The organism is Variovorax defluvii, assembly GCF_039541515.1.
GTDB classification, from domain to species: Bacteria; Pseudomonadota; Gammaproteobacteria; order Burkholderiales; family Burkholderiaceae_C; genus Variovorax; species Variovorax defluvii.
The window spans coordinates 38,357-80,292 of the sequence record NZ_BAABGJ010000059.1 but is presented as its reverse complement, the minus strand read 5'-3'; the positions used below and the strand labels follow the sequence as shown (position 1 = coordinate 80,292).

Here is a 41,936-nt window from a genome sequence, read left to right as displayed (position 1 = left end):
TTGGTTACTTTCTTTGGCGAGACAAAGAAAGTAACTCGCCCGCCGGGGCGAATTCCCGGCTCCTGCGCCACCCAACCAGCAAGGCCAAAACAAAGCCCCGCACGCCAAGTCCAACCCACAACAAGAACAACGCCAAACCAAAGGCCGAGCGCCCCCTCCCAGAGGGAACAAGACACATGACCGACGACACCCTCCTTCAAGGCAGAAAAACCGCCCTGATCATCATCGACCTGCAGAACGACTTCCTCGACCCCAAGGGCGCCTATGCCCGCGGCGGCGCCGCCAACCCCGCAGCCGCCCCGCTCCCGCCCCGTGTGGCCGCGGTAGCGCGCGCCGTCAAGGCAAAGGGCGGCATGGTCGCCGCCAGCCAATTCACACTGTGGCCCGACGCCGCCGGCCTACCCATGGTCTCTCCGCATCTCCGGGCATTGCGGCCTTTCCTGCGCAAGGGCGACTTCGCCCCCGGCAGCTGGGGCCAGGCCAATGTCGATGCCTTGCACGGCCTCATCGACGTCGCGGTCTGCAAGGTCGCGTACTCCGCCTTCTTCAACACCCAGCTCGACTGGGTCCTGCGCCGCGCCGCCATCGACACGGTGGCCGTGTGCGGCATCGTCACCAACGGCGGCGTCGCCAGCACGGTGCGCGACGCCCACATGCGCGACTACCGCACCCTGGTGCTGGCCGACGGCTGCGCAGCCTTCGGCGAGGAGCGGCACCGGACCGCGCTGGCCGACATGCGCAACGTGGCCGAGGTCATCGACTGCGCCGACTTCATCCGCCGACTCGCATGACCCAGGACGCCCGCTCACGCCGCGTGCAGCGCACTGTCGCAGCCTTCGATGCCGAGGCCAAGGCGAGCGTCGCCATCGTCGGCGCCGGCGCCTGCGGGCTGACAGCCGCGTTGATGCTGCACGACGCCGGCATCGACTGCGTCGTGCTGGAGCGCGACGCGCACCCCAGCGGCTCGACCGCTTTGTCCTCCGGCTTCATCCCCGCCCCAGGCACGCAAGTCCAGCGCGCGCACGGTATCGACGACAGCCCCGAGCGCTTCGCCGCCGACATCCAGGCCAAGGCACACGGCCGCGCGGCGCCGGGGCTCGTGAGCGCCTACGCCGAGGCGATCGGCCCGGCACTCGACGCCCTGCAGGCGCGTCACGGCCTGAACTGGCTGGTGCTCGACAACTTCCTCTACCCAGGCCACACCGTGCACCGCATGCACGCTCTGCCGCAGAAGACCGGCGCCGCGCTGATGGCCGCGCTCCAGTCGGCCGCCGAAGCCAAAGGGGTCCCCGTGCTGACCCAGGCGCTGGTCGAGACGCTGTGGCTCGACGATGCGGACCGCGTGCAGGGCCTGGCCTTCCGCCGCCCCGACGGGAGCGAAGAGCGGCTGGCCTGCGACGCGCTGCTGCTGGCCTGCAACGGCTTCGGCGGCAACACCGCGATGGTGCGTGAACTGCTGCCCGAGATGGCCGAGGCCGCCTTCGCCGGTCACGTGGGCAACGACGGCAGCGCCATCCTCTGGGGCCGGGCGCTGGGCGCGCGGCTGCGCGACCTCGGCGGCTACCAGGGTCACGGCTCCTGGGTCACGCCGCAGGGCGCGTTGATGTCCTGGGCGGTGATGATGGAAGGCGGCGTGCAGCTCAACGGCGAAGGCCGCCGCTTCCACGACGAGACGCAGGGCTACTCCGAGGCCGCGGTGAAGGTGCTGGCGCAGCCGGGCGGCCTCGCATGGAACGTGTTCGACACGCCCTTGCTGGCGCTGGCGCGCGAGTTCCCCGACTTCCGCGAAGCGGAGGCGGCGGGGGCGCTGCGCCGCTGCGACACGGTGGCGCAACTGGCAGCCTGCATCGGCTGCGAGCCGCCGGTGCTGCAGGCGACGCTCGATGCGCTGCATGTGGCAGGGCCGCAGCCCGACGGGCGTGCGTTCCGGCGCGGCCTGTCCGCGCCGTACTTCGCCGTCAAGGTGACGGGCGCACTCTTCCATACCCAGGGCGGGCTGGACGTGGCGCCGGACATGCGCGTGCTGCGCGACAAGGACCGCACGCCGCTGCCCAACCTGCTGGCCGCCGGCGGCGCGGCAGGTGGTGTCTCGGGCGATGCGGTGTGGGGCTACCTCTCGGGCAACGGCCTGCTCAGCGCCGTGGCCGGCGGCGCCATCGCCGCACGCACCGCGGCCGCACTCATCGCAAAGGAAAAGCAGACATGACGAACCCGACTTCCCTCAAGGCGCGCCTGGCCGCACCCGAGATCCTGCTCGCGCCCGGCGTCTACGATGCGCTGAGCGCGCTGGTGGCCGAGCAGGCCGGCTTCGAGGCGCTGTACCTCTCGGGCGCGTCGATCGCCTATGCGCGGCTGGGGCGCTCGGACGTGGGTCTGACCACGTACACCGAAGTGGCCGACACCCTGGCGCGCATCTGCGAGCGGGTCGCGCTGCCGGTGATCGTGGATGCCGACACCGGCTTCGGCAACGCACTCAACACCCAGCGCACGGTGCGCGGCTTCGAGCGGGCCGGCGCCGCGATGATCCAGATCGAGGACCAGGGCTTCCCCAAGCGCTGCGGCCACCTCGACGGCAAGAGCGTGGTGCCGGTGCGCGAGATGGAAGGCAAGCTCGAAGCGGCGCTGGATGCGCGCGCCTCGCGCGACACGCTGATCCTGGCGCGTACCGATGCGCTGGCGGTCGAAGGGCTGGAGGCCGCGCTGGACCGCGCCGAGGCCTACCTCGCCTGCGGCGTCGACGCGCTCTTCATCGAGGCGCTGCGCTCGTCCGAGCAGATGGAGGCCGCCTGCCAGCGCTTTGCCGGCCGTATCCCGCTGCTGGCCAACATGGTCGAAGGCGGCAAGACGCCGGTCCAGGATGCAGATGCGCTGCAGACCCATGGCTTCCGCATCGCGATCTTCCCGGGCGGTACGGCCCGGGCGGTGGTGCACACGCTGCAGGGCTATTACGGCAGCCTGTACCGGCACCGCACCACCGAGCCCTGGCGCGAACGGATGCTGGACTTCGACGGGCTCAACGCGGTGATCGGGACGCCGGAACTGATGGCGCTGGGCCGGCGTTACGAATAGACAGGGCGCAAAGGCGGCCAGGGCGTCGTTGACCGCCTTGGAATGTCAACTTTTCCAGGAAGGCCTATTTTTTCGGATCCGAGGGGTTCGGACAAAAGTATTACCCAGGGCATGATACTTGCAGTAACCAAAAAGACTACAAGTTTCAAAGATGACCCTGACCGCTTTCTCGATCATCCTGGCCGGCGTGCTGCTGAACTCGGCCGCGCAGCTCATGCTCAAGGCCGGTGCCCAGTCGCTCGGCAGCGTGGCCTTCACCGGCGCTTCGCTGTTTTCGGCGGGCTGGAATGCGGCCACGCAGCCCTGGATCCTGCTGGGGCTGTGCTGCTACTTCGTGAGTGCCGGGCTGTGGATCCTGGCCCTGACGCGGGTGGACGTGACGGTGGCCTACCCGATGCTGTCGATGGGCTACGTGATTGCGGCGCTACTGGCCTGGCATTTCTTCGGGGAGGCGCTCACGGCCTCGCGCGTCCTGGGCATCGCCATCATCCTGGTCGGCGTCGTCGTTCTCGGGCGAGGCTGAGATGGCGCCGCCGCTGCCGCTGTACGTCGATCTCGACGGAACGCTGATCGCGACCGACTCGCTGCACGAGTCGCTGCTCAAGCTGGTGCGCGCCTCGCCGACGGCGCTGCTGCAACTCCCGCTGTGGCTGTTCAAGGGCCGCGCCGTGCTCAAGAGCGAGGTGGCGCGACGCACGCGGCTGGACGTGAGCACGCTGCCATACCGGCCCGAGGTGCTCGACCTGGTGCGCCGGGCGCGCGAAGCGGGGCGCCGCACCGTCCTGGCCACGGCCAGCGACGGGCGGGTGGCCCGGCGCATCGCCGAGCACCTGGGCCTTTTCGATGCGGTGCTGGCCTCCGACGGCGAGCGCAACGTGAAGGGCTCGGCCAAGCTGGCCGCGATCCTGGCCGATACCCGCGGACAGGGCTTCTGCTACGCGGGCGACCATTCCTCCGACATGAAGGTGTGGGAGGGCGCCCAGGCCGCGGTCGTGGTCAGCCGCTCGCCCGCGCTGGCGAGGCGCGCCGGCGGCGTGACCGAAGTCGAGGCCGTGATCCAGCCGCCGCGCCCCGGGCTCGGCCGCTATCTCTACGGGCTGCGGGCCCACCAGTGGCTGAAGAACCTGCTGGTCTTCCTGCCGCTGATGCCGGTGCTGCACGATCTCACGCAGGCGCTGGTGGTCGACGCCATGTTCGCCTTCGTGGCCTTCAGCCTGATGGCCTCGGGCATCTACGTGCTCAACGACCTGCTGGACCTGGAGTCGGACCGGCGCCATCACCGCAAGCGGCGCAGGCCTTTCGCGGCGGGCGACATCGCGCCGGCCACCGGGCTGGCGATGTCGGCCGCGCTGGGCATGGCGTCGCTGGGCCTGTCGGTCGCGCTGCTGCCGCCGAGCTTCGTGGCCGTGCTGCTGGTCTATGCGGCCCTGACCACCGCCTATTCGGTGTTCCTGAAGCGGCGCGCGGTCGTGGACGTGTTCTCGCTGGCGGCCCTCTACACCATCCGCGTCGCGGCGGGCACCGAGGCGACCGGGCAGCCGCTGTCCTTCTGGATCCTGTCCTTCTCGCTCTTCATTTTCCTGAGCCTGGCACTGGCCAAGCGTTACGTGGAGCTCACGGCCGCCGGCGACGGCGCCCAGCTCAAGCGCGACCGCGGCTACCAGCCGGGCGACCAGACCTTCGTCCTGTGCACCGGCGTGGCGGCGGGCCAGATGTCCGCGCTCCTGTTGAGCCTGTACCTGCAGGACGCGCAGATGCTCTCGCGCTACCAGAACCCGACCTGGCTGTGGGTGCTGATACCGGTCTTCCTGTTCTGGACCGTGCGTATCTGGCTGAAGGCCATCCGCGGCGTGCTGCACGACGACCCGGTGGTGTTCGCCGCGCGCGACTGGGTCAGCCGGCTGGCGGTGGCGATCGGCGCGGTCGCCCTGTGGATGGCGAACTGATCCTCCGGCCCCCACCCTTTCCTTCCTCGGCTTTTTCTTCGACAAGAACATGAAGATCTACATCGCGCAGGTGGCGCTCACGGTGCTGTGCGCCGGTTTGTTGTTCGTGCTGTGGCGTTGGCGCCCCGGCATTGCGGGCCTGGCGGGTTCGCGCGAGACGCAGCGGCTCGAGCACGCCTGGCGACTCTGGCTCGCCTGCCTGCTCGGCGGGGTGCTGGCGAGCGCTGTCTTCGCGCTGGCGGTGGACGAGCCGCGCGAGACCTCGCTGGGCTACCTGCGTATCCTGCTGTCCACGCATGCCGGCGAGGACTCGTGGATGCCGATGCTGCGTGCCTCCGCCTTCCTGCGCGAGCATCCGGAGGTGCCGCTGTACCAGGGCGTGTTCTTCGGCCAGCACGTGAAGTTCCAGTACCCGTTGACGGCGCTGCTGCCGCTGGATCTGCCGCAGCAGCTCTTCGGCGTGCCGCCGGAGGGCGTGGTCCGCTTCTTCCAATTCGTCTCGCGCATCAGCCTGGTGGCCATCGCGGTCGTGTTCATGCAGCTCTTCATGGGCGCGATCCCGGCGCCCCCGGGTGGGCGTGTGCTGCACTTGCCGCGCCGGTCCGTCTTCGCGCTCTTCGGCCTGAGCGTCCTGAGCGTGGCGATGTTCTATCCGCTGCTTCGCTCCGAATACCACGGGCAGATCCAGACGCTGATGACGCTGGCCGCCGGCCTGGCGCTGCTGGCCTGGCAGCGCGACCAGCCGCGCCTGGCGGGCCTGATGATGGGGCTGTGCTGCATCATCAAGCCGCAGTGGGGCGTGGTCGTCGTGTGGGCGCTGCTGCGGCGGCAATGGCAGTTCGCGGCGGTCGCCACCGCTGTCACCGCAGCGGCCGGGCTGTTCGCGGTCGGCGTTTACGGCTGGCGCAGCGTGCTCGACTATGTCTCTGTCGTGTCCTTTCTCAGCCGCCACGGCGAGAGCTACTTCATCAACCAGTCCGTCAACGGGCTGCTGCACCGCCTGTTCTTCAACGGCGTGAACCTGCAGGGCGCCGGCCTCGTGTGGTCCGGCACCGACTTCCCGCCCTACCAGCCGGTGGTGCACCTGGCCACCGTGGCGACCTCCCTGCTCATGCTGGGGATGGCCCTGGTGTGGCGCATGGGCAAGCGTCCGAGCGTGGTGGATCTGTCCCTTGTCATGCTGACCTTGACCATGGCCTCGCCCATTGCCTGGGACCACCACTACGGTCTCCTGCTGCCGGTCTTCGCCGTGGCCTTCCCCATGGCGCTGCGGCAGCAGCCCTGGGGTGCGTGGACGCTGCCGGTGCTGGGGGTCACGCTGGCGCTGTCCTGCCAGTCCTTCGTCGGCCCGACCAACCTGCTGGCGGACTCTGCCTGGAATGTGCTGCAGTCCTACCAGTTCGCCGGCGCGCTGATGGCGCTGGCCTTGCTGTACCGACTGTCGTGGATGGAACAGCCACGTGCGGCGGAGGTCCGGGCCGGTCGCAGCGAACCGGCGGCCGTCACCGTCTACTGACGCCGGATCGCGGCGCCGGCAGGCGGGGCCCGCCGTAGCGATCGGCACGCGCCGGATAACCTGCCGATGCACTGGGTCTTTGATGGACCTGACATCAACTGTCGCAAAATAGAACGATCGTTCGTTTTATTTGCGACATTCCATGCCCTCCACCGCCGCGTCCTCCCGCAGCTCTCGCGTGCCCCAGAAGGGCCAGCAGACCAAGGCCGTCATCGTCGACGCGGCGCTGAACCTGGCCGCGCAGATCGGGCTCGAGGGCTTGTCGATCGGCGCGCTGGCCGAGGTCACGGGCATGAGCAAGTCGGGCGTGTTCGCCCATTTCGGCTCGCGCGAAGAGCTGCAGATCTCGGTGGTGCGCGAGTATCACAACCGCTTCGAGCAGGAAGTGTTCTACCCGGCCCTGCAGGCGCCGCGCGGCCTGCCGCGGCTGCGCGCGCTGTTCGCCAACTGGATGAAGCGCACCTCGGCCGAGATCGACTCCGGCTGCATCTACATCAGCGGCGCGGTCGAGTTCGACGACCGGCCGGGGCCGGTGCGCGACGCGCTCGCCGAGTCCGTCAACACCTGGCTGGCCGCCATGCTGCGCGCGGTGCTGCAGGCGCAGGAAGAAGGGCATCTGCACGCGCAGGCCGACGCCAAGCAGATCTCCTTCGAGATCCACGCGCTCATCCTGGCCCTGCATTACGAGGCGCGCTTTCTGCGTTCGCCCGATTCGCTGGCGCGCGCCAACACAGGCTTCGACAACATCGTCGCGCGTTGCGCCACCCCGCAGGCGCCGGCTGCCACGGCCGACAGGCCGGGCGCCTCGCGCCGGTTCAAGACCGTGCGCTGACCGCATCCCGATCATTTTTTTCTCTTTGTTTTCTCTTTCCCTTTCTGGAGACCTTCGATGCCCGCCTACACCCCACCCCTTCGCGACATGCAGTTCGTCATGCACGAAGTGCTCGAGGTCACCGAGGAATACAAGGCCCTGCCAGCGCATGCCGAGGTCGACGCCGAGACCATCAATGCCGTGCTCGAAGAGGGCGGCAAGTTCGCCGCCGAGGTGACCTTTCCGCTCAACATGTCCGGCGACGAAGAGGGGTGCACCCTCGACCAGGGCACGCACGCGGTGAAGACGCCCAAGGGCTTCAAGGAGGCCTACGCGAAGTACGTCGAGGGCGGCTGGGCGGCGCTGTCCTGCGACCCCCGGTACGGCGGCCAGGGACTGCCCTTCGTGGTGAACCAGTGTTTCTACGAGATGCTCAACTCGGCCAACCAGGCCTGGACCATGTACCCGGGCCTGTCGCACGGCGCCTACGAGGCCCTGTCGGCGCACGGCACCGAGGAGCAGAAGAAGACCTACCTGCCCAAGCTGGTGAGCGGCGAATGGACCGGCACCATGTGCCTGACCGAGCCGCACTGCGGCACCGACCTGGGCCTGCTGCGCACCAAGGCCGAGCCCCAGCCCGACGGCAGCTACCGGCTGACCGGCAACAAGATCTTCATCTCGGCCGGCGAGCACGACATGGCCGAGAACATCATCCACCTGGTGCTGGCCCGGCTGCCGGACGCACCCAAGGGCAGCAAGGGCATCAGCCTGTTCGTGGTGCCCAAGTTCAACGTCAATGCCGACGGGTCGCTCGGCAGCCGCAACGGCATCTACTGCGCCGGGCTGGAGCACAAGATGGGCATCCGGGCCAACGCCACCGCGCAGATCGTTCTGGAGAACGCCAGCGGCACCCTGGTGGGTGAAGCCAACAAGGGCCTGGCCGCGATGTTCGTCATGATGAACGCGGCACGCCTGGGCGTGGGCAACCAGTCGCTGGGTCTGACCGAGGTGGCCTTCCAGAATGCACTGGCCTATGCCAAGGACCGCATCCAGATGCGCTCGCTCTCGGGCGTGAAGGCCAAAGACAAGGAGGCCGATCCGATCATCGTGCACCCCGACGTGCGCAAGATGTTGATGACCGCCAAGGCCTATGCCGAGGGCGGCCGCGCCCTGGCCATCTACTGCACCCTGCTGCTGGACAAGGAACACCACCATCCCGACGAGAAGGTCCGCAAGGAGGCGGGCGAACTGGTCGCGTTGCTGACGCCGATCGTGAAGGCCTTCCTCACCGACAACGGGCACATCGCGACCAACGCCTGCATGCAGGTCTTCGGTGGCCACGGCTTCATCAAGGAATGGGGCATGGAGCAGTTCGTCCGCGACAACCGCATCAACATGATCTACGAGGGCACCAACACGGTCCAGTCGCTGGACCTGCTGGGCCGCAAGGTGCTGGGCAACAACGGCGCCACGCTGAAGAAGTTCGGCAAGCTGGTCGCCAGGCTGGTCGAGGAAGAGGGCGTGAGCGAGAAGATGAGCGAGTTCATCACCCCGATCGCGGTGCTGGGCGAGCAACTCACCAAGTTCACCACCGAGCTGGGCTTCCGCGGCTTCCAGAACCCCGACGAGGTGGGCGCGGCCGCGGTGGACTACCTGCGCGTGGCGGGCCACTTCGTGTTCGGCTACATGTTCGCGCTGCAGGCGCGCGTGGCCCTGCGCGAGATCGCCGCGGGCAACACCGATCCCTTCTACCAGGCCAAGCTGCAGACCGCGCGCTTCTACTTCGCCAAGCTCTTCCCCGAGACCGCGACCCTGATGCGCACCGCGCGGGCCGGCGCCGCGCCCTTGATGAACACCGACGCGGCGCTCGCGTGAACGCCATGAAGCGCCTTCTTGCTGCCGTCGCCTTGTTATGCGCGGCTTCCGCCTTCGCCCAAATGACGCCGGTCGGCGTCTGGCAAAGCATCGACGACAAGACCGGCGAGGCCAAATCGCAGATCCGCATCAGCGAGTCGGGCGGCGTGTTGTCCGGCCGCATCGAGAAGCTGCTGCGCAAGGAAGCGAAGCAGGACGCGGTCTGCGACGAATGCACCGACGACCGCAAGGGCAAGCCCCTCGTCGGCCTGGAGATCATCCGCGGCGCGAAAAAGGCCGAGGGCAAGGAGGTCTGGGAGGACGGCAAGATCCTCGACCCCGAGAACGGCAAGTCCTACACCTTGCGCCTCACGCCCGTCGAGGGCGGCAAAAAGCTCGAAGTGCGCGGCTCGGTGCTCGGCATCGGCCGCACGCAGACCTGGGTTCGCGTACCTTGACCCACCCCCGTGGCTTGCTCACTTCGTGTAGCCGCCTCCCCTCTCGAGGGGGCAACGCCCGTGGCCCGGCCAGGCCGGATCCACGGTGTTCCCCGACCAGACTGAAAACTTCAAGGGACCCGATATGTCCAGATTTCAAGTGAAGAAGGTCGCCGTGCTCGGCGCCGGCGTGATGGGCGCGCAGATCGCGGCGCATCTCGTCAACGTGCGCGTGCCGGTCGTGCTGTTCGACCTGCCCGCCAGGGAAGGGCCGAAGAACGGCATCGTCACGCGTGCCATCGACAACCTCAGGAAGCTCAAGCCCGCACCGCTGGGCGATGCGGCCGATGCGGCGCTGATCGAACAGGCCAACTACGAGGACGACCTCGCGAAGCTGGGCGAATGCGACCTGGTGATCGAGGCCATCGCCGAGCGCATGGACTGGAAGCTCGATCTGTACAGGAAGATCGCGCCCCACGTCGCCAAGCACGCGATCCTCGCGTCGAACACCTCGGGTCTGTCGATCACCAAGCTGAGCGAGCCCCTGCCGGAGGCGCTGAAACCGCGCTTCTGCGGCATCCACTTCTTCAACCCGCCGCGGTACATGTTCCTGGTGGAGCTGATCGCCACGCCGACCACCGAGCCGGTCGTGCTGGACCAGCTCGAGACATTCGTCACCAGCACCCTCGGCAAGGGCGTGGTGCGCGCCAAGGACACGCCGAACTTCATCGCCAACCGCGTCGGCATCGCCGGCATGCTGGCGACGCTCAAGGAGGTGGAGAAGTTCGGCCTCACGCCCGACGTGGTCGACGACCTCACCGGCAAGAAGCTGGGCCGCGCCAGCTCCGGCACCTTCCGGACCGCCGACGTGGTGGGCCTGGACACGATGGCGCATGTGGTCAAGACGCTGCAGGACACCCTGAGCGCCGACACCGATCCCTTCTACGCCAACTTCGCGACGCCGCCGGTGCTGGCCAGGCTGATCGAGCTGGGCTTTCTGGGCCAGAAGACCCAGGCCGGGTTCTACAAGAAGGTGGGGCGCGAGATCCTGCGCTTCGACCTCGCGAAGGGGGACTACGTGCCCTCCGGCGAAAAGGCCGACGAGGTCTACGGCCGCATGCTGAAGAAGCCCGCGGCGCAGCGCCTCAAGCTGCTGCGCGAGAGCGAAGGGGCGCAGGGACGCTTCCTCTGGGCCATTCTGCGCGACAGCTTCCACTATGCGGCGGTGCACCTGGCCACCATCGCCGAGAGTGCGCGCGACGTGGACTTCGCCATGCGCTGGGGCTTCGGCATGAAGCAGGGGCCCTTCGAGTTGTGGCAGGAGGCAGGCTGGGCCCAGGTCGCGAAGTGGATCCAGGAAGACATCGACGCGGGCGAGGCCCTGTCGAGCGCGCCGCTGCCGAAGTGGGTGTTCGAGGGCCCGGTTGCCGAGGCGGGCGGCGTGCACACGCCGCAAGGCTCGTGGAGCGCCGCGGAAAGCCGCTTCGTGCCGCAGCGCCGGCTGCCGGTGCACGAGCGCCAGCTGTTCCCGGAAAGCGTGCTGGGCAGCCAGGCGCGCGACGCGAACCAGGCCGGCACCACCATCCAGGACGAAGGCGACGTGCGCCTGTGGACGCTGGACGGCGAGGTGCTGATCGCCAGCATCCATTCGAAGATGCACGCCATCAGCCCCGACGTGGCCGAGGCGCTGGCGGCCGGCGTCGAGCTGGCCGAGCGCGAATACAAGGCGATGGTGATCTGGTCGCCCGACGAGATGTTCTCCGTGGGCGCCGACCTGCAGGCCATGTTGCCCGCCTTCGTGGTGGCCGGCGTCGACGCGATCGACGGCGCGGAGCAGGAACTGCAGAACATGATGCTGCGCATCCGCTACGCCGGCGTGCCGGTGGTCGCGGCGGTGCGCGGCATGGCGCTGGGCGGCGGTTGCGAGCTGGCGATCCATTCGGCGCGTCGCGTCGCGGCGATGGAAAGCTACATCGGCCTGGTCGAGGTCGGCGTCGGCCTGGTGCCGGGGGCTGGCGGCCTGACCTACATCGCGCGCCGCGCGGCCGAGAACGCCGAGGCCTCCACCGGCAGCGACCTGCTGCCCTTCCTGACCGAGGGCTTCACCGCCGCCGCGATGGCCAAGGTCGGCACCAGCGCGCTGGAGTCGAAGAAACTGGGCTACCTGCTGGACAGCGACCTGATCGTGCCCAACAAGGACGAGCTGCTCTACGTCGCCCTGCAGCAGGCCAAGGCCATGGCCGACGCCGGCTGGCGCGCGCCGATGCGCCGCCTGTTCAAGGTCGCCGGCCGCAGCGGCGCCGCCACCATCCAGGGCCAACTGGTCAACATGCGCGACGGCGGCTTCATCAGCGAGCACGACTTCCACATCGCCGGCCTGATCGCGCACGTGGTGACCGGCGGCGACGTCGATGCCGGCAGCCTGGTCAGCGAGGAATACCTGATGACGCTGGAGCGCCAGGCTTTCTGCGCGCTGGTCGTCCACCCGAAGACGCAGGACCGGATCATGGGGATGCTCTCGACCGGCAAGCCGCTGCGCAACTGAGCGGGCAAGCAAGACACAAGGACATTCGTCATGAAGCAACGCCAAGACGCCTACATCGTCGCAGCCACCCGCACCCCGATCGGCCGCTCCCACCGCGGCTACTTACGCCACACGCGGCCCGACGACCTGCTCGCGACCACGCTGAAAGCGGCCCTCGCGGCCGTGCCGGGCCTGGACCCGAAAGCCATCGAGGACATCGTCTGCGGCTGCGCCATTCCCGAAGCGCAGCAGGGCCTGAACGTGGCGCGCATCGGCGCGGTGCTGGCCGGTCTGCCCACCAGCGTGGGCGGTATCACGGTCAACCGCTTCTGCGCCTCCGGCCTGTCGGCGGTGCAGATGGCGGCCGACCGCATCCGCGTCGGCGAGGCCGAGGTGATGATCGCCGCCGGCGTCGAGAGCATGAGCATGGTGCCCATGATGGGCAACGCGCCTTCGCTGTCGCCCTCCATCTTCGAGCGCGACGGTGACGTGGGCATCGCCTACGGCATGGGCCTGACGGCCGAGAAGGTGGCGCAGCAGTGGAAGGTGAGCCGCGAGGCGCAGGACGCCTTCGCACTGCAGTCGCACCAGCGCGCGCTGGCGGCGCAGAAGGCGGGCGAGTTCGCCGACGAGATCACCCCGATCGAGGTGACCGAGCGCACGCCCGACCTCGGCAGCGGCGAAGCCATCGCCACGACCCGCACCGTGAACCTCGACGAGGGCCCGCGCCCCGATACCACCGCGGAGGGCCTGGCCCGGCTGCGCACCGTTTTCGCCGCGCGCGGTACCGTCACGGCCGGCAACAGTTCGCAGACCTCCGACGGCGCCGGCGCGCTGATCCTGGCCAGCGAGAAGGCCTGCAAGCAGTTCGACCTGCAGCCGCTGGCGCGCTTCGTCAGCTTTGCGAGCAAGGGCGTGCCGCCGCAGATCATGGGCATCGGGCCGATCGAGGCGATCCCGGCGGCGCTGCGCTCTGCCGGCCTCACGCAGGAGGCGATCGACTGGATCGAGCTCAACGAGGCGTTCGCCGCGCAGTCGCTGGCGGTGATCCACAGCCTGGGCCTGGACCCGGCCAAGGTCAACCCGATGGGCGGCGCGATCGCGCTGGGCCATCCGCTGGGCGCCACCGGCGCGATCCGCTCGGCCACGGTGGTGCACGCGCTGCAACGCAAGAAGCTGAAGTACGGCATGGTCACCATGTGCGTGGGCATGGGGCAGGGGGCCGCGGGCATCTTCGAAAGAGTCTGACCCGGCGCTCGCACGCCGGCACCACACCAGAAGGAGACAACGGCATGCAGACGAGAACACTGGAACTGGGGGACGCGGCGCGGATCGCCTTGCGCGTCTACACACCCGGCGCGGCCGACGTGCCGCCGCGCGCGAGCGTGGTGATCGGCGGCGCCATGGGCGTGCGCCAGGCTTTCTACGAGCCCTTCGCGCGCTGGCTCGCGCGGCAGGGGCTGGCGGTCTGGACCTTCGACTACCGCGGTTCGGGCGATTCGCGCCCCGGCGGTACGGAGGCTTCGCTGCGCGGCTTCGAAGCCGACCTCTTCGATTGGGCGCGCGACTACGAGGCGGTGATCGATGCCGCCAAGGCCGCCCGGCCCGAGCGCCCCCTCTATCTGCTGGGCCACAGCCTGGGCGCGCAGCTGCCGGGCTTCCTGGAGCGGCCGGAACAGGTCGACGGGCTGGTCAGCATTGCGGCAGGAAGCGGCTACTGGCGCGAAAACGCGCCGCGGCTCAAGCGCAGCGTGCTCTACTTCTGGTTCGTGCTGGTGCCGCTGGCGACGCGGCTGTGGGGCTACTTTCCCGGGCGCCGGCTGCGCAAGGTCGGCGACCTGCCGCGTGGCGTGATCCTGCAATGGCGGCGCTGGTGCCTGAACCCGCGCTACAGCGTGGGCGCCGAGGGCGAGCTGGCCGCGCGCAGCTACGAGCGCGTGCGTTTCCCGGTTCTGGCGCTGTCCATGACAGATGACGAGCTGATGACGCTGGAAGGCACGCAGAGCCTGCTGGGCCTGTATGCCGCGGCGCCGCGGGCGGTGCAGCGCATCGCGCCGGCCGACGTGCAGGCACACCGCATCGGGCATTTCGGCTTCTTCCGCGAGCAGTTCAGCCTGGACCTGTGGCCGCGCCTGGTGGACAACCTGCAGCGCCTCGCGGCCCTGACCGCGCCGCCGGCGGGCGGCGTCACGCACACGACTGCCTGAACCTACCGGGCGGGAGCACACTGCCATCATGAGCCCACATCCCCTGGACCAGGCGCTGGCACTGGCGCACAGCGATCTGCGCGCAGGCCTCTTCAACGGCACCACCAGCGCCGACTACTGGAACATGGTCGGCCCCTTCGGCGGCACCACCGCGGCCTTGATGTTGCAGGCGGTGCTGAAGCATCCCGAGCTGCTCGGCGCACCGGTGGCCTTGACGGTGAACTACGCCGCGGCGCTGGAGGCCGGTCCCTTCGAAGTGCTGGCCGTACCGGTGCGCACCAACCGCTCGACGCAGCATTGGACGATGCAGATGGCGCAGGCCGATGCCGACGGCAAGCTGCAGGTCGTGGGCACGGCCACGGCGGTCACCGCCCTGCGCCGCGAGACCTGGGGCGCGAACGACCTGCCGATGCCGCAGGTGCCGGCACCGGCCGAGGTCGAGCGCCTGGCCATCGGGCCGGCCAAGGTGGCCTGGGTGGACCGCTACGAGATGCGACCCATCCGCGGCTCCATCCCCACGCGCTGGGACGGCAGCGGCGATCACAGCGAGACCCTCATGTGGCTGCGCGACGCGCCGCCGCGGCCGCTGGACTTCGCCGCGCTCGCGGCGCTGTGCGACGGCTTCTACCCGCGCGTCTGGCTGCGCCGCGCCAAGCCGGTGCCCATCGGCACGGTGTCGATCACCACCTACTTCCACGTCGACGCGACGCAGCTGGCCGAGGTGGGCACGGGCTACCTGCTCGGCCGCGCGGCCGGGCAGCAGTTCCGCAACGGCTACTTCGACCAGGCTGCGCAGCTCTGGAGCCAGGCAGGCGCACTGCTGGCCACTTCGAATCAGATCGTCTACTTCAAGGAATGAAAGGCGTGCAGGCCATGACGAACGCGCGATCGGTAGAGTTCTACTTCGATTTCGGCAGCCCGGCCGCCTACCTGGCCGCGACCCAGTTGCCGCACCTGTGCGCCGATACCGGCGCCGAACTCGTCTGGAAGCCGATGCTGCTCGGCGGCGTGTTCCAGGCCACCGGCAACCGCTCGCCGGTCGAGATCCCGGCCAAGGCCCCTTATGTCTTCGAGGACCTGAAGCGCTTCGCGCGGCGCTACGCCGTGCCCTTCCAGTACAACCCGAACTTCCCGATCAACACGCTGCTGCTGATGCGCGGCGCGACCGGCCTGCAGATGCGGGAGCCGGAGCGCTTCCGAGCTTACGCGGACGCCATGTTCGACGCCATGTGGGTGGCTTCGCGCAACCTCAACGACCCGGCGGTCGTGGGCGAGGTGCTGGCCGAGGCGGGCTTCGATCCCGCCCGGGTGCTGGCGCTGGCCAACGACCCGGACACCAAGAGCCGCCTGAAGGCCGACACCGAGGCGGCGGTGCGCCGCGGCGTGTTCGGGGCCCCGACCCTGTTCGTCGGCGATCAGATGTTCTGGGGCCAGGACCGGCTCGATTTCGTCCGAGAGGCGCTGGGCGCCTGAGGGCGGCCCGATTCTGCACGGCAGGATCCCGGACGGCCCGATACCCCACGTGACAGCAGATCCCTGTTACTTTCTTTTCTTTGCAGAAGGACTCCCTCATGAGCGACATCCTCGTTCACGCCGAAGCCGGTGTGATGACCCTGACCTTCAACCGCCTGGACAAGAAGAACTCCATCACCCGCAGCATGTACGCGGAGCTGGCCGACGCGCTGGAGCGCGCCGAGCAGGACGACACGGTGCGTGCCGTGCTGATCCAGGGCGATGCCACCATCTTCAGCGCCGGCAATGACATCGGCGATTTCCTGAACGCGCCGCCCTCGACGCCGGAGTCGCCGGTGTTCCGCTTCCTGCAGAACATGGCACGCTTTCCCAAGCCGCTGGTGGCGGCCGTGTGCGGCCCGGCGGTGGGCATCGGCACCACGATGCTGTTCCATTGCGACCTGGTCTATGCCGGCGACAACGCGGCCTTTTCCATGCCTTTCGTCAACCTGGGCCTGTGCCCCGAGGCGGCCTCGAGCCTGCTGGTGCCGCAGATGTTCGGCTACCACCGCGCAGCGGAGGCACTGCTGCTGGGCGAACCCTTCATGGCCGAGGCGGCGCTGGAGGTTGGCCTGGTCAACCGCGTGGTGCCGCCCACCGAGGCCAACGCCTTCGCGCAGGCCCAGGCGCGCAAGCTCGCGGCCAAGCCGCTGAGCGCCCTGGTCGAGACCAAGCGCCTGATGAAGAAGGCGCAGCAGCCCGCCGTGGTGGAGCGCATGGGCGAGGAGGGCCAGAGCTTCGGCCGCATGCTGCGCGAGCCGGCGGCCAAGGAGGCCTTCACGGCGTTCATGGAGAAGCGGAAGCCGGACTTCTCGAAGGTGTGAGGTCGCTTAGCCGGAATCGTCGCGTGCGGCGGTTGCCAAACAGGTCGCTTTCGTTTCCAGTCGGAGCGCGGTGGCTCGGGTGCTTGTTCTGGAAATCTCTTTCGATCTCGGCCTCCGGCTTGTCCAGAATGGCCCGCAAGACCAGAACGTCCGGGTCCACGCGCTGCGCATGCACCGGAGCGCCCTGCATGCAAGCTGCCATCACGATGGAGGCAAGCATCGTCCGCGCGACGATGGCGCTTTTCTTCACCAGTGATCCCTCCGCTGCTTTCGGGCCGCAGGAGTAGATGTCGAATCGGATGGCTGGGCAACTACCAACTTTGGTAGGTACGGACCACTTCCAAGCCTGCCCCAGCAAGCGAGAATCCGGCGGGAATGTAGAAGCAGCTCGTCGAATAGCCCAGCGCGGCTTGGGCCTCACTGCTTGCCGTACAGGTGCTCAACGTTAATCGGCGTGACCGATGGCCAGTTGGTAACGTCAGGATCGTGAATCCTCCCGGCATGTGTCTTGTCGGGCGCGGATTCCAGGGGCTTCGGTGTGAGGTCGCAAGCGCGCGCTCGGTCAAACCCAGGATCGAGTCGCGACGCGTGCCTCAGTGAGGATGTGCGGCTCCCAAGGGAGAAAAGGCGCTGTCGGGCAAACAACGTCACAGACCGCGAACGTTATAACGTCTGAACATCGCAAATTTGATATGCTATGGCGATTCGCTACCTACGTGACCGCACATGGCAGACGGGAGGTCCAGGACATCATTGACAGGTATGGCGACGATGATCGCGAAGCTTTTGCACGCGCCGTGGCCCACCTGGCTCAATCGTCCAGGGACAAATGGGACGAGCCTCATGCGAAAAAGCTCAAGGGCAAGCCCTTTCTGTATGAAGTTCGGTATCGCGCAAATCGCTGCGCCACTCGAGCCCTCGGCTTCTTTGGGCCAAACGAAGAGACATTCACGATCACACTGATCTGTACCCATAAGCAGAACATCTATGCCCCGCCGGATGCCATTAACTCTGCCGAAGCCAGAGCGAAGCTCGTCAAAGACGGAACCAGTTCGACAGTACCTCTCCAAATCGACGGAGAAGACTTTCCTCCGAATGAAGACTAGGCCTTCTGCGCGGCACGCCTATGTCAAGGCGGAGGTGGTAACCGCCCTCGCTCACCAGGTGAAGACGATCCGCACGCTGCGCGGTTGGACTCAGGTCCAATTGGCAAAGCGACTAGGTACTACACAGGCAGCGGTATCACGCCTGGAAGACCCATCGTATGGCCGGGTCACACTCAAGACGCTGTTTGATCTCGCGTCCGTCTTTGACACTGGTTTGCAAGTGAACTTTGTGTCGCTGATCTCCATGCTGCACCACACCTTTGTACCGGATGTGTCGAGGAGGGAGGTTCCATCGTTTGAGGAGGAGGCTCCTTTCGTATGCTTCTATAGCAGTGGAGAGCGGCCGGCGACCCTTCCGCTTGCCTCGAATCTGAAAGCAGAGGTCATCAACCTCGACCTTACCTCCCAAGCTGCGATGCCATACACGACTGCGTCGTTCCCAAGCAGCGCATCGGGTCGGCTCTCCTTAACCCTCAATCCGATTGGACCCCATGCCTGAACAAGCGACCACCCCTGAAAAGTCTCCACGCTTTCTTCGAGGAATGTCCCCCACCATTTACGTAGAAGGCATGTCTCAACTGATGGTCGGCTTTCCCAACAGCCGTATGCTGTGGCACAGCTTTGTTGCCCAAGACCCGGGCGGAGAAGAAACGCGTCAAATTGCCTGTGAGCTGATCATTCCAACGGCCGCCATGGTCGATACCGCAAGAATGTTGATAACCCATCTTGCAGCTAACAAGGCTCAGTTGGAGGCCACGGGAGCGGAGTGGCTCAAGCGGACCGCTGACTTGCTCGCCTCCCTTGAGCCCATCCCAGGAGCGAGTACTGGAGTAACGGGACAAAAGTACGCTGGGCTGGATTCCAAGTGAGCGCCTTTTGGGGCACCGGTCCAAATGCTGACGGGCTCATCCTGGGGCGCGCGGACGGGATACAGTTTCACGCGCTTCTAATCCGAGTACGCCCTCGCACTCGCACAGCAGCAACGCGCAACTGGATAGCTGGCACATAGTCGAGTTTATGTCGGGGCCTCGTGCACGGAGCCAGCGGGAGAATTTCCTCTCGTTGTACCCCCGCCCCCAAACCTCCTCAGCCCCATCGAACCGGTCGCACCCAAAGGGGCTCCCATCAACATTGCGCCCCAAAAGGCCAGGCGGTCCGTTTGCTGCCCGCCGCCTGAGATGCCCAAGGCCTAAGAGCCAGCCTCGCCGGCCTGCGCGATCGGCCGCGGCCGCCCGTTCGCGTCGATGGCCACGTAGGTGAAGGTGGCCTCGGTCACCTTGATGTACTCGCCCTGGGCCTTGAAGCGCTCGGCGAAGACCTCCACCGTGACGGTGACCGAGGTGCGGCCGATGCGCACCAGCTTCGAGTAGAAGGAAAGGATGTCGCCCAGCCGCACGGGCTGCTTGAACACGAACTCGTTGACCGCGACGGTGGCCATGCGCCCCTTGGCGTAGCGCGCCGGGATGACGGAGCCGGCCAGATCGCACTGCGCCATCACCCAGCCGCCGAAGATGTCGCCGTTGGCGTTGACGTCGGCCGGCATGGGAATGACCTTGAGCACCAGCTCCATGTCGTCGGGCAAGCTCTTGAGCGGTGTGGCCACATGGGCACTGGAAGATTCGGACATGGGCACAATCTCGGAAAAAACAGCCACGATTGTCATCCATGCGCCGCAGCGGCGAAGCCCTTTCTTCTCTCCACCCTGGTCCCGCGGATGCGCCCGCGCGCGCCGACCGTTCCGATTGGGCCACCCTGCGGCGCTTGTTCCCATACCTCTGGCGCTACAAGTGGCGCGTGCTGGCCGCGCTGCTCTTCATGGTCGGCGCCAAGGTCGCCAATGTCGGCGTGCCGGTGCTGCTCAAGAACCTGGTCGACACCATGACGCCCAAGCCCGACATGGCCCAGGCGCTCCTGGTGGTGCCCCTCGCGCTGCTGCTGGCCTACGGGCTGCTGCGCTTTTCGACCTCCCTGTTCACCGAGCTGCGCGAGCTGGTGTTCGCCAAGGCCACCGAGGGCGCGGCGCGCAGCATTTCGCTGGAGGTGTTCCGCCACCTGCACGCGCTGTCGCTGCGCTTTCACCTGGAGCGGCAGACCGGCGGCATGACACGCGACATCGAGCGCGGCACGCGCGGCGTGCATTCGCTCATCTCGATGTCGCTTTACAGCATCGTGCCGACCCTCATCGAGCTGACACTGGTGCTGGCCATCCTCGGCATCAAGTTCGACGCGGCCTTCGTCTGGATCACCGGCGTGGCGCTGGTGCTGTACATCGCTTTCACGGTGACGGTGACCGAATGGCGCACGCAGTTCCGCAAGACCATGAACGAGCTCGACTCGGTGGCGCAGAGCCGCGCCATCGACTCACTGCTGAACTACGAGACGGTCAAGTACTTCAATAACGAGGAGTTCGAGGCCGGCCGCTACGACGCCAGCCTGGACCGTTACCGCCGCGCCGCCATCAAGAGCCAGCGGACGCTGAGCCTGCTCAACACCGGTCAGCAGTTGCTGATCGCCATCAGCCTGGTGCTGATGCTGTGGCGCGCCACCGCGGGCGTGGCGGACGGGCGCATGACGCTGGGCGACCTGGTCATGGTCAACGCTTTCATGATCCAGATGTACATCCCGCTCAACTTCCTGGGCGTGATCTACCGCGAGATCAAGCAGAGCCTCACCGACCTGGACAAGATGTTCCTGCTGCTGGAGAAGGAGCGCGAGGTGCGCGACGCGCCCGGCGCGCAGCCGCTGGCGGGGCGCGATGCCACGGTGCGCTTCGAGGACGTGAGCTTCGCCTACGAACCGGCACGGCCGATCCTCAAGCACGTCAGCTTCGAGATCCCCGCCGGCAAGACCGTGGCGGTCGTCGGCCCCTCGGGTTCGGGCAAGTCCACGCTGGCCCGGTTGCTCTACCGCTTCTACGACGTCCAGGAAGGCCGGATCGTTATCGGCGGCGAGGACATCCGGCACGTGACGCAGGCCAGCGTGCGCCAGGCGATCGGCATCGTGCCGCAGGACACGGTGCTCTTCAACGACACCATCGAATACAACATCGCCTACGGCCGTCCCGGCGCGAGCCACGACGAGGTGGAGGCAGCGGCGCGCGCCGCGCGCATCCACGACTTCATCAGCTCCACGCCCAAGGGTTACCAGACGATGGTCGGCGAGCGCGGCCTCAAGCTGTCGGGCGGAGAGAAGCAGCGCGTGGCGATCGCGCGCACCTTGCTGAAGAACCCGCCGATCCTGATCTTCGACGAGGCCACCTCGGCGCTGGACTCGGCCAACGAGCGGGCGATCCAGGCCGAGCTCAAGAGCGCCGCGCAGAACAAGACCACGCTGGTCATCGCGCACCGGCTTTCCACCGTGGTGGACGCGCACGAGATCCTCGTGCTCGAGGGCGGCGTGATCGTGGAGCGCGGCACGCACCTGCAACTGCTGGCGCGGGATGGCCGCTATGCGCAAATGTGGGCGCTGCAGCAGATCGAGGCTGCCGAGCCCGTTCTTTGACTTCCATCTTCTCCAAAGACCCGATGCCCGACAAGATTCCCCTCCTTGTACTGAATGGCCTCTCAAAGGAACACCTGGCCCAGATCGCCGCCGTCTACGACGTGACCTACGCGCCCACGGCTGCCGAGCGCGCCGCGGCTGTCGCGCAGCACGGCGCAAGATTCCGCGCCGTGTTGACCATCGGCGTGATCGGCGTCACGCCCGAAGAGATCGCGGCCATGCCGAAGCTGGAACTGATCTGCGCACTGGGCGCCGGGTACGAATGCGTTCCCCTCGATGCCGCGCGCGCCCGCGGCATCGTGGTCGCCAACGGCGCCGGCACCAACGACGACTGCGTGGCCGACCATGCCTTCGGCCTGCTGATCGCGGCCGTGCGCAACTTCCACAGCCTCGACAGGCTCTGCCGCGAGGGCGTGTGGCGCGACGCCATCGCATCGCCGGCCAATGTCTCGGGCAAGCGCCTGGGCATCCTCGGCCTGGGCACGATCGGCCAGAAGATCGCGAAGCGCGGCGCCGCCTTCGACATGCCGATCGGCTACCACAACCGCAAGCCGCGCGAGGGCGTGGCGCACCGCTACTTCGACAGCCTGAAGGCGCTGGCCACCTGGGCCGACGTGCTGGTACTGGCCACACCCGGCGGGCCTGCCACACGGCATCTCGTGAATGCGGAGGTTCTCGATGCGCTGGGGCCACAAGGGTGGCTGGTCAACATCTCCCGCGGCAGCGTGGTCGACACGGAGGCACTCGCCGCCGCCTTGCGCGAAGGCCGCCTGGCGGGCGCGGGCATCGATGTCTACGAAAGCGAGCCGAATCGGCCGGAGGCGCTGATCGGCCTGGACAACGTGATCATCACGCCGCACGTGGCGGGCTGGTCACCCGAGGCCACGCAAGCCTCGGTGGATCGCTTCATGGCGAATGCCCAGGGGCACTTCGCGGGACGGGGCGTGGTGTCGCCCGTCTAGGGCCTGTGACGTAACAGGTCCGGGTCCCCCGGATTCAGATGCGCTGATGTTTGGTCGACGAGGCGTCGTGTCCGTCGTCCTCCCGGCCTCGCTTGAGGGTGGTCGCAGGCGCATCGGCTTCCATGGGCGCGAACGCCTGTGGGTCCGTTGCAAGCGCGCCCGGATCGATATCCATGGAGGTCGCGGCTTCGTCGGGGTCTTTGATCTCCGGGCGGGAGGATCGCAGTGCCTTGTCAAGCCAGTCCATCATCAACCCGACCACACTTTGCTTGAGCGCCTGGTAGTCCTTCCGAGCCGTCAACTTCGCGCCTGCTGTGCGCAGCTGCCTGAACAACGTGAAGATGACCGCATCGGGCTCGAACAGAGTCTTGAAGTAGTTACCGAAAACCTTCGAACCGACCGAGTCCTTCGACATTTCAGCCTCGAAGACCTCGCGGGTCCGCACGACCGAGCCGTGCGTCAGCTGAGTCAGCGACGCGGCAATCAACTTGCCTTGGTTGATCGCGTCGATCACGAAGGGCGCCATGGATTGCGAGAATGCCGTTGCGGAATTCCCAGTCATCCCTCTCGCCTCGGCGACGGCTTCGAGCGTGCGACGAATCCCCGCCTGCAGGCTGGCGCGCTGCATCTTCGTATTGCGCTTCAGCACCGCCCCGATGAGATTCATGCGGTCGTTGAAGTCTGTACAGCTTCTATCGGGCTGGGCAGCGTATACCGCCCTTAGGGTGTGGTTTTCCAGCAGGCGCTCGTTGAGCATCGGCTGATTGCGAGGGTGATCGACAATGCCTTCGAGCGCGGTGGCCGGCAATGCGAGCGAAATGAGCCCGAGTCGCTGATCGAACAATGCAGCGGCTGCAGGGGAATAGGAAGACGACATAGACGCTCCCGTGAGTCGGAAATCACGCACCCGGCTTTCGCCCGCGCTGGAGACCAGCGCCTGCATCACCTGTATTCCCCAAGCGCTCGCCGGCACGCGGATGGTTTCGACGGCCCCTCTGCGGATCCATTCGTCGAACTGGCAGTTCATCGCCGTTCCGCGGTGGAACGAGCCTTCCACGACGAGGGACGCGAGCGTGCTGTTGGTCTGCAGCCTGTCGAAGAAGTCCGGTGGCAGGATATGCCACATCAGCCCCGCCGGGGCGGCGCCCGCTGTCCCGAGACGAACATCATTCACCCTGGGATTGCCGAAGAGTGCCCGGCCGAGCTCGGAGGGGATGTTCGCCCCGTTGACGCGGATCCGCACGCCCGTGGAGAGCATGTCGGGGGATTCCAGGAATTCAACGAGCTCGTCCATGCGAGCTTGTGTCGTCACCGAGACAGCAAATGTTCCGACTTCGATTCCGGCCTTCCTCAGTTGCCTGAGGATCGGGATGGGATCGTTGTGCATGTTCACGGGGCAGTTGCTCGCCAGATTGAGAAAGCCCGCAAAGCCATACTCGACTTGCATGCTGAGCAGAACATCCAGCTGATTTGCTTCCAGGCACCACAACGCGATGGCTTGGAAATGCTCCAGATGAGGTTCCTGGCGGAACAAAAGGAAGTTCTCGGCTGGCTTCGGTATTCCTGGAAGTGCCAGGAGCATCTCCGTGAGCGGAACAAGACATGGCCATGGATCGTAGTCCCGCATGTGATCCTTGGGAGGGGGGCTGGCCTTGTCGGGCGGCAGTGCCCGGCGGCCGATGCGACCGGGAGGCAGCATGTCGTTCTGCAGGTCCGCGAAGCCTGTGGTCAGGGCCGCATCGAAGGCGGCCTCGAACTGTTGGCGAGCTTCGGCAAGCACGATCTCCAGCACCCATTCATCGAGGCGGGGCCCCCACTGGCCGAACACGAAGTTGAGCAGGCGATTCAAGGTCAGAACGCCGCTGCTGAAGGTGTCGTCCATGTAGGCGCGCAGGGTCTGCTGCGCCGACCGCATGAGCTCCGTCGCCATCGCCACCTTCGGATTGACGCCTGTGTTCACCGCCATCAGGATTCGCCGGTTTCTCTGGAGGCCGTTTGCGATTGTCGGACTGGTTTCGTCAAGCGGTAGCGGCGTTCCGTTCGCCTGCCGCACCGCGAGGTTTTGCAGTTCGAAGTTATGTTCGACGGCGGCGGCGATCTCGCAGAGCCACTCGTCGACATCTTCGTCCTCGTCACAGGGCGGAAGTGTCAATTGCAAGACCCCTGGCTGCGCACAAATGAATCGCGGGGCGAGTTGGCCGGCGCCCTTGAACCAGCGCACGAGTTGCAGATCCCTGACGGCGTGCTGTCCCTGAAGATTCACGAGCTCCCCGCAGAAGGTGGCGGCGAAGCTGCCCGCGCCGAGAACGATGCAGCAGAGGGCCCTGTTCGCCAGCCATTGCCGAACGAGACCGGCTGGCAGTTCGGCATCGAACGAGCCGTCCATCTCCAGCCATTCGATCGAGTCGTTGCTCCACGCCCTGGAGAAGAAGCCATCCTCCAGTTTCGCGCATGAACTGTCGTCGTCGGAGAGGTGGCCTCGCAGTGTCAGGTGGCGAAGCGTCGGCATCGACAGGATGCATCGCCCGAGCTCCTTTGGAACGACCACGTCGGACGCATGGGCCGACAGGTCGATCGACAGGCCTCGTGGCCCGTCCTGTCCCAGGCTGTCGAGGTAGGTGCACAGCGCCATCGCATGGTGCGCGTTGCGAAGTTGCACGTTCAGCTCTGTGCAGCGGATGCCATGGCGCTGCAGCGAGTCCAGCATCGAGGAGACGCCCGACATGCCGAGCCACTCCGGTTCGTTGGAAGCCTGCACGTGCAGGGCACCCGTGAAACCCCTGCGCTTCTGCATGTCGCGGACGACGGGCATCGCGTCATTGGCATGGCACCAGCCGGCGATGTGGCTGAACGCCGAAGCCGGGGGCAGGCATCCATCCATGTAGAACGCGCGCAACGCGGGCGGCGCGTCCGGTGCGTCGAGGAAATCGAGATTCGGCAGGCTCGTGCACGGCGGCAGGTGCGGGCGCAAAGAGTGGGGGCTGCTGGATTGAAGGTGCATGTTGTCGAGGACCTGAGACCAGGAGTGAGAACGGATGAGCGGAGGCCTTGCATCGCTCGTTGCTCGTCCCGAGCGCGGAAACTCAGTAACTCCCCAGGAGGCGAGGTTCCGGACATGCCGTTGCGCATCGAGCGCGTCCCCGATCCCGGCCGCCGAAGCGCAAGGACGGCAGGCGGGACCCGGCCATAATCGCCGCCCATGGAAACCAAGTGGCTCGAAGACTTCGTGAGCCTCGCCGAGACGCGCAGCTTCAGCCGCTCGGCGCAGTTGCGTCACGTCACCCAGCCGGCCTTCTCGCGCCGCATCCAGGCGCTGGAGGGCTGGGCCGGCACCGACCTGGTGGACCGCAGTTCCTACCCCACCCGCCTCACCCCCGCCGGCCAGACGCTCTACGGCCAGGCCATCGAGATGCTGCAGGCTCTGCAGAGCACCCGCGCCATGCTGCGCGGCCATGCGGCCGCGGGGCAGGACGTGATCGAGGTCGCGGTGCCGCACACCCTGGCCTTCACCTTTTTCCCGGCCTGGGTCACGAGCCTGCGCGAGCGGTTCGGCCCGCTCAAGAGCCGCCTCATCGCCCTGAACGTGCACGACGCCGTGCTGCGCCTGGTGGAAGGCAGCTGCGACCTGCTGATTGCCTATCACCATCCCTCGCAGCCCCTGCCGCTCGACGCCACGCGTTACGAGATGGTGAGCCTGGGGCAGGAGGTGGTCGCGCCCTGGGTCAAGCCCGATGCCGATGGGGCGCCGCGCTTCCGCCTCCCGGGCCGGGCGGGCCAGCCGCTGCCTTACCTGGGCTACGCGCCCGGCGCCTACCTGGGGCGGGTGGTCGATCAGCTGCTGAAGGAGTCGCGCACCGCCATCCACCTCGACCGCGTCTACGAGACCGACATGGCCGAGGGCCTCAAGGTGATGGCGCTGGAAGGGCACGGCATCGCCTTCCTGCCCCAAAGCGCGGTGCGCAGGGAAGTGCGGGCAGGCACCCTGGTCAGCGCCTTGCCGCCCGACATCGACAGGCTGGAGGCCACGATGGAAATCCGGGCCTACCGTGAGCGGCCGGCCGCCTCGGGCGCGGCCCGGCCGGGCGGACGCGCCGGAAGCAAGGGGGAGGGCGCCGTCCCGGGCGCCACCAAGAGCACGGCGGATGCCCTCTGGGCCTACCTGGTCGGCACCCAGCCCAAAGCGTGATCGGCTGGCAGGAAGGGCGCCGGCAGCAACCGGCAGGCGCGGATTTGGTGCAGCGCACAAACTATGACGCCGCGGCATGCCGACCGTCGCAATGCGCATTTGCCTCGCGCTGGCGGCGCCTCTACAGTCGTGCCCGCATTCGGTTGTCATTCGATTGGAGCACGCGCCTTGCGCGTGTTTTTTTTCGGGCACAAAGGCTGCTTTGGCAGACCGGGCCGGCAGATGGCCGCATCCGGGTGGAGCGCAGTGGAAACTGACAGGTCGACCATGGTGCGATATGCACCGGGTTGGCCCGGGTATGGCGCAGAATGCGGCTGTCTAGAATTTGTGTATCTCAGTCACAGGAGTTTTCCTTATGAAGAAGCAGGTATTGGCATTGGCCGTGATGGCACTCGCCGCCGGAGGCGCCTTCGCGCAAGCCAATGACACCCTGGCCAAGATCAAGGCCAGCGGCAGCGTCACCATGGGCGTGCGCGATTCGTCCGGTGCGCTGGCCTACACCATCGGTGACGGCAAGTACGTCGGCTTCCACACCGAAATGGCGGAAAAGATCCTGGCCGACATCCAGAAGCAGCTCGGTCTGCCCAAGCTCGAGATCAAGAAGCAGCTGGTCACCTCGCAGAACCGCATTCCCCTGGTGCAGAACGGCACCGTCGACCTCGAATGCGGATCGACCACCAACAACGCCACCCGCCAGAAGGACGTCGACTTCGCCGTCACGACCTACGTCGAGGAGGTGCGCATCGCCGTGAAGGCGAACTCCAACATCAATTCCATCAAGGACCTGAACGGCAAGAACGTGGTCACCACCACCGGCACGACCTCGGTCCAGACCCTGCGCAAGAACGAGCGCGCATCGGGCATCGACTTCAAGGAAGTGATGGGCAAGGACCACGCCGACAGCTTCCTGCTGCTGGAATCCGGCCGTGCCGACGCCTTCGTGATGGATGGCCAGATCCTGGCCGGCAACATCTCCAAGTCGAAGAACCCGGCCGACTTCAAGATCGTCGGCGACGTCCTGTCGGTCGAGCCGATCGCCTGCATGGTGCGCAAGGGCGACACCGCCTTCCTGAAGGCCGTGGACGACAGCATCAAGGCCCAGATCAAGGACGGCTCTCTGGCCAAGCTCTACGACAAGTGGTTCATGCAGCCGATCCCGCCGACCAACACCAAGGTCGGCCTGCCGCTGTCGGAAGCCACCAAGGCGGCCTGGGCCAACCCCAACAACAAGCCGATGGAAGAGTACGTCAAGAAGTGATCGGCATGGGCTGAATCGACGAACGCCCGCCCATTGCGGCGGGCGTTTGTTTTCAGGTTTGTTTTCTTCTTCACCTAACAACGATTGAGGAGGTCCCATGGGAAGTTGGGATTGGCAGGTCTTCCTGCAGGACCCGGGTGGCAAGGACCCGACTTACTGGCAATGGCTTCTGTCCGCCTGGGGCTGGACGGTCTCGGTCGCGCTCTGTGCCCTGGTGGTGGCCCTGATCCTCGGCTCCATCGTCGGCGTGATCCGCACGCTCCCCGACAGCCCCGGCTGGGTGCGCCTCGGCAACGCCTGGGTCGAGCTGTTCCGCAACGTGCCGCTGCTGGTTCAGATCTTCCTCTGGTACCACGTGATGCCGGCGCTCTTCACCGTGATGCGCGACGTGCCGCCTTTCGTGCTGGTGGTGCTGGCCTTGGGTTTCTTCACCTCGGCACGGATCGCCGAGCAGCTGCGCTCCGGCATCCAGGCGCTGCCGCGGGGTCAGCGCTACGCGGGCATGGCGGTGGGCTTCACCACGCCGCAGTACTACCGCTACGTGATCCTGCCCATGGCCTACCGGATCATCATTCCGCCGCTCACCAGCGAGTCGATGAACATCTTCAAGAATTCCTCGGTGGCTTTCGCGGTGTCGATCGCCGAGATGACGCAGTTCGCGATGCAGGCCGGCGAGGAAACGGCCCGCCCGATGGAGATGTACCTGGCCGTGACGGTGCTCTACATCATCTCCGCCTTCGCGATCAACCGGATCATGGCCTACGTCGAGAAGAGGACGCGCGTGCCGGGCTTCATTGCCCAGGCGGGCGGAGGAGGGCATTGACATGCTGACGAACCTCGACTTCTCCTTCTACAACTGGGACGTCGTCACCGGCTTCCTGCTGAAGGGCCTGTATTTCAGCCTCTTCCTGACGGTGGTCGCCACGGCCGGCGGCATCTTCTTCGGCACGCTGCTGGCGCTGATGCGCCTGTCGGGCAAGAAGTGGCTGGATGCGCCCGCTGCCATCTACGTCAACGGCATGCGCAGCATTCCGCTGGTGATGGTCATTCTGTGGTTCTTCCTCCTGGTGCCCTTCATCATCGGCCGCCCGATCGGCGCCGAGGTCTCGGCCATCATCACCTTCGTCGCCTTCGAGGCCGCCTACTTCAGCGAGATCATGCGCGCGGGCATCCAGTCCATCCCGCGCGGCCAGGTCTTCGCCGGACAGGCGATGGGCATGACCTACAAGCAGAACATGACACTGGTCATCCTGCCGCAGGCCTTCCGCAACATGCTGCCGGTGCTGCTGACGCAGACCATCATCCTGTTCCAGGACACTTCGCTGGTGTATGCCATCGGCGCGTATGACCTGCTCAAGGGCTTCGAGACCGCCGGCAAGAATTTCGGCCGGCCCATCGAGTCCTACCTGCTCGCCGCGGTGTTGTATTTCATCATCTGCTTCGCGCTGTCCTATCTCGTCAAGCGTCTTCACAAGAAGATCGCAATTATTCGATGACCCCCCAGTCTTCGCGCACTTCGTGTCGCTTCGCCAACCCCCCTTCCAGGGGGGCGACACCAGCGGCCCGGCGGAGCCGGTTCCGCGGTGTCCCCCGAACGGGCTTCGCTCCGCATGCCGCGTGGCGCCCTCGTGAAATCAACGCGGCCACCCATTGATAGGAGAGCACTCAAAATGGCTGAGAACATGATCGAAATCAAGAACGTCTCCAAGTGGTACGGCCCGATCCAGGTGCTCAACGACTGCTCGGTCAGCATCGCCAAGGGCGACGTGGTGGTGGTCTGCGGACCTTCCGGCTCCGGCAAGTCGACGCTGATCAAGACGGTGAATGCACTCGAGCCCTTCCAGAAGGGCGAGATCACGGTCAATGGCATCAGGCTGCACGACCCCAAGACCAACCTGCCGAAGCTGCGCTCCAGGGTGGGCATGGTGTTCCAGCACTTCGAGCTGTTCCCGCACCTGTCGGTGACGGAGAACCTCACGATCGCGCAGATCAAGGTGCTGGGCCGCTCGCCGGACGAGGCCAAGACCCGGGGCCTGAAGATGCTCGACCGCGTGGGCCTGATGGCCCACAAGGACAAGTTCCCGGGCCAGCTCTCGGGCGGCCAGCAGCAGCGCGTGGCGATCGCGCGCGCGCTGTCGATGGACCCGATCGTGATGCTGTTCGACGAGCCCACCTCGGCGCTCGATCCCGAAATGGTGGGCGAAGTGCTGGACGTGATGGTGGCGCTGGCCAAGGAAGGCATGACCATGATGGTGGTCACGCACGAGATGGGCTTTGCGCGCAAGGTGGCCAGCCGCGTCATCTTCATCGACGTGGGTGGGCGCATCCTGGAAGACTGCTCGAAGGACGAGTTCTTCGCGCATCCCGAGAACCGCCAGGCGCGAACCCGCGATTTCCTCAACAAGATCCTGGCGCATTAGGCTCCAGGCTCGCCCCCCAGGCTGCGCGCACTTCGTGTCGCTGCGCCAACCCCCTCCCGGGGGACGGTACCAGTCGACCAGCAGAGCTGGATCGACAGTGCCCTCCGAACAAAAAGCCCCGCGATGCGGGGCTTTCTTATTGCTCTGCGATGCGCGCCTATTTCTTGCGCGCAGCGATCGCCTGCTCCGCCTTCGTCACCAGCTCGTTGCCGATCTGCGGCTTCCACTTCGCGTACACCGGACGGGTCGCCTTCACGAAGGCTTCGCGCTCGGCCGGCGACAGCTCGGTCACCGTGACGCCCATGCCCGCGATGTCCTTGAGCAGCGGCTTGTCCGCCTCCACCAGGCCCTTGCGCGCGAGTTCGATCTCCTGCTTGCCGGCATCGATCGCCGCCTGCCGCACGATCGCCTGGTCGGCCGGCGTCCACGAGGCCCAGATGTCCTTGTTGACCACGAACACCAGCGGATCGGCCATGTAGCCCCAGGTCGTCACGAACTTCTGGCCCACCGTGTGCATCTTGAGCACGGTGAAGAGGAACAGCGGGTTCTCCTGCCCGTCCACCGCCCCGCTGGCCAGCGCCGGCTGCGCATCGGCCCAGCTCATCTGCGTCGGGTTGGCGCCCAGTGTGCTGAACATGTCCGAGAAGATGGGCGAGCCCACCACGCGGATCTTCATGCCCTTCAGGTCCTCGGGCGACCTGATGGCGCGCTTGGAGTTGGTGATCTCGCGGTAGCCGTTCTCGCCCCAGGCCAGCGGCACCACGCCCGCCTTGTCCAGGGTCTTGAAAATCTCCTTGCCCACCTCGCCCTGCGTCAGTGCATCCACCGCCGCATAGTCCGGCATCAGGAAAGGCAGCGAGAAGAGGTTCAGCTGCTTGACCTGCGGCGACCAGTTGATGGTCGACCCGACCGCCATGTCGATCACGCCCTGGCGCAGCGCGCTGAACTCGCGCGTCTGGTCGCCCTGGATCAGCGACACGCCCGGGTACAGCTTGATGTTGATGCGCCCCTGCGTGCGCTCCTTCACCAGGTCCGCCCAGATCTTGCCCGCCTGGCCCCAGGGCGTGGGCGGGCCCAGCACCAGCGACATCTTGTATTCGGCCTTGTAGTTCTGCGCGGCGGCGGACACCGAGAAGCCGCCCAGGGTGGCGGCGACGGCCAGCAGGCCGATCAGCGAACGACGAAATCTCATGGGTTTTATCTCCTTCGGTTGATTTGATTTCAGTTGATCCAGGGCGAGCCTGGGGGAGAGCAGCATGTCAATAGCCGAGGGCATGCGGGAGCCACAGGGCCAGTTGCGGCCAGGCGATCACCGCCACCATCACCAGGAACATCGCGAACAGCATCCAGCCGACCCAGCGCACGGTCTCTTCCATCCGCACGCCGGCGATGCGGCAGGACACCATCAGGTTCACCGCCAGCGGCGGCGTGAACTGGCCCAGCGCCACCTTCAGCGTGAGGATCACACCGAACCACACCGGGTCCCATTGGTAGTGCTGCACGATCGGCCACAGGAGCGGCACGAAGATCAGGAAGATCGAGACGCCGTCGAGGAACATGCCCACCGTGATCAGCAGCAGGATCAGCAGCGAGAGCACGCCGTATTCGCCCAGCCCGGAGTTCACGATCGCGCGCGTGACCGGGTCGATCACGCCCAGCGTCGACAGCGAGTAGGCGAAGATCCCCGCCAGCGATACCACCAGCAGGATCACCGCCGAGAGCTCGCCCGACTCGCGCAGGATCACGAACAGGTCCCTGACCTTGATCGTGCGGTGCACCGCCATGCCGATGAACAGGCCGTAGAACACCGCCACCACTGCAGCCTCGGTGGGCGTGAACCAGCCGGCGCGCATGCCGCCCAGGATCAGCACCGGCGCGGCCAGGCCCCAGATCGCGTCGCGAAAACTCTTCCAGAAAGGCGGGCGCGGCAGCGTCGCCTCCAGCGCGCCCATGCGGTGGCGGCGCGCCAACCACACCGCCGGCACGATCAGCGCCAGGCCGGCCAGCACGCCCGGCACCATGCCGGCGGCGAACAGCGCCGGCACCGAGGCACCGGGCACCAGCACCGAGTAGACGATGAAGGCGACCGAGGGCGGGATCAGGATGTCGGTGGCTGCCGCCGCACCGACGACGCTCGCGGAATAGGCCGCCGGATAGCCCGCGCGCGACATCGCGCCGATCATCACCGCGCCCACCGCCGCCGCGTTCGCCGGGCCCGAGCCCGAGATGCCGCCGAGGAACATCGCCACCACGATCGCCACCAGCGGCAGCATGCCGGGCCCGCGCCCGACCAGCGCGATCGCGAAATTCACCAGCCGCAGCGCCACGCCCGAGCGGTCGAAGATCGAGCCGACCAGCACGAACATCGGGATCGCCAGCAGCGGGTATTTGCCCAGGCCGGCATAGAAGTTCTGCGGCACTGCCAGCAGGCCGAACCATTGCGCATCGGCATTGGCCAGCCCGATCGCGACCGCGCCGGCCAGGCCCAGCGCCGCCCCGATCGGCACGCCGACCAGCATCATCAGGATGAAGGCGGCGAACAGCAGCGCCGGGATCATGGCCCCACGCCTTCCTGCGTGCGCCGCTCCCGGCCGCGGCGGACGAACAGGCCCACCGCGCGCAGCCCGATCGCGAAGCACACGATCGGCAGCCAGATCGAATACCACCACTGCGGCACGCCGATGCCGGGCGAGGTCTCCTCGAAGCGGTAGTCGTCCCACACCACGCGCACGCTCAGTGCCGCGATGACGAAGAAGAGCAGGGCCACCATCAGCGCGCCGAACTGCGCAAGGCGCTTGCGGCGGTTCATCGAGCCACCCTCGGCGAAGTACTCGATGCGGATGTGGCGGTCGCGCGCCACCGCGGCCGAGCCCGCCACCATGGCCAGCAGGATCATCAGGAAGACCGAGAACTCCTCGGTCCAGGCGAAGGAGGAATCGGTGAAGTAGCGCACCAGCACGTTGGCGAAGGTGATGCAGGCCAGCAGGCCCATGATGAGCACCGTGGCCCAGTCCTCGATGGCAAGCGGCACGCGGGTGGGCTCGTCGGCGGCTTCGATCTCGGGAGGGAGGGGACTGGCGGCGTCCAGCGTGGGGCCGGACTCGGGGGGAGAGGACATCGAGGGCAGGGGCGCGGCGGCCTGGATTCGGCCAGAGCGGATCGTAACGTTCCATAACTGCTTGCCCCATCGGGGCTTTCCTTAGCTGCCGTCGCCGCGGCCCGCTCACGAGGGGCGCCGACGCGCACCTGGACCGGTCTGTTCCCCGCTTCCTCAGCGGTAGACCAGGCCCGACAGGCGCCACGCGAGCCCGCGGCGGACCATCGGCACGCAAGACAGCGTGCGCAACAACAGGTTGCGCGCGGCCCGCAGCCCGGGGCGTGCGGTGGCCATGCGTGTGAGGCGATCGGCCAGGGCGATCACCTGGCGCGCCACGGGCCGCCGTGCGCTGCCGTAGGCATCGAGCGCGGCGTCGTTGCCGGCGAGCGCTTCACACAGCGCATCGGCCAGGATGATCGCATCCTGGATGCCGACGTTCATGCCCTGGCCGCCGGCCGGGCTGTGCACGTGCGCCGCGTCGCCGGCCAGCAGCACGCGGCCGGCGCGGTAGGCATCCGCCAGCCGATGGTGGACCCGGAAGCGCGAGCTCCACAGCAACTCGCGGACCACCGCTCCTTCGCGGGCCGGGCCGCGTGCGTCCAGCAGGGCCTGCAGGCAGGCCATGCCGGGCCGCTCCGGCGCATCCGCCACGGTGGCGACGATGCGGTGCGCACCGTCCGGCAGGGGCGCCACCACGACCATGCCGGCGGGCGAGAAGTACAGGATCACCTCGTCGCGCGGCACGCCGCCGGTCAGCCGCACGTCGGCCAGGATGAAGGACTCTGCGTAGCTGCCGCCGGCGAAGCCGATGCCTGCCTGTTCGCGCACCGTGCTGTGCATGCCGTCGGCACCGACCACGTAGCGCGCGCGCAGGCGGCGGCCGTCCTCGAGCGTGGCGGTGGCGCCGGCGCCGTCCTGGCGCACCGCGGTCACGACGCACGGATGCAGCACCTGGCCGCCCAACTCGCGCAGGCGCTCGAGCAGCACGCGCTCGGTGACCGCCTGCGACACCATCAGCGTGTAGGGGTAGCGCGTCGGCAGGTGGTCGAAACCGATGGGCACCAGCACGCGGTCGCGGTCGCGGATCGTGAAGCGCTGTGCCCGCAGCCCGCGTTCGACGAGCCGGGAGGCGACCTGCAGCGGCTCCAGCGCTTCCAGCGTGCGGGCATGGACCACGGCGGCGCGCGAGGTGTTGGCGCCCTCGCCCTGCCGATCGATCAGCATGAGCCTCACGCCGCGCGCGGCGAGCGCGGTGGCGAGCGTCAGGCCGGCGGGGCCGGCGCCGACGATCAGGACGTCGGTGTCGAAGGGGGCGGTCGGGGCCTCGGGGGCGGACGGGTCGGACATGGCACTGCTCCTGGTTGAGTCAACAGATGTTGGCCAACTATTGTTGGCCTACATTTGTTGGCAACTCTAGGGGTGGCCCCGCATTTTGTCAACAACCGTTGGCCTATACTTGTTGGCATGACCGATGCGACCCCCGGGCCCGTCCGGCGCTCCGATGCCACCAAGGCCACCATCCTCGCGGCGGCGCGCGCGCAGTTCGCCGCTTCCGGCTACCAGTCCACCACCATCCGTTCGGTTGCCACGGCGGCCGGGATCGATCCGTCGATGGTGATGCGCTACTTCGGAAACAAGGAAGGACTGTTCGCCGCGGCGGCCGACTTCGATCTGCGCCTGCCCGACCTCGCAGGCGTGCCGCGCGCGGGGCTGGGTCCGGCGCTGGTGTCGCATTTCCTGGACCGTTGGGAGGGTGATGAGACGCTGATGGCGCTGCTGCGAACCGCCTCGACCAACGAGGCCGCGGCCGCGCGCATGCAGACGCTGTTCGCGACGCAGATGGCGCCCCTGATCGCGCGCCTGAGCGGCGACGCGCGCGCGGGCGCGGCCGCGCGCGCCGGGCTGATCGCCAGCCAGGTGCTGGGGCTCGCCCTGTGCCGCTATGTGCTGAAGCTGCCGCCGGTGGTGGCGCTCAAGCGGGCCGAGATCGTCCGCCGCATCGGTGCGACGGTGCAGTCTTATTTGTTCGATGCCTGAGGGCGGTTGCGGACAAGGATGAACCGCCAGGCCGCTGCGCTCAGGCGCGCTCGATGTCATGAGCGCAGCATCGGGCACGGTTAGCATCAGCGCCGATGGCAGACCCTGCACCTGGCGAGAACGCGCAAGGCAAGGACCCCGGGCGCGCCCGGCGCGGATCGGCACTCGAGGTCCTCGGCGCCTTCCTGAAACTCGGGCTCACCTCTTTCGGTGGGCCCGTGGCGCACTTGGGTTACTTCCGCACCGAGTTCGTCGAGCGCCGCCAATGGCTGGATGATCGTGGCTACACGGACCTGGTCGCGCTGTGCCAGTTCCTGCCCGGCCCGGCCAGCAGCCAGGTCGGCATGGCCCTGGGCCTGGGCCGCGCAGGCTGGCTGGGGGCGCTGGCGGCCTGGGTGGGCTTCACGCTGCCGTCCGCCGTGGCCCTCATCCTGTTCGCCTTCGGTGTGGCCGAGTGGTCGGCCCTCGCGTCCTCCAGCGTGGTCCATGGGCTGAAGGTCGTGGCGGTCGCGGTGGTGGCGCAGGCGGTGTGGGGCATGGCGAAAACGCTGTGCCCCGATCGCTTGCGGGCCGGCCTGGCGGTGATGTCGGCACTCGCGGTGCTCGCGGTGCCGGCGGCATGGAGCCAGATCGTCGTCATCGTGCTGGGCGGCCTGGCGGGGCGATTCGCCGTGCGCGTCGCCCATCTGCCGCCTGCCACCCACCGCGACTACGGCATCTCCAAACCGGTGGGCGCCACGCTGCTGGCCGTGTTCGGCGTGCTGCTGCTGGCGCTTCCCGCGATGGCAGCAGCGAGCGGCTCGATGCTCGCTTCGGCCGTGGCCGTGTTCTATCGGGCCGGCGCGCTGGTGTTCGGTGGCGGCCACGTGGTGCTGCCCTTGCTGCAGTCCGGTGTGGTGCCGCCCGGCTGGGTGAGCAACGCCAGCTTTCTCGCCGGCTACGGGGCCGCGCAGGCCGTCCCCGGGCCGCTGTTTACCTTCGCTGCGTACCTGGGCGCCGCCATGCAGGCGCCCCTGGGCGGATGGCTCGGTGGATTCACCTTGCTCCTGGCGATTTTTCTGCCGGCCTTTCTGCTGGTGGCGGGTGCCCTGCCTTTCTGGGAAGCACTGCGCCAGCGCAGCGCCTTTCAGCAGGCGATGGCAGGGATCAATGCGGCCGTGGTCGGCGTCCTCGTGGCCGCGCTGTACGACCCGGTCTGGACCGGTGCGATCCATGACCGCGCCGATTTCGCGCTGGCCCTCGCGGCCTTCGCGCTGCTGGTGTTCGGCCGCGTGTCGCCGGTGCTGGTCGTCATCGCGGCGGCCGTGGTCGCGGGCGTGTTGCAGCGCTGAGAAGCTGCAACACGTCAATAGGACCCAGGCGGCGGCGCCGTTGCGCGCTTGAAGCGCTTGCCGGTAGCACTCATCGCGATCAGCCTGGAGCGCGCCGAGCCGATCATGCCGCCCAGCGATGCCTTGATTGCATCCCCCCTCGGCGACTCCCCCGGAGAGGCGGGCGACAGGCCGCAGCGTCGCAGCAGCCGGTTGGCCTGGTGGATGCGTGCCGTCTTCCGCGTGACCGAGGTATAGAAGGTCACGCCGATCGAGATCGACACGCCATCGCCCGGCGCCGTCCAGTCCGGGTCGGAGCGCGTCATGTGCGGCGAGGTGCTCGGGAAATACACACCATCGCCGGGCTGGGCGTGGAACTCCTGGCTCAGGGGCCTGAACGCTTCGCGGTAGCGCACCTTGCGCAGCGAGTGCGTGACGATGAAGTCCTCCACCGCGTCCGCGGAAACGATGCTGCGATCGCGGTGGTCTCACACGTTCAAGATCTTGTGGCCGTGCAGCTGCAGCCAGAAGTTGTTCTCGCGGTCGATGTGGAAGGGAGTGACCGAGGGCGGCGCGGAGATGAAGACAAAGCCGTTCACCCTGAACACATCCGGCTGCTCGGCCTCGACCTTCTCGCGCATGGAGTCGACGACGGCGTCGAGCAGCGCCTGGTAGCGCGGAATCACCTCGATGTTGTAGAGCGCCACGGAGGACCCGGGCTCTTCCAGCCGCTCGAAGAACTCGTCGATGCTGCGCCCGTCCGGATGCCGGCTGTCGTGCGCGATCACCGAGGCCGGCGTGAGGCCCGGCCGCATGAAGCGGCACTGCTCGAAGGGTGCCAGCTCCTTGCCGAGTTGCACCAGCGCCGGGATCTGGAACAGCGGATGCTGGTGGAAGCTGTGGTGCAGCGGGGTGATCCGGTACGTCGAGAAGCCCCCGGGGTCATCGACCCATACGCCGTAGCTCGGATTGCGGGGCGCAAGCTCCTGCGCCACCGCGGATTCGCCGTAGTCGCTTTTCCACATCGGAGCCTCCAGTCCGGCCCATGGGGACCGGGACCATTTCGTCGGAGAAATATCGGACCCGATCTAGAAAAACTTACATCGTTGGCGAGCGCAGCGCGTCGGGATTTCCCCGGCCTTGACCGCCGCATTCACCCCTTTCGTGAGACGGCTGTGGCGCGGCGCGCGACACTGCGCATCTTGCAGATGGAAGTGTGTCGTCGGCATCGTTCAGCTCAGGATCGCCGCAGTTCCCAAAGACGCTGCCTTGCATGATCCAGTATTTGGATGAACTTGACCATGGGAAACGACCATCTCCCAGCGTCGAGGCCTGGTTGAATGTCTATGACCCTTCAGCGCTTCGCGCATCAGGACTCGTTGCCTTGGCGCGCGAGCGACTCGCACCATACGCAAAAAAGCTGCACGACCTCGTCGCACGATTCTCCATCAAGGTAAACGTCCCTGATGTCGCCCGTCTTCAGATCTTTCACCATGATCCGCTCTCTACCGCTGGCCGAGTCACGAGCCACAACAATCGATACTTTGTCTCTCAGGGACGATTCCCCGATGTCGTCGAACACGAATGCATCGCGGTCGAGTACGGCTACACCCGCTTGACCACTTCCATCGAGAAGAGGCCGGCCCGCGACCTGGGTGTAGATTTCGGAGGCATTGAGCTCATTCAATCCTGTGACCATTCGGCCTTCGGAATGCTGCAAGAAAGTTCGTCCCCAACGTGATGCGCTCGCAAGATCCACGGAGTCCAAGAAGTTTCCGTACTCGTCTCCCTTTACCCAAATGCGAAGCCGCCCAAAGCACCACTTGTCATGCCAAGTGTCGAACTGAGCCTCGATAGCAAACTCGTTCTTGTCCCCAAATAGCATTTCACCGTCTTCCGATTCTCTGCAGAGCGTAGTCAGTCATGTTGCGGATGCCGTCGCCCGCGCCCTCCATACCGCTGAAGTGCGCTGTTCCATCATTGGCCGACGAGAATCGATAGATCTTGCCGGCAGAATTGAGTCCGTACCAGTTGCGAGGGTTGATTGGGTCGTCCGGCACCGCATTTCCGTACACAGACTCTGCATCGGGAGGTTGTGGCGTTTTCTGAGGGTTGTATCTAGCCGAACGCGGGTCGTGCGCCGGATTTACGTGGTGCTGGGGCTTCGGCCCGTCGTATCGAGCCAACCCCTTTGATCCATCCACGCCCGTCGACGAGCAGAGCGGCCCAACGACACCTCGCCCCGCTCCCGCCGAGCCCTCTCCGTCAATGCGCGCGCGGCCCGGCACACCCAGCTGCAAAGGCTGCCATCCCGGTATCGGGGAAGGCTTGATCGTGCCGCCCGTTAGCGGTGAGTACGGTGCAGGCGCAGCGCCGTTGGGCTTTTTCGGCGCCAGCCCATCGTCGTCGAACACGCTCAGCGGATCGTCCAATGCATAGACGAAGCGATTCGTGCCGGCACTCAACCCAAACGCATCGCCTTGCGTGTAGCGCGCCAACGACGGGCTGTAGAAGCGGTCCCGGTTCTCGAAGAGGCCCGACTCTTCATCCGCGTAGTGATTCGGGTAGCGGACGTTGTACGTGATGTCGGGAGAGCTCGTCGTGCCCGGATTCGGGTTGACCTCCAGGTTCGCGAACCTGTTCTTTGCGATGGTGGGTTTGTCGTCCCCGAAGGCCGAGTAGGGCCATTGCCACACAGCCTGCCCCTGGCTGTTGGTCAAGCGTCTGGGCGTGTTCAGGTGGTCGCTGTGGACGGCGTAGATCTCCCCGTTGATCACCGCCGCGATCGGCATCGGCCCATTCGCCGTCGGCAGGTAGATGTACTGGGTGCTCCCGGTGCTGTTGGCGCCGCCGGTGCCTGTCTCCGAGATCAGGTTGCCCTCTTCGTCGTAGAGGTAGGCGGTGCCTTGCTGTTCGGCACCGCTGGCGGCGGGGCTCCAGAGCCGCGTGAAGAAGCCCTTGAGGCTGTCGGTCAAGCCGGCCGTGGTGATGCCGATCTGCGGCGTCGTCGACGATGGCCCGGCCTGGAGTGCACCGGCGACCGCGAAGGCGGCCAGGACACCATGACGAGACGCCAGAGGTGCCAGGCTGGGATCGGCGGCGCGGGCGGCGCGCTGGCCTTCCGGTGGCGTGCGGGAGATCCCCGTGCAAGCTCTGGAGAGCGGGCGCGGCGAGGGGTCGAGATGGGGCTGGAGCGCTTCGAGCGACCGCTCGAGCCGAAGAGAGACGAGACGCGGGCGATCAACGCCCGCAGCGGCGCGCGCCGCGAAGGACTTCTCATGTGTGACAGCTTTCCGGGAACGCCTGCTTGTTGTCGAGGCTCCCGCACCAGGCGGTGCGCGGGGGCGGCGCGACTATACGGTCATGAGGCCGAAGCCGCAAGCGCTGGGACGTCTTGCGCCACGTATGGCATCAGACAACATCGCGCCACGGCTCTCGGGGTCCGACATCGAAATTCCACTTGTTGCCATATGTGCGCCAATCACACAGGAGGCTTCGACCACGAGAACTTCGTCGTGACGGCAGGCATGAAGATCCCCAGCTCAGACGGACAAATAGGCATTGTCAAGAGAACATTCGGGCCGGGTATGAGATGGGCAATTTGACGGCCATCGAGCGCTTACTTTTCCACGAAGCTCGGCACCTCGCTCATCAAACGGCATGGGTTCGACGCAGCAGAGAGATCACCTCAAGCGCTCGCTTACGGTCCTCACCAGATCCTCGTGCTCAGGAGCGTCGCCGACGCTCCGCCGCAACCCAAGCCGAGCGGACTGAATGGAGGTGGGTTCTGGAAGGTGAACCAGAATCGATGGAGACTCTTCACGCGATCAACCCCCATATTCACTCGGTGCACGATCTCGTCGCACGATTCTCCATCGAGGTAAACATCCCTGATCTGCGCCCTCCATACCGCTGAAGTGGGCTGTTCCATCATTGGCCGACGAGAATCCCTTTGCGGCAAGGAATGTCATTGCTCAATCCCAATGGCTATGCGGTCTGGCTCACTGGGATCGTTGACCCATATCTTCAATTTCGTCTCGACCATAAGTACGGGTGCTTCGAGCAGCAGGGCGCCATGCACCGTCCGAACTGCCAAGCGGCGACTTGGCGTTTGCAGCATTCCGGTGAAGACGGGTCGTTCCCCGGTGTCCACGCTGCCAGCCGACCCGAGAACAATCTCCGTCTCCCCGTCATCTTCAGCGCGGCAGCCGACCGCGATGCAAGAGGCTGTCGAGCCGATCAGCGCTCGATTCATGGAAGCCGGAATTTCACCTCCGCTAGGGTCCTCCAGAAGCACCAACGAGTTGGGCGGTGCAATTCGCGTTGAGAATTTCATCATTGGGGTCCTTGGCGAAGTTGCCGCGCGATTTCAAGGCCTTGTTCTCGGCTGCAATTGACGCACTGTGGGTACAACCGTTGCGCCTCACCCTTGGCATTCAAGGCGGACGGCGGCTGGTGGTCCGGTACGAAGTTGCCCGACTTGGTTCCGGGTGTCGTCGTACCACAAGTTTGGCAGCCGGTCTTGGCACCAATCGCGTTGACTTCGGCACGCTCGGCGGCTGTGAAGTCCCGTGCTGCTGATCTAGCGGGAATCGATTCACCAGCAAACTTCCCAAGTCCAGTCGTTCCCTTTGCGGCGTCCACCCCTTCCGGCGGACAAAACGGCCCGACGACCCCTCTCCCCGCTCCTGCCGAGCCCTCTCCGTCAATGCGCGCGCGGCCTGGCACGCCCAGCTGCAAAGGCTGCCATCCCGGTACCGGGGAAGGCTTGATCACGCCCCCGGTCAGCGGCGAGTACGGTGCAGGCGCAGCACCGTCGGGCTTCTTCGGCGCCAGCCCGTCGTCGTCGAACACGCTCAGCGGATCGTCCAATGCGTAGACGAAGCGATTCGTGCCGGCACTCAACCCAAAGGCATCGCCTTGCGTGTAGCGGCCCAACGACGGGTTGTAGAAGCGGTTCCGGTTCTCGAACAGCCCTGACTCTTGATCCGCGTAGTGATTGGGGTAGCGGACGTTGTAGGTGATGTCCGGAAAGCTCGTCGTGCCCGGATTCGGGTTGACCTCCAGGTTCGCGAACCTGTTCTTCGCGATGGTGGGCTTCTCGTCTCCGAAGGCCGAGTAGGCCCATTGCCAGACCGGTTGGCCCTGGCTGTTGGTGAGCCGCCTCGGGGTGTTCAGGTGATCGCTGTGAACGGCGTACATCTGCCCGTTGATCACCGCTGCGATCGGCATCGGACCGTTCGCCGTCGGCAGGTAGATGTACTCGGTGCTCCCGGTGCTGTTGGCGCCACCGGTGCCTGTCTCCGAGATCAGGTTGCCCTCTTCGTCGTAGAGGTAGGCGGTGCCTTGCTGTTCGGCG

Annotated in this window: 39 protein-coding genes; 27 read left to right on the top strand and 12 right to left on the bottom strand. The window is 66.6% G+C overall.

What is annotated here, in order from left to right; genetic code table 11:
• The first annotated feature begins 176 nt into the window (after positions 1-176).
• The 18 genes from ABEA07_RS18715 to ABEA07_RS18630 all read left to right on the top strand — a co-directional run bounded on the left by ABEA07_RS18715 (position 177) and on the right by ABEA07_RS18630 (position 18,675).
• Positions 177-791, top strand: a complete 615-nt coding sequence (locus ABEA07_RS18715; RefSeq protein ID WP_345539713.1) for a cysteine hydrolase family protein — start codon at positions 177-179, stop codon at positions 789-791.
• Positions 788-2,206, top strand: coding sequence for an FAD-dependent oxidoreductase (locus tag ABEA07_RS18710; RefSeq protein ID WP_345539712.1), 1,419 nt, complete (start codon positions 788-790; stop codon positions 2,204-2,206). Before ABEA07_RS18715 ends, ABEA07_RS18710 begins: the two co-directional genes overlap by 4 nt.
• Complete coding sequence (locus ABEA07_RS18705) at positions 2,203-3,069, top strand: isocitrate lyase/PEP mutase family protein (RefSeq protein WP_345539711.1); 867 nt, start codon at positions 2,203-2,205, stop codon at positions 3,067-3,069. Before ABEA07_RS18710 ends, ABEA07_RS18705 begins: the two co-directional genes overlap by 4 nt.
• Positions 3,070-3,220: 151 nt before the next feature.
• A complete protein-coding gene (locus ABEA07_RS18700; protein WP_345539710.1) occupies positions 3,221-3,592 on the top strand; it encodes an SMR family transporter in 372 nt (123 codons plus the stop codon).
• A 1-nt stretch (position 3,593) separates the two neighbouring features.
• On the top strand, positions 3,594-5,015 hold the full coding sequence (locus ABEA07_RS18695) for a UbiA family prenyltransferase (protein WP_345539709.1): 1,422 nt from the start codon (positions 3,594-3,596) through the stop codon (positions 5,013-5,015).
• A 49-nt stretch (positions 5,016-5,064) separates the two neighbouring features.
• Complete coding sequence (locus ABEA07_RS18690; protein ID WP_345539708.1) at positions 5,065-6,531, top strand: glycosyltransferase family 87 protein; 1,467 nt, start codon at positions 5,065-5,067, stop codon at positions 6,529-6,531.
• 142 nt (positions 6,532-6,673) lie between these two features.
• Positions 6,674-7,363: a TetR/AcrR family transcriptional regulator gene (locus ABEA07_RS18685; protein WP_345539707.1), complete on the top strand. Its 690-nt coding sequence runs from the start codon at positions 6,674-6,676 to the stop codon at positions 7,361-7,363.
• Between the two features lie 57 nt (positions 7,364-7,420).
• Entirely contained in the window at positions 7,421-9,217 is a 1,797-nt protein-coding gene (locus ABEA07_RS18680; RefSeq protein ID WP_345539706.1) for an acyl-CoA dehydrogenase C-terminal domain-containing protein, read from the top strand.
• A 5-nt stretch (positions 9,218-9,222) separates the two neighbouring features.
• A complete protein-coding gene (locus ABEA07_RS18675) occupies positions 9,223-9,654 on the top strand; it encodes a DUF2147 domain-containing protein (protein ID WP_345539705.1) in 432 nt (143 codons plus the stop codon).
• A gap of 124 nt (positions 9,655-9,778) precedes the next feature.
• Positions 9,779-12,178, top strand: a complete 2,400-nt coding sequence (locus ABEA07_RS18670) for a 3-hydroxyacyl-CoA dehydrogenase NAD-binding domain-containing protein (RefSeq protein ID WP_345539704.1) — start codon at positions 9,779-9,781, stop codon at positions 12,176-12,178.
• Positions 12,179-12,208: 30 nt separating this feature from the next.
• A complete protein-coding gene (locus ABEA07_RS18665; RefSeq protein ID WP_345539703.1) occupies positions 12,209-13,405 on the top strand; it encodes an acetyl-CoA C-acyltransferase in 1,197 nt (398 codons plus the stop codon).
• 44 nt (positions 13,406-13,449) lie between these two features.
• Positions 13,450-14,364, top strand: coding sequence for an alpha/beta hydrolase family protein (locus ABEA07_RS18660; protein WP_345539702.1), 915 nt, complete (start codon positions 13,450-13,452; stop codon positions 14,362-14,364).
• A gap of 28 nt (positions 14,365-14,392) precedes the next feature.
• Positions 14,393-15,223, top strand: a complete 831-nt coding sequence (locus ABEA07_RS18655; RefSeq protein ID WP_345539701.1) for an acyl-CoA thioesterase — start codon at positions 14,393-14,395, stop codon at positions 15,221-15,223.
• 14 nt (positions 15,224-15,237) lie between these two features.
• Positions 15,238-15,837, top strand: a complete 600-nt coding sequence (locus ABEA07_RS18650) for a 2-hydroxychromene-2-carboxylate isomerase (protein WP_345539700.1) — start codon at positions 15,238-15,240, stop codon at positions 15,835-15,837.
• A gap of 98 nt (positions 15,838-15,935) precedes the next feature.
• A complete protein-coding gene (locus ABEA07_RS18645) occupies positions 15,936-16,700 on the top strand; it encodes an enoyl-CoA hydratase (RefSeq protein WP_345539699.1) in 765 nt (254 codons plus the stop codon).
• Between the two features lie 716 nt (positions 16,701-17,416).
• On the top strand, positions 17,417-17,806 hold the full coding sequence (locus ABEA07_RS18640) for a type II toxin-antitoxin system RelE/ParE family toxin (protein WP_345539698.1): 390 nt from the start codon (positions 17,417-17,419) through the stop codon (positions 17,804-17,806).
• Positions 17,796-18,305, top strand: coding sequence for a helix-turn-helix transcriptional regulator (locus ABEA07_RS18635; RefSeq protein WP_345539697.1), 510 nt, complete (start codon positions 17,796-17,798; stop codon positions 18,303-18,305). The genes ABEA07_RS18640 and ABEA07_RS18635 overlap by 11 nt, the downstream gene beginning before the upstream one ends.
• Positions 18,298-18,675: a hypothetical protein gene (locus tag ABEA07_RS18630; protein ID WP_345539696.1), complete on the top strand. Its 378-nt coding sequence runs from the start codon at positions 18,298-18,300 to the stop codon at positions 18,673-18,675. Before ABEA07_RS18635 ends, ABEA07_RS18630 begins: the two co-directional genes overlap by 8 nt.
• Positions 18,676-18,995: 320 nt before the next feature.
• On the opposite strand, the gene ABEA07_RS18625 is transcribed toward ABEA07_RS18630, so the two are convergent.
• Complete coding sequence (locus ABEA07_RS18625) at positions 18,996-19,433, bottom strand: acyl-CoA thioesterase (protein WP_345539695.1); 438 nt, start codon at positions 19,431-19,433, stop codon at positions 18,996-18,998.
• Positions 19,434-19,471: 38 nt separating this feature from the next.
• On the opposite strand from ABEA07_RS18625, the gene ABEA07_RS18620 reads away from it, so the two are divergent.
• On the top strand, positions 19,472-21,307 hold the full coding sequence (locus ABEA07_RS18620; protein ID WP_345539694.1) for an ABCB family ABC transporter ATP-binding protein/permease: 1,836 nt from the start codon (positions 19,472-19,474) through the stop codon (positions 21,305-21,307).
• Positions 21,308-21,330: 23 nt separating this feature from the next.
• A complete protein-coding gene (locus tag ABEA07_RS18615; protein WP_345539693.1) occupies positions 21,331-22,269 on the top strand; it encodes a 2-hydroxyacid dehydrogenase in 939 nt (312 codons plus the stop codon).
• A gap of 34 nt (positions 22,270-22,303) precedes the next feature.
• Here ABEA07_RS18615 and ABEA07_RS18610 read toward each other — a convergent pair whose 3' ends face one another.
• The gene (locus ABEA07_RS18610) at positions 22,304-25,270 is read right to left on the bottom strand and encodes a hypothetical protein (RefSeq protein ID WP_345539692.1); all 2,967 of its coding nucleotides are present in this window, start codon (positions 25,268-25,270) and stop codon (positions 22,304-22,306) included.
• A 198-nt stretch (positions 25,271-25,468) separates the two neighbouring features.
• Here ABEA07_RS18610 and ABEA07_RS18605 point away from each other — a divergent pair, with 198 nt between their 5' ends.
• The 5 genes from ABEA07_RS18605 to ABEA07_RS18585 all read left to right on the top strand — a co-directional run bounded on the left by ABEA07_RS18605 (position 25,469) and on the right by ABEA07_RS18585 (position 30,133).
• Positions 25,469-26,455, top strand: a complete 987-nt coding sequence (locus ABEA07_RS18605; RefSeq protein ID WP_345539691.1) for a LysR substrate-binding domain-containing protein — start codon at positions 25,469-25,471, stop codon at positions 26,453-26,455.
• A 355-nt stretch (positions 26,456-26,810) separates the two neighbouring features.
• On the top strand, positions 26,811-27,713 hold the full coding sequence (locus ABEA07_RS18600) for an amino acid ABC transporter substrate-binding protein (RefSeq protein ID WP_345539690.1): 903 nt from the start codon (positions 26,811-26,813) through the stop codon (positions 27,711-27,713).
• Between the two features lie 97 nt (positions 27,714-27,810).
• Positions 27,811-28,536: an amino acid ABC transporter permease gene (locus ABEA07_RS18595; RefSeq protein ID WP_345539689.1), complete on the top strand. Its 726-nt coding sequence runs from the start codon at positions 27,811-27,813 to the stop codon at positions 28,534-28,536.
• Position 28,537: 1 nt separating this feature from the next.
• A complete protein-coding gene (locus ABEA07_RS18590) occupies positions 28,538-29,209 on the top strand; it encodes an amino acid ABC transporter permease (protein ID WP_345539687.1) in 672 nt (223 codons plus the stop codon).
• A 186-nt stretch (positions 29,210-29,395) separates the two neighbouring features.
• Positions 29,396-30,133, top strand: a complete 738-nt coding sequence (locus tag ABEA07_RS18585) for an amino acid ABC transporter ATP-binding protein (protein ID WP_345539716.1) — start codon at positions 29,396-29,398, stop codon at positions 30,131-30,133.
• A gap of 157 nt (positions 30,134-30,290) precedes the next feature.
• Here the strand turns inward: ABEA07_RS18585 and ABEA07_RS18580 are convergent, their stop codons facing one another.
• From ABEA07_RS18580 to ABEA07_RS18565, 4 genes are all read right to left on the bottom strand, one after another.
• A complete protein-coding gene (locus tag ABEA07_RS18580) occupies positions 30,291-31,325 on the bottom strand; it encodes a DctP family TRAP transporter solute-binding subunit (protein ID WP_345539686.1) in 1,035 nt (344 codons plus the stop codon).
• Positions 31,326-31,392: 67 nt separating this feature from the next.
• Positions 31,393-32,691: a TRAP transporter large permease gene (locus ABEA07_RS18575; RefSeq protein WP_345539685.1), complete on the bottom strand. Its 1,299-nt coding sequence runs from the start codon at positions 32,689-32,691 to the stop codon at positions 31,393-31,395.
• On the bottom strand, positions 32,688-33,251 hold the full coding sequence (locus tag ABEA07_RS18570; RefSeq protein ID WP_345539684.1) for a TRAP transporter small permease: 564 nt from the start codon (positions 33,249-33,251) through the stop codon (positions 32,688-32,690). Before ABEA07_RS18570 ends, ABEA07_RS18575 begins: the two co-directional genes overlap by 4 nt.
• 153 nt (positions 33,252-33,404) lie before the next feature.
• On the bottom strand, positions 33,405-34,577 hold the full coding sequence (locus tag ABEA07_RS18565; RefSeq protein WP_345539683.1) for an FAD-dependent oxidoreductase: 1,173 nt from the start codon (positions 34,575-34,577) through the stop codon (positions 33,405-33,407).
• Between the two features lie 117 nt (positions 34,578-34,694).
• Between ABEA07_RS18565 and ABEA07_RS18560 the strand changes: the two genes are divergently transcribed.
• Positions 34,695-35,267 (top strand): TetR/AcrR family transcriptional regulator, encoded by a 573-nt coding sequence (locus tag ABEA07_RS18560; RefSeq protein ID WP_345539682.1) that lies wholly within the window; start codon positions 34,695-34,697, stop codon positions 35,265-35,267.
• A gap of 95 nt (positions 35,268-35,362) precedes the next feature.
• Positions 35,363-36,598, top strand: coding sequence for a chromate efflux transporter (gene chrA / locus ABEA07_RS18555; protein WP_345539681.1), 1,236 nt, complete (start codon positions 35,363-35,365; stop codon positions 36,596-36,598).
• Positions 36,599-36,612: 14 nt separating this feature from the next.
• Here the strand turns inward: chrA and ABEA07_RS18550 are convergent, their stop codons facing one another.
• The 6 genes from ABEA07_RS18550 to ABEA07_RS18525 all read right to left on the bottom strand — a co-directional run.
• Positions 36,613-37,029, bottom strand: a complete 417-nt coding sequence (locus ABEA07_RS18550) for a cupin domain-containing protein (protein ID WP_345539680.1) — start codon at positions 37,027-37,029, stop codon at positions 36,613-36,615.
• Positions 37,030-37,065: 36 nt separating this feature from the next.
• Positions 37,066-37,602 carry a hypothetical protein gene (locus ABEA07_RS18545; RefSeq protein ID WP_345539679.1) on the bottom strand — a complete coding sequence of 179 codons (537 nt, stop codon included), beginning with the start codon at positions 37,600-37,602 and terminating at the stop codon, positions 37,066-37,068.
• 344 nt (positions 37,603-37,946) lie between these two features.
• Positions 37,947-38,462 (bottom strand): Imm42 family immunity protein, encoded by a 516-nt coding sequence (locus tag ABEA07_RS18540; protein WP_345539678.1) that lies wholly within the window; start codon positions 38,460-38,462, stop codon positions 37,947-37,949.
• Between the two features lies 1 nt (position 38,463).
• Complete coding sequence (locus tag ABEA07_RS18535) at positions 38,464-39,552, bottom strand: RHS repeat domain-containing protein (RefSeq protein ID WP_345539677.1); 1,089 nt, start codon at positions 39,550-39,552, stop codon at positions 38,464-38,466.
• A gap of 992 nt (positions 39,553-40,544) precedes the next feature.
• Positions 40,545-40,832: a hypothetical protein gene (locus tag ABEA07_RS18530; RefSeq protein WP_345539676.1), complete on the bottom strand. Its 288-nt coding sequence runs from the start codon at positions 40,830-40,832 to the stop codon at positions 40,545-40,547.
• An 80-nt stretch (positions 40,833-40,912) separates the two neighbouring features.
• Positions 40,913-41,936, bottom strand: a 1,024-nt coding sequence (locus ABEA07_RS18525) for an RHS repeat domain-containing protein (protein ID WP_345539675.1), incomplete at its 5' end; no start/stop codon positions are given.

Coding starts and splice junctions, on each gene's coding strand:
- ABEA07_RS18715 (WP_345539713.1), top strand. CDS start 177: ATGACCGACGACACCCTCCTTCAAGGCAGAAAAACCGCCCTGATCATC.
- ABEA07_RS18710 (WP_345539712.1), top strand. CDS start 788: ATGACCCAGGACGCCCGCTCACGCCGCGTGCAGCGCACTGTCGCAGCC.
- ABEA07_RS18705 (WP_345539711.1), top strand. CDS start 2,203: ATGACGAACCCGACTTCCCTCAAGGCGCGCCTGGCCGCACCCGAGATC.
- ABEA07_RS18700 (WP_345539710.1), top strand. CDS start 3,221: ATGACCCTGACCGCTTTCTCGATCATCCTGGCCGGCGTGCTGCTGAAC.
- ABEA07_RS18695 (WP_345539709.1), top strand. CDS start 3,594: ATGGCGCCGCCGCTGCCGCTGTACGTCGATCTCGACGGAACGCTGATC.
- ABEA07_RS18690 (WP_345539708.1), top strand. CDS start 5,065: ATGAAGATCTACATCGCGCAGGTGGCGCTCACGGTGCTGTGCGCCGGT.
- ABEA07_RS18685 (WP_345539707.1), top strand. CDS start 6,674: ATGCCCTCCACCGCCGCGTCCTCCCGCAGCTCTCGCGTGCCCCAGAAG.
- ABEA07_RS18680 (WP_345539706.1), top strand. CDS start 7,421: ATGCCCGCCTACACCCCACCCCTTCGCGACATGCAGTTCGTCATGCAC.
- ABEA07_RS18675 (WP_345539705.1), top strand. CDS start 9,223: ATGAAGCGCCTTCTTGCTGCCGTCGCCTTGTTATGCGCGGCTTCCGCC.
- ABEA07_RS18670 (WP_345539704.1), top strand. CDS start 9,779: ATGTCCAGATTTCAAGTGAAGAAGGTCGCCGTGCTCGGCGCCGGCGTG.
- ABEA07_RS18665 (WP_345539703.1), top strand. CDS start 12,209: ATGAAGCAACGCCAAGACGCCTACATCGTCGCAGCCACCCGCACCCCG.
- ABEA07_RS18660 (WP_345539702.1), top strand. CDS start 13,450: ATGCAGACGAGAACACTGGAACTGGGGGACGCGGCGCGGATCGCCTTG.
- ABEA07_RS18655 (WP_345539701.1), top strand. CDS start 14,393: ATGAGCCCACATCCCCTGGACCAGGCGCTGGCACTGGCGCACAGCGAT.
- ABEA07_RS18650 (WP_345539700.1), top strand. CDS start 15,238: ATGACGAACGCGCGATCGGTAGAGTTCTACTTCGATTTCGGCAGCCCG.
- ABEA07_RS18645 (WP_345539699.1), top strand. CDS start 15,936: ATGAGCGACATCCTCGTTCACGCCGAAGCCGGTGTGATGACCCTGACC.
- ABEA07_RS18635 (WP_345539697.1), top strand. CDS start 17,796: ATGAAGACTAGGCCTTCTGCGCGGCACGCCTATGTCAAGGCGGAGGTG.
- ABEA07_RS18630 (WP_345539696.1), top strand. CDS start 18,298: ATGCCTGAACAAGCGACCACCCCTGAAAAGTCTCCACGCTTTCTTCGA.
- ABEA07_RS18625 (WP_345539695.1), bottom strand. CDS start 19,433: ATGTCCGAATCTTCCAGTGCCCATGTGGCCACACCGCTCAAGAGCTTG.
- ABEA07_RS18620 (WP_345539694.1), top strand. CDS start 19,472: ATGCGCCGCAGCGGCGAAGCCCTTTCTTCTCTCCACCCTGGTCCCGCG.
- ABEA07_RS18615 (WP_345539693.1), top strand. CDS start 21,331: ATGCCCGACAAGATTCCCCTCCTTGTACTGAATGGCCTCTCAAAGGAA.
- ABEA07_RS18610 (WP_345539692.1), bottom strand. CDS start 25,270: ATGCACCTTCAATCCAGCAGCCCCCACTCTTTGCGCCCGCACCTGCCG.
- ABEA07_RS18605 (WP_345539691.1), top strand. CDS start 25,469: ATGGAAACCAAGTGGCTCGAAGACTTCGTGAGCCTCGCCGAGACGCGC.
- ABEA07_RS18600 (WP_345539690.1), top strand. CDS start 26,811: ATGAAGAAGCAGGTATTGGCATTGGCCGTGATGGCACTCGCCGCCGGA.
- ABEA07_RS18595 (WP_345539689.1), top strand. CDS start 27,811: ATGGGAAGTTGGGATTGGCAGGTCTTCCTGCAGGACCCGGGTGGCAAG.
- ABEA07_RS18590 (WP_345539687.1), top strand. CDS start 28,538: ATGCTGACGAACCTCGACTTCTCCTTCTACAACTGGGACGTCGTCACC.
- ABEA07_RS18585 (WP_345539716.1), top strand. CDS start 29,396: ATGATCGAAATCAAGAACGTCTCCAAGTGGTACGGCCCGATCCAGGTG.
- ABEA07_RS18580 (WP_345539686.1), bottom strand. CDS start 31,325: ATGAGATTTCGTCGTTCGCTGATCGGCCTGCTGGCCGTCGCCGCCACC.
- ABEA07_RS18575 (WP_345539685.1), bottom strand. CDS start 32,691: ATGATCCCGGCGCTGCTGTTCGCCGCCTTCATCCTGATGATGCTGGTC.
- ABEA07_RS18570 (WP_345539684.1), bottom strand. CDS start 33,251: ATGTCCTCTCCCCCCGAGTCCGGCCCCACGCTGGACGCCGCCAGTCCC.
- ABEA07_RS18565 (WP_345539683.1), bottom strand. CDS start 34,577: ATGTCCGACCCGTCCGCCCCCGAGGCCCCGACCGCCCCCTTCGACACC.
- ABEA07_RS18560 (WP_345539682.1), top strand. CDS start 34,695: ATGACCGATGCGACCCCCGGGCCCGTCCGGCGCTCCGATGCCACCAAG.
- chrA (WP_345539681.1), top strand. CDS start 35,363: ATGGCAGACCCTGCACCTGGCGAGAACGCGCAAGGCAAGGACCCCGGG.
- ABEA07_RS18545 (WP_345539679.1), bottom strand. CDS start 37,602: ATGTGGAAAAGCGACTACGGCGAATCCGCGGTGGCGCAGGAGCTTGCG.
- ABEA07_RS18540 (WP_345539678.1), bottom strand. CDS start 38,462: ATGCTATTTGGGGACAAGAACGAGTTTGCTATCGAGGCTCAGTTCGAC.
- ABEA07_RS18530 (WP_345539676.1), bottom strand. CDS start 40,832: ATGAATCGAGCGCTGATCGGCTCGACAGCCTCTTGCATCGCGGTCGGC.